Here is a 52398-nt window from a genome sequence, read left to right on the forward strand (position 1 = left end):
AAGTTTTTTCAGCTTCCTTCACTTTTTTTAACTCATGAACCCATCATGAGTTAAGTTTTTTCAGCTTCCTTCACTTTTTTTAACTCATGAGCCCTTTATGAGTTAAATATTTTTATCTTCTTTCACTTTTTTTAACTCATGAACCCCTTATGAGTTAAATATTTTCATCTTCCTCCACTTTTTTTAACTAATGACCCCTTTATGAGTTAAATATTTTCATCTTCCTTCCCTTTTTTAACTCATGAACCCTTCATGAGTTAAATAATTTCATCTTCTTACCTTTTATAATCGCATGACCCCTTATGAGTTAAATATTTTCATCTTCTTGTCCTTTTTTAATCGCATGAACCCTTTATGTGTAAAATATTTTCTCTTTAATAAAAAAAGATGTCCCACAAAATCATGTGGGACATCTTCTTTTCAATCTATTTTTTTAATTACATTGCAACGTTATTATCACTTTCAACCACTTCTGGTTTAAACGCACGTTCCCACTTAGCAATAACAACTGCTGCTAATGAGTTACCAACAACGTTTACTGCCGTTCTAGCCATATCTAGAATACGGTCGATACCAGCAATAAATGCTAGTCCTTCAACCGGAATTCCAGCTGTACCTAATGTAGCTAATAATACTACAAATGATACTCCCGGTACTCCTGCGATACCTTTTGAAGTAACCATTAATACTAACATTAGTGAAATTTGAGCTGTGATTGATAAATGAATACCGTACATTTGAGCGATGAAAATTGCCGCTAATGCTTGGTATAAAGTTGATCCATCAAGATTGAATGAATAACCTGTTGGAATTACGAATGAAGAAATTGATCTAGGCACACCAAATTTTTCAACTTTTTCCATAATTCTTGGTAAAACTGTTTCAGAGCTTGCTGTAGAGTATGCTAAGATCAGCTCATCTTTAATTAATTTAATAAATTTAAAAATATTAACGCCTACCATTTTGGCTACTAATCCTAATACTACAACGATGAAGAATGCCATTGTTAAATAGACAGTTATGATTAATTTTCCTAATGGTATTAATGATTCTAGTCCAAATTTTGAAACTGTTACACCAATTAATGCAAATACACCAAATGGAGCAAATTTCATTATTTGATTTGTAATGTAAAACATTGTATCAGCTGTTCCTTGGAAGAATGCTAATACTGGCTTTCCTCTTTCTCCTACTGCTGTTATTCCAAGACCAAATAGAACTGAGAAAAAGATAATCGCTAACATATTCCCTTCAACAAAAGCTGAGAAAATATTTGGTGGAACAATGTTTACAAATGTATCCGCAAACCCATGACTCTTCACTTCTTTGGCTGTTTCAACATAAGTATTTATGTCTGTTTTGTGAAGAATACTCATATCTACACCAGCACCTGGTTTAACAATATTAGCTACTAATAAACCAATTAAAATCGCAACTGTTGTGATAATCTCAAAGTAAAGGATAGTTTTTCCGCCTAGGCGTCCAAGTTTTTTTGTGTCACCAACACTAGCAACACCAACAATGATACTTGATACAACGATTGGAATGACAATCATTTTAATTAATCTTAAAAAGATATCACCAATTGGTTGTAAATAATCTGCAACTTTTGGATTCCCATAAAAAATTGCACCTACAATGATCCCGATTACAAGACCAATTAAAATTTGCCATGCTAAGCCAATTTTTTTCATATTAAAAGTCCCTCCTATAGTAGAATGTTTGCCAAGTAGTAATACATTGTAAAAAAATAACAAAACCATTTAAATAGTTTAAATGGTTTTAAGCACTCTTGGCTTATTAAGATTTCGATGGAACTTTTTTAAAACCCATCTATAAACTTTTTTGAGGATTCAATTCAATATTGAACATCAAAAAAAGTATTAAAAAGATTATTTTTTTGAAAACATTTTGATATCAATTTTACTATATTTTCCAAATTATTACACTAACTTAATTCAATTCTACTAGAAAACTGAGATTTTATCAAATTTCTCTTATCTTTATTTAATCTATTTTTAATTTTCAATCTGAAAATTTACCATTAATTCATTGTCAAATAAGCAAAAAGTCGTGTATTATCGAATTCGCTCTTAAACCTTTTATTTTCAAGTAAAAAAGTAGAAAAATGTTTTAATTTTATCAAGACTTTTGTTTACGAAACTGTTCGTTTTGTTTATGATAAAAGATGAATAATTTGGTAATTTAATTTATTTTCTAATAATTGATGAAAATGCTTTCAAATCATTTTTTTGAAAGGGATTTTACATTATTTGTATAATCGGCCTTGATTATTACTAAAATAAGTTAGTAATTTATGTTGAAGAAGTGAGGTAAATTCATTGAAAACTAAAGTAAATCCTAAAGCAGTAATCGTAATTTTTGGCGCAACAGGAGATCTTGCAAAAAGAAAGCTTTTTATTTCAATATATAGATTATTTTTAAGTCAAAAAATTGATGAAGGCTTTGCGGTTGTAGGTGTTGGTAGAAGACCTTGGTCAAATGATGAGTTTCGTGAAACTGTGAAAAAATCAATTAAATCAATTGCGACTTCTGAAGAAGAAATTGAAAGCTTTTTATCTCATTTTTATTATCATCAATTTGAAGTATTAGAAGCATCATCATACATAGAATTAGGCAATTTATTAACAAACTTAGATAACCATTATTTAATTCCTGGTAACCGTATCTTCTTCCTGGCAATGGCACCTGAGTTTTTCGGTACAATTGCTCAGCAGTTAAAGAAGAATGGTTTAGCCGATACAGAAGGCTGGAGTCGAATTGTTATCGAAAAACCATTTGGACATGACTTGCCTAGCGCTATGGAATTAAATGATGAAATACGAGAAGCATTTTCAGAAAATCAAATCTACCGTATTGACCACTATTTAGGTAAAGAAATGGTTCAAAATATCGAAGTAATCCGTTTTGCGAATGCGATGTTTGAACCGCTTTGGAATAATCGATTTATTTCCAATATCCAAATTACTTCAAGTGAAATTCTTGGTGTAGAAGATCGTGGAAAATATTATGAGAATTCTGGTGCTTTGAAAGATATGGTTCAAAATCATATGCTTCAAGTTGCAGCTTTACTTGCAATGGAGCCTCCTATTAAATTAACAACCGAAGAAATTCGTAGTGAAAAAGTTAAAGTATTTAAGGCTCTTCGAAAAATTGAAGAAAACGAAGTTAAAGATTATTTTGTTCGTGGACAATACGATGCTGGTGTAATTAACGCTGAAGAAGTACCTGCATATAGAAATGAGAGCAATGTTGATCCAAATTCACAAACTGAAACATTTGTAGCAGGAAAACTTTTTATCGACAATTTTAGATGGGCAGGTGTTCCATTCTATATTCGAACAGGAAAACGAATGGCTACAAAATCTACGAAGATTATTGTACAATTCTCAGATATTCCAATGAATCTTTATTACAATACAAAAGAACCTATGTCTCCAAATTTATTGATAATACATATTCAACCAGATGAAGGCATTACTTTACAATTAAACGCAAAAAGATCTGGCTCTGAAGGATACACAAAACCAATTCAATTAACTTTTAATAATAATTGTGTTGATTGTATTAATACTCCTGAAGCATACGAGCGATTAATTTATGATTGTATGTTAGGTGATGGAACAAACTTTACACATTGGGATGAAGTAAAATACTCTTGGAGCTTTGTTGATGTGATTTCTAAAGCTTGGGACCAAAATTTAGCACCACTTACAACTTATAATTCTGGTTCAATGGGACCAAATGAAGCTGATACTTTATTGACAGTTGACGGTCATAAATGGTGGCCTGTTTCTGATCGATTAAATGAACATAAAGAATGAAATTAAAGACTAAAAAGTTCCCCCCTCTTAATGTAGAGGGGGGAACTTTTTTAGTTCATAAACAAATTAAAACTTAAAATTAAGTCCACTGAGTATGGAATTTACCTTCTTTATCAATTCGTTCATAAGTATGTGCACCAAAATAATCTCTTTGTGCTTGAATTAAGTTTGCTGGTAGCGTTTCAGTACGATAACTATCAAAATAAGCTAGTGCAGCAGAGAAACATGGAATTGGTACACCAGCCTCAATTGCTACAACGCTAATTTTACGTAATGCGCCTTGATAGCTCTCTACAATTTCTTTGAAATAAGGATCAAGTAATAAGTTTGAAAGATTCGCATCAAGATCATATGCTTCTTTAATTTTTTGTAAGAATGCCGCACGAATAATACATCCGCCTCTAAAAATCATGGCGATCTCACCGTATTTTAAATCCCAGTTATACTCATCAGATGCCGCTCTTAGCTGTGCAAATCCTTGAGCATAAGAACAAATTTTACTCATATAAAGTGCTTTACGAACATCTTCAATCAATTGCTCTTTATTTCCATTATATGAGCTAGTTGATGGACCAGATAATAACTTACTTGCTTTTACTCGTTCATCTTTCATTGCAGAAATAAATCTTGCAAACACAGACTCAGTAATAATAGAAGTTGGTACGCCTAAATCAAGTGTGCTTTGACTTGTCCATTTACCAGTTCCTTTTTGTCCTGCTGTATCTAAAATAACATCAACAAGTGGTTTACCAGTCTCTTCGTCAGTTTTTGTAAAAATATCAGCCGTTATTTCGATTAAATAACTATCTAATTCACCTTTATTCCACTCACTAAATACTTGATGTAGCTCATCAGCACTTAAGCCAAGAACATTTTTTAATAAAAAGTAAGCTTCTGAGATTAATTGCATATCTCCATATTCAATTCCATTATGAACCATTTTAACATAGTGACCTGCGCCATCTGGTCCAATATATGTTGTACAAGGCTCATTGTTTACTTTTGCAGAAATAGCTTCAAATATCGGTTTTACTAGTTCAAATGCTTCTTCTTGTCCACCAGGCATAATTGAAGGCCCCTTTAAAGCACCCTCTTCTCCACCAGAAACGCCTGTACCAATAAAATGAATTCCACTATCAGACAACATTTTATTTCTTCTTTGAGTATCTTTATAATATGTATTTCCACCGTCAATTAAAATGTCACCTTTATCAAGATGTGGTAATAACATTTCAATTGTTGAATCAGTTGGAGCACCAGCTTTTACCATAATTAATATTTTACGTGGTGTTTCAAGAGAATTTACAAATTCTTCGATTGAAAATGCTCCTACTACATTTTTTCCTTCTGATTCTTTTAAAAATTCTTCTGTTTTTTCAACTGATCGGTTATATACAGAAATTGAGAAACCTCTACTTTCAACATTTAAAGCTAGGTTTTTCCCCATTACTGCTAAACCAATAACGCCTATTTGTTGTTTAGCCAATTCAATTAGTCCCTTCTAATTAAAATTTGCAAAGGTTAGATACATAATAATTGTAAAATATTTACTATAATTAATATATCCTCCGATTAGTTTTGCTATCCTGTTAATCACCCAAAAAAGCATCTGACTAAGCAAAATCCTTGCATACCATAAACTTAAGGTCAATAATGATATTATCACAACTAGTGCGTTGAATAAATGTAAACATCAAATGTTCATTAAAATTTTATAATTTGAAAAGAAGTGAAAAAATGGTATTAAAATACAACAATAATAAGTGGATTCAACTATTACTTACTTTAATCATTGCAATTATAGGCGGAATGATCTTTCAATTAATTAACCTACCAATCCCTTGGCTTTTAGGTCCGATGTTTTTTGTACTTATTTTTTCTAAAATTAAAGGAATAAAATTAAACTGGCCAAGTCAAATTCGTGATTCTGCGATGATTATAATCGGTTATACGATTGGGCTATCATTCACTGCTTCAACTTTTATTCAAATCGGACAACAATTATCATCTATGCTTTTGATGACCTTCCTTCTAATTCTATTTACAATTGCAATTTCAATAATTATTTCAAAACTATTTAATATACATTATCCTACTGTTTTATTAGGAAGTATCCCCGGTGGCTTAAGTCAAATGATCGCCCTTGCAGAAGAAATAAAAGATGTGGATTTTACTATTGTGACTTTCCTACAAATTTCGAGACTTATGATGATTATTTTTATGATACCCCTACTAATTTTCAGCCCTTTTTTTGATACTCATAAAAATGCAATTTCAGAAGCCATACATCACTCATCAGCAAGCTGGCATGGCTTATTCCCAAATATATTTATTTTTGCGATTGCTTGTACTTTACTAGGACTATTGGGGAAGAAAATAAATTTTCCAACCGCATTACTATTAGGTCCGATGGTTGCCTCAATAATACTTAATTTATCTGGACTACATGGACCTGCATTACCATCTGTTATTTTGAACTGCTCTCAGCTAATGATGGGAAGTTATATTGGTCTATTATTGAAACCAGAAAAATTAGCTAACAAATTAAAAATAGTTTTAGTTTCAATCTTAAGTGGCGTAATTTTATTAACCTTCTCACTTTTATCTAGTATCTTTTTAACACATATTCACACCATTGATCATATAACCGCCCTATTAAGTCTAGCACCTGGCGGAATGGATCAAATGGCACTTATTGCAAAGGAAGTAGACGCGGATATAACTGTCATTATGTGCTATCAACTATTTAGAACACTTTTTATCTTTATCGTAGTCCCCTATTTATTAAGATATATTTTTAGGTCGAGGATACAGGAAAGTAAGCTTAAGCGAATCAGCAATGAATAAGAAAAAGCAAGGGGAGTTACTTTTAACGGGTTCGGTTCAGAGGGAGAAAACAGTAAATAGTATATACTTTGGAGATGTAATTCACATATGAATTGGCATCTCCTTTTCTGTTGTAATATCAATGATTATATGGAGCTTTGATGAAATTTGGACCACTAATTCGTAGATAATTTGGTATAGTACGCATAAATTTATGTGGTGCTTACGAATTGATACACTAAACCAGGTGCAATTGGACATTTAAAAGAGTGATTGAAATCCATTTATCTTAGAAAAATAAAGTATAATGGGATTATATATTTAATTCTTATTCAACTACCATGAAAAAACCTTACGGTATTCATGTGAAAAAGTGCATAACTAAAGAAGACGTCTTTATTTTATTTTTAAAAAGCGTCTAACAGTAAAAAAATATATTAGTGGTTGATGGATTAAGAGACTTCTTCGATCGATACAGAATACCCTAATTTTTCAAGTCTTCGAACTGAATAACGGACCATTGATGCTTCTTTTTGTTTGTCAAAATAATCTTCTCCTAAGTCTCTGTACATTTCTTTCCTGGTCAGAAGATAATAGGCGATTCTTAACATGGCATGTGCTACTACTATTCCTGCTCTTTTCCTACCCTTTCGTGCTGCTGTTCTTCGATACATTGCTCCAAGGTAGTTTTTGGATGCACCTACTGAATGTGCGGCTTCAGTTAAGGCTGATTTTAAATACTTGTTGCCTTTTTTTGATTTAGTTGATTTTCTTTTTCCAGCGCTTTCATTATGTCCAGGAACTAATGCTGCCCAGGAACATAATCGGGGTGCACTTCCAAACTGGTTTTCTAAATCTGTTCCAATTTCGGCTAGTATCTGTTCAGCCATACGTGTAGCGATACCAGGGATTGAGTCCAGTCGTTCTATGTCTTCTTGATAAGAACTTACTCTCTGTGTTACTTCTGAATCGAGTTTTTCAATTTGTTCAGTTAGAAAATCAATGTGAGTTAATATTGTTTTCAGCAGCATACGTTGATGAGGATTAACATACCCTCGTAGAGCGAGCTCAAGTTCATCTTTTTTGCGTTTCAATGAGCGACGAGCCATACCTGCTAGTTTCGTAGGATCTTCTTCGCCATCTGCAATGGCGTTAAGCATTTCTTTAGCTGAAACACCCATAATATCGGAAACAACAGAGCCTAATTTAATATTTGCACCTTCCAGTACTTTTTGTATTCTATTAAGTTGTCGAGAGCGTTCTTCAATAATACTTCGACGATATCGAACCAGTTCTCGTAACTCTCGTTGATTTCGATCGGGAACGTAGCTAGCTGTCAATAATCCATGGCGGAGAAGTTGAGCGATCCATTCAGCATCTTTTACGTCAGTTTTTCGTCCAGGAACAGCTTTCATATGTTGCGCATTGACGACAAAGAACTCTAATTCTTCAGCTTCAATCAGATTAACAATGGGTTTCCAATACACCCCTGTACTTTCCATAGCGACATGAGTACATCCATGTGACCTTATCCAATCCATCAGTTTAATTAAAAAAATCGTCTTCGTAGAAAACGTTTGAATCTCCTTTCCTCCAGGTGTCATAATACATGCGGTAATGTTGTCCTTATGAACATCCATTCCGCAAACTCGTTCAATGATAACTTCCATTGAATACATCCTTCCTATGGCTTTAAAAATAGAGGCTGGTGCAATAATCAGAATAGGATTAATCTACCATGAGTGCTTCCCGTAAGGGAGCGACAGTCTGTGATGCACCGTGATCGTTGGAGTCAGACTAAATGTTGGGCTCTAATGGCACCATAGTTGCTCGACCTTCCTCACCCAGCCATAGAAGCAGTATTGACGGTTTTAATTCTTTTTCATTCGCTGTGGTGCAGCGCGAGCGCTGCATGGGTGGCTAAATGGCAGTTTAGTTCAATAAGAAATCGTATAAACGTTATTAAATCAGGAATAAAATAACCCGACTTTAAATTAAAGGTATGAGAATATATATTGTAGAACTTATCAATTTAAGGAGGTGTAAGGATGAAAAAAATAATTATGGTTTTAGTTCTTATTTCTACTTTCGTTTTTTTATTGGTAGGTTGCAAGCCAGAAGGAAAGGGAGATTTAACAAGAGTGGATGTCTTTATAGAAAATAAAGACGAAATTATCATTGAGGATGAAGATACTTTAACTTTAATTAAAGATTTATCTAAACAAATTAAATGGGAACCAAATACAGTTCCAAGTATGGCTAGAAAAGAGGATACAAAAGCTGTTTTCTTTTATGAAGTAGAAAAAGGTATGCCTGAACGATTATATGAATATTCAATTTGGTTCAATGAGTCTGGTACAGCAACAATTATTAGTGATGATAAAAAAGAAGGTTACGGTGAGTTAGATAAAAATAACGCTAAAGCCTTAAAAAAATACTTGTTGAACTAACGCATGCGTTAGTTGTACAACATGAGCTGCTTTGGCAGCTCTATTTTTATTCAACAAAATGTCATTTAGTTCAATAAGAAAAAATAGAATTGATATATTTTCGCAAAACTAGAACCATGTCAATTTACCTTATAATAAATAAAAGAGTTTTTATTAGAAATTATTTAACTATTAATAAAAACTGACAATGAGAGGATGATATTGAGTTGGTAAAATTTTGCTTTATATTAGGAGGGATTTGTTTACTTCTTTCAGGTGTATTTATCGGAGCATTTCAATCCCCTGACCAACAACGAGTAGTAAAAGAAGATTTTTTAAAATTAGGTCACTTTAATAAGTTTAAATTTTCTGTTTGGACTGGAATTATTGGTGTTTTTTTCATTGGTGTTGGGACATTAGTTTATTATATATAATACAACTAACGCATGCTTTAGTTCTACAACATTTACTAAAGGCTGTCTAAATAGACAGCCTTTTTTTATTAATCAACATTTTATTTTAACAGAAACTTTATTTATAACTTTGCAAAGTAATCAGTAAGTTTTTTATTTTCAATATCGCGTAAACGCTTATTTTCTTCTTCGAGTAATTTATTCTTTTTCTCCAATTTTTCAATTCTCCTTCTAAGGGAACCGATTATAGCGTTTTGATTATTTTCATCTCGTTTTATGCGTGATTCTACAAATGCTTTTTCCTGTTGATTTCTCAAGAAATTGATACGTTCTTTAATCTCTGAATGATTGTAAAGCGTTGCTTTGCTTACTCCGGCTTCCTGTGCCACGCTATTAAAGTTAATTGCTTTAGCACTCCTTGTAAGACGTTTAATAGCTTCCTCCACCTTACTCATGGTCGCTTTCTTTCTATTCTCATGAATCTGCTTCATTTGCACCTCACGGTCAAAATTAGCCATGGTAAACACCTTTCTTCTTCTTACTTTCTAATTGTCTTTTCATACGTTCGAAACGTCCAAAAATAACATTTCCATTTTTTATTGTTTCGTAAATATCCTGGTATCTCTTTAAGTTCTTTTCGTTTGTTTCGACCATATCTTGACGATTATACTCCTTAGATGATTCAATCATTTTTATTGCACTTTCTATATGAAGTTCATACTTTTTTATGTCAAAACTAGTCATACCGACAGCTAGGTCAAAACAAGGCTTACCATCGTTTGCTGTAAGGCAGGGAGGCTCTGCTGCTAATGGACAATTCCCGTTAATTCTAGCTCGACAAGTCCCGTAAGGGTTATCTATGGCGTTTAGCTTTTCATCTTTCCACAACATTTCTAGAATATCCTCAGGGATTTCTTCTATCTCTGAGACTTGATGGATTTTTCCATTGAGGTCAAAAGAAAATACACCTTGTTTTATAACTTTCTCGAATTCCTTACGTTTTGTATCATCCAATATACGTGCATATCGCATCGTCATTTCAGGAGAAGCATGAGCCAATAGTTCCTGTACAATTAAAATATCAGCTCCACCATTTAACATTTTTACTGCAAATGTATGTCTAAATTGGTGTGTTGTGAAGTGGAAGCCTTTCCCTAATTCGTCAGTAATATTCTTTTCCATTGCTAGTTTGTTGAGTTTGTCTCGTACCCAACCTTGAAAAAATGGTTTACCCTTACGGGAACCACGGTAACGAACGAAAATGTATTTGTCTGGATTATTATCTTCATTGCTGAATTTCAATGAATTATGTATTAGCACAGCGATTACATTTGCTAATTGCTTGTCAATTGGGACTTTATGACCTATTACATATGTTTTTTCAATATCAGTTCGAATAGAATATTTACCGTTTAAGCGAACTAAACAGTCTTGTTTTAATCCCAATACATCACTTATACGTAATCCACTTTTGAATGCCACCCATACAATCGGTTGTACATCCTTATGAAGATAGTCAATGTGCTCAAAAAGTTGCTCCAAAACATGGTCGGGAATGTATTTAATATCGTCATCAGATTTCTTATCAAGCATTGGATAATCCTCAGAATAAAGTAATTTTGACGATGATATCTCAGGTGCGATACTATAATCGTAACGTTGAATATCTTTCAAAAATGTATAAACTAAAACGAGATTATTAAATATATATTTCTTCGGATTAGCATTTTTATTTTTTATATTATTATGGGCGTGATGACGAAGGAACTCCAAATATTTCTCAATATGTAGTCTTGTAAGACCATTTAAACTACTCCAATTTGGTTCTAATTCGCTAATAAAATTAAAGAACCTCGGAACACTGAGTGAATATCCTTGTGCAGTTGACACTGCAAATTTCACACCACCTAATAATCTAGTTTTAATATATTTTTTTAAATGCTGTCTAAAAACCGCGTTTCTAATATTTGTAAAATCAATATAATAATTGGCTTTTGATTGGTTGTAATCCAATCCATATTTAGCATTCAAAACTCGAATATCCCATCTATCTTTCACCCATTCTTCACGGGTATCAGTTAGGTTGAATAACTTCATAAACACTGAACTGAAGAAACCTACTATTGCTGTTTTAGCCTCGTATTCAACATTTAATTTTATGACTGTTTGAGTTGTTTTTACACCTTTGTTATTCAACCACCAAATCCACTCTTTTTCAGCTTTATCAATATCTAAATCAAGTAAGGAAGAGAGGGAAGTATGTTCTTCACTTAGGAATATAAGCAACTTATTTATAAATGAAGTGTAATTATTTAAACTACTAAAACTCAGTTCATCGCTAAACAATTTATGATAAAAAACAAATTTAATTTCTAAGCAGATGTTATGATTTTCTGTAGAGAAATTTATAGTTTTTCTTCTACTTTTGTATTTGTTAAATTGTTCATGAAAATTAGGAATTTTACCAATTACGTTAACGTCCCAAACGTCATTGACTAAAAAGTAATCATCTTTCACAAATCCTCTTTTTACCATACCATCACTGGAAATATTCTTAACCTCGTAAGAGGAGAGGGTTGTTGTGATTAAGTCCCAATATTCGCTTTGTGGGAGTGGATTATTTGCTATGATTTTATGCAATCATTTTCCTCCTAAAATACTAATCTAGCTTTAAAAGGGAACTACTTTTTCAGGTATTCCTGATTGCAAGTTATTCTCTTTTTGCTCTTTACTTTGTCCGATTTCGAAGGCAATAGAAGCTTTCTCCCAATCCTTACGGATATCATCTTCGGATGGATGAACGTATAGGTTAATAGTTGTTTGAATTTGTGCATGACCTAGACGCTCTTGTACCATTTTGATGTTTTTCGTTTGAAGATAATACATCGTTCCATGCGTGTGCCGAAATAAATGCGGTGTAATATGTATGCCTGTTTTTCTTTCAATTTCTTTAAAAGTGGAATAGACATCGGAATAGGTTAGGGGGGCTCCAACATTATTCCCCCAAATCTTTATAAACACAAAGTTATGGTCTGGATTATATTCATCAATAACTTCGTATAAATAATCATCATATAAATCCATAAGTCCTTGAGAGATGTCTAATTTTCTTTCTCCAGTTTTCAACTTACCCCCATTAGGTAATTCACCTCTATCGGTCAGATGAATTTTGTGCCTCCTTTGTTTAGCATCAAATTTAAAGTCCTCCAGAAACAGTGAAAGGACTTCACCGATGCGCAAACCACTTTCAAACAACAATCGCACTAGAAACCTATCCCTAATGTTCGTGGTTTTCTCATAGATTTCATTAACTTCTTCCTTTGTAAATATCTTTACTCTTTCTCTAGGTTCATTTAGTTTAAGGATATTTTTAGATTGTGGTTTACCCGCATTTACATGATGTAAGAAACCTTTGTACCCATTTCCTCCAGCTCCTACAAAGACCTTCTTCATCAACTTTTCAACAATTTCTGAATCGATTAAATCATAACGATACAGATAATCATAAAATGATATAACTGCCGTAAGGTAATTGTTTACTGTTTTCTCACTACGTCTAGCTTTTGTTTTCTGATAGGCTACTACTTTATTACTTTCGTAGGGATTTCTTAACCACGCAACAAAGTTGGATAACTGTTCGAAGTTTACTTGATGATAATCAAGCCCTGTTTGTTCTAAAAAAGTAAAGTAAAATTTCAAAGCCACACAGTAAGTCTTTAAAGTGTTACTGCTCCTTTCATTCGTATGGAGGTTTTTCATAAACTTATTAACAGGTTCAATAGGATTTCCGTTTGAATCGATTAAGAGATAAACCCTTCTATTGTCAACTAGTATTTCCTCCCGTTTCATTTAATCACCTCAATCAATCTATAGATTTCATAAGCGAGGCTAATTCTTACACATTCTCTAAATTTATATATTTATTCTTATATTTTAAAATATACTTGTATTTCTGTAAAAGAAATCCACTCATTTAAAGAATTTTAAAATATATTAAGGTCCTCGCACTTCGTTCTGCGGAGTGCTGTCCTCGCACGGAGGCTTTGTCCCCTAATCCAAACTAAACTTCACTAGTCTCACATTTTAAACATTGTGTACTATTTTTTTTATCAATAATTAATTAATCTAAAATGACAAAAAAAAGGATAATTAGTCCTCATACTGAACTAATTATCCTATGATTTATTATCTTAATTTAATCATTAATAGGTGGCTTTTTTGAATTAGTTGCTGTTAGGGTCAGTGTCGTCGTGATATGTACTGCCACCAGTTTGAGCATTAAATGTCCAGTCAACTTTAAGCTTGTCGCCTTGGAACTCGTTTTGGTTTTCTCCACTATCAACAAATTCGAATAATACGAAAATCTTTTCATTTTGTCCTGCAGCAATCCCATCCGGATCTTTTGTACTACCAACAAATTGATTAATTGCTGTTAAATCTGGAGTTTGATTTTGTAAATCATATAATGTTGTATCAACGATCTCATTTGTAGCACTGCTAGTGTTATACATAATAGTCACTTTAATATTCTTAGCTAAATCTTCAGTGTTATCACCTTTTACGTCTTCAATTTGATATTTAGTGTTTAATAAAACTTTATTAATATCTAAAGTACCATTGTTTTCTAGTGTGAATTCACGATAAACTTCGTCACCAGGTTTTAAGTTACTAATATTGACTACTGCTTTTGGATTCATCCCTAAGTCTAATGTACCTGCTGCAAATGTATTATCAGTTTTAATTGTGTCACTGAAATATGCAAAAGTACCCCCACTAATTAATGATAAACCCATAGCCCCACTCATAACAACTTGACCAATTCGCTTAGTAAAACTCATTTCTTTTCCCCCTTAAGGTTATATTTATTAAACTCTTAAGCTCTTATTTTGTACTTAAGAGAACTAACCAACTTCATCCTGCTGTTTTTTGTTCAAACTCTTTTCTTAATTGGAACAAATTGCGTATTGCAAAAAGAGTTAAAAGAATACCCGGAACGATTAACAATAGTGCTGATCCAGCTTTTGAGCTTACGAAATTTAGTGCATAACCTATATATGGAATCGTAAAATTAGAATATTTACCTAAAATATTCTGAGGATACACAGTCCATAGGTCTTGGGCGTTATTGTTATCACCCTTCGTTTTATATGAAATTTCACCATCTTTTTGATGGACGGCTGCTATTCTGTGAGTGATTAACTTATTGTCCATGTGAAAGGTAACAATGTCGCCTTTTTGATAAGATGATGGATTTGCTCCTAATTTAACAGCGATAATTGATCCGGTATGGAAGGTTGGTTCCATTGATCCAGATAAAACTGCCTTTAATTGGTAACCTAACATAGTAGATTCTCCACCTGTAAACCTTGAAGAAATTACGATAAATGCTAAGAAACACAAGATGACTAAAAAAATACTTTTTAAAATATTTCCTACAATTGATAAAATTTTCTTCAACATTAGATATCACCTATTCATTTTGAGATGTATTGTTAGAATTATCTGAAGTTTCATTTTGGACTGATTCTACATCAGTGTGTGAAGCATTGATATTCTCAGTATTATTTCGTGAAATCCCAATGCCGTCTTTTTTCTTCTCATTACCTTCATTTTGGACTGATTCTACATCAGGGTGCGGAGCATTGATATTCTCAGTATTATTTCGCGAATCCCCAATGCCGTCTTTTTTCTTCTCATTACCTTCATTTTGGTCTGACTCTAAATTAGTTTGTGAAGTAGTGTTGTTCTGCGCATTATTTTGAGAATCATCAATATTGGCCTTTTTTTCTTCGTTACCTTCATTTAGGTTTAATTGAATGTCAGCTTTAATCTTGTCTATTTTTTCAAGATTGATTGATTCATTTACTTGAAGGATCAGTTGATTCATCACTTCGTAACCCTTCCTTTCATATTCATAGCTGTTGCGGTCTACCTCTTGAAGCTCGTGAACTTGTTTATGGTAGGAATTCATTTGCTCTTGAATTCTATGTAGACTTTTAATTTCATCATTTAGTTCATGTTCCTCATTAAGAACATTAGTAAGTAATTTGGACATTTCAGAGTCTGTACCAATAGGTGAAGTTTTCAAAATCGACTCATATAAATGATTAGCCTTTGTTGAATGATCTTTGGCTGCTATTACTAGTTGCTGAATCGTTTTTGGAAACACAATTGCTGCTGAAATGACTTGTTCTGATGAAGCTCGACTAGAAAATGATGCCTCCGTTTGACCAACTGTTTGCATTGCTAAGTAAAATTGAATCGAACATAAACTTATTATTATAGAGACTTTTTTCATTGCTTGTTTTTCACTCCTTTGCAAAAAGCCCTGTTGAAATTCATTATTGCTCAATTGTCAGAAAATTGAAACCGGGTTATTTTCGGGTCAATGCCTAGTAGTTTTTTGTCGAAATTAGTCACTAATAGGGCGAAAAGCTAAAGAAACACGCGAAAAAGAACCCGACTTGTACATATTGATTTAATTTTGAATTTTCTCAATAATGAAAATTGCAGTCGCAACACAAATTAAATAAGGGGTGAAAGTTTTGAAAATGAAAAAAGAGAAAAGAATGAGAAGAAAAGCAATTCCGGCAGTAATGGCATTAACTGTAGCATTTGGAGGCGGGCTAACTACATTACCTTCATTTGTAAATGTAAAAGCAAGTGCAGCAACAGTAAATCAAGCTTTAAGTAAGGAAGAAGTTGTAAAATCATTTCTGAATTCAAAAGTGGATGGTCTAGCGAGATCAGGTTCTACATGGGAACAATTTAAAATCGTTAGTGAAGAAGCTGACAGTAAAACAAATACTTACCATGTAAGGACGGTTGAACAGTACAAAGGAATTCCAATATATGGATCAGGACAAGCTGTAGCGCTAGACGCAAATAACAATGTATATGCATCTTTTGGTAATGTAACTCAAAAATTAGCTCGTACAATTATTCCGACTGAAGCAGCTATTTCTAAGGAAGATGCTGAAGCAACTGCTAAAGAGAGCATAGAATCTCAAATTGGGAATGTTACAAATTATGATGGAGTTGATACTGAATTAACAATCTATCCACATAATGGAAAGTATTATTTAGCATATTTAGTTAAAGCTTCAACCTCTGTACCAGCACCTGGATATTTCCATTATTTTGTGGATGCTACTAATGGAGAAATAATCAACAACTTCGATGCAATTGACAATTTAGCAGATCCAGCAAAACTTACTGTTGCGGTTGGTAGAGGTTTAGACGTATTTGGTAAAATGCAGACATTCCCTGTAGGAAAAGACACTTCAACTGGTACTAGCTATTTATATGGTGGATCAATTGCTGGTGGTACTACAACAGCACCAAATATCGTGCCACTTGCAACTTTCGATGCTCATCGTATGGGGGAAACTCCATTTATTCTTCTTTCAGCACTATTAGGATTTACAGGATTTGAAATAGGAACGAATAGTTCAACTAATTTCTTCTATGATCCTGCTGCAGTTTCAGCTCAAATGAACTCTGATAAGGTAAACAAGTATTATCAAACTGTTCACAAGCGTAACAGTTTAGACAATAAGGGAATGACGTTAATAAGCACTGTTCACATCGGTGCAAAATGGAATAACGCAGCTTGGAACGGAAAGCAAATGCTATATGGAGATGGTGATGGAATTGTTCTTGGTTCATTAGCAGGCGGACTAGACGTTACAGGTCACGAAATGACACATGGTGTAATTTCAAATACTGCAAACCTTACATATGAAGGTGAGTCTGGTGCAATCAATGAATCATTGGCAGATATTTTTGGTGCATTAGCAGAAATGAATGCTGCAGGTGCTACATCTCCGTCTGATTGGGAAATGGGTGAAGATATCTACACTCCTACAAAAGATGGTGATGGAGGACTTCGTTCATTAAGCAACCCAAAATCTAAGTCCCTTAGTTCTATTTATGGATTAAAGGATAATAAATATCCAGATAATTACGCTGATCGTTATTTAGGTACAGAAGATAAAGGTGGCGTACACATCAACAGTAGTATCAACAATAAAGCTGCATATTTAATCGCTGAAGGTGGCACACATAATGGCATAACAGTAACTAAGCTGCAGCGTACAGTAGCGGAGAAAATCTATTACCGTGCATTAACAATGTATTTAACACCTTCTTCTGGTTTCAAAGAAATGCGCGAAGCTGCAATTCAAGCTGCGCGTGATCTATATCCAGATAGCAAAACTACTGGTCTACCATCAACACAAACAAAAGCAGTAATGGATGCATATGATGCTGTTGGTGTTAAATAATTTTTCCTGTTAGTCCGTAAAAGTAGTATTAAAATACTATATTTATAATTGGTTTTTCATTAAAAAAACTTAATAAATAGTGACGATATAACTATTAAAAAATGGTTAATATGTAGTATATTTAGTATAAATTTTAGGATAGGGGGAGCATTCAATGATCGAAGGAGAAGTAATTAGATTTTATCGCACAAAAGCCGGACTAACACAAGAAGAACTAGGAAAAGGAATTTGCTCTTCCAAGCATGTAGGGAAAATTGAGCGAGGAACTACATCTTATTCCTCTGAGATTATTACCTTATTTTCTGAACGATTACAAATTGATATTCGAAAAGAAATTGCTAACTTTGAAAAGCTTGAAAAGAAACTACAAAATTGGCATACAGCAATTATTAAACTTAGAATGAAGGAAGTTGAATCATATAAAAATGAGCTGGAAGAAAGCCCATTTATTAATTCATCAAGATATGATGCGCTATATCAATTACTTCTAGCAAGATATTATCTCTTACAAAACGATTTTAAGAACATTATTACGATTATTCAAAGTTTACAAAGAAACTATAAGGACCTACCTCCTTTTGAAAGAAATCTCCTTTTGCACGTAATAGGAAATTATTATTTAGGTAATTACAATAACTCAAGTACAGAGAACCACCATAAAGCAATACAAGCTTTAAAGAAGATTGATATTAATGAGTACGGCAATCCTGAGTACTACTATCACTTAGCAATGGCCTATGCATGGACTGATTCTAAAGTTATGGCATATGTATATGCAGAAAAAGCACTTAATCATTTTAAAGAAACAAGTAACTATTTACGCGCCATAAATGCTGAATCAGTTATGCTTTTACAAGCTAGCACAGATGTACATATAGATTTTAAAAAATTAAAACGATCGTATAAAAACTTAATCCATGACAGTGAAGCTCTTAATGCACCAGATAAAACGGGAATGTTGTTAAATAACTTTGCATTGGAATATTATAAAAGAAAAGAGTATGAAAAAGCGCAAAAATATTATAAAGCAGCGCTACAATTGGAGAAAAAGCCTTCTGTAATCTATCTTCAACGACTGAATAATTATCTGAAAAGTTCATTTGAAGGCAAATTAATGCGAAAATCTGCCTTATTAAATAGTGCTCAAAAGGGGCTAACAATTGCAGAGGATCTAAACAATCAACACTATCAAGTACTTTTTACATTACTAATCTATGCCATTGAAAATAAAACGAAAGAATCTATTGAGTACACAGAAAAGACAGCTTTTCCTTATTTTAAATCACGCAATCATACAGTTCTAATGAAAAGATATGGTAAGCAGTTGTATGATTATTATGTAAAAGAAAAAGAGTTTGAGAAGGCCGTTGAAATGTCTAACTACTTAATGGGTACAGTTAAACTAGATAACTAAAGGCCAGTTAAGGGAGAGTTCTTTTGTTTCACATTAAAAAAGGATCAATACGTAAATGCCAATTTTAGGTATAAGTATAAGTGTTGATGATTCTTACAGAAGACGTTCCTTTAAAGGGTACAATTATCATCATCCAATTTATCTCTTTATTTTTATGACGGCTACTATTGAGCAACATCAAAAAAAGTTCCATCCAGGAACTTTTTTTTTGAGCATTTTTATGTTGAAACAGTATTAACGGAAGTAGGTGCAAAACTTACTATTTCCAACATAATTGGAGTATCAGCTAAAATTCCGTCTCCTCCAGTAGGCACAGTAATCACTAATGAACCAACGTCTGTTGCTCCAGGTGTGTATGCTGAAATAAGGGACAGTTTCAATAGTTGAAGAAGCAGAAACGAGAATTTTCATTAGTTGAAGTGCCATTTGGATTTGCTCCTTTCTTTATGATTGACTCTTTTCGAAATGATTGTCGTTTATAAATATGTCTTTTAAAACACACAGTAAATAAAGAAGTTGATTGAAAAAAAGATGTGGGGTTTCTGTAGGAGTATCAGAAAAAGTGAAACTTTAAGATGCAAAGCCAACTGCTCTATATTAAAAACATATAGGGGCGTAATCAACTAGTCATCTTCTTAAAGAGCAACAAGATTTACGAAAACAGTCTTAATTATGAAACTACAATATTAATTTTATGTTTGAAATGACAGAAATGTATGGGGGACAAACTATATTACAGAAATATTTTTAATCACGTTATAATACATCGGCATTTCTACCCATGAAATAAAATGAAAAAAGATATTAAAATTAAAATATGATATGATTTGTACTAATTTCAAAGAATGGGGATAAATTATGATTCGAATTTTAATCGTTGATGACGACTCACATATAAGAGAATTGCTGAAAATGTATTTACAATCAGAAGGCTATACGACATTTGAAGCAGCTAATGGAGATGAAGCTTCGACATTACTCGAAAATCAACAAATAAATTTAGCGATTGTAGATGTAATGATGCCAGGCAAAGATGGGTACCAGCTTTGCGAAGAAATAAGAGAGTATTATGATTTTCCAGTCATATTATTAACCGCAAAAAGTGAACTGTCAGATAAAGAAAAAGGTTTTGCTGTTGGGACAGATGATTATTTAACAAAGCCTTTTGAACCAAAAGAAATACTCTTTCGGATTAAGGCGTTGTTAAGGCGATACAATATGATTAGCTCTCAAAAAATTAAGCTAAACGAGACTGTTATTGATCGAAAAAGCTACGAGGTTTACTGCAATGGGAAATTACTAATGCTTCCAATGAAGGAATTTGAATTATTATCTCAATTGGCTAGTTATCCGGATCGAATTTTTACACGTGATGAGCTGATTCAATTAATTTGGGGTGCCGATTTTGAAGGTGATGATCGAACAATAAATGTTCATATTAAACGTTTACGTGAAAGATTTTCAACTTTAACAGATGATTTTAGTATAAAAACTGTTCGTGGTGTTGGGTATAAATTGGAGGTCACTAAAAAGTGAAAACTTTATACATAAGAATTGTTCTTACAATCATCGTTGTTATGATCAGTAGCAGTTTATTGGCTTTCTTTTTTTCTAATGTGTATTACCACTATCAATTAAAGCCTTATAATGATAAAAAATTAACTAAAATGGCTCTAGATATCGGTACTTTTTATGAAGAAAATAATGAAATTAAGCTTAGTAACTATTTAAAGAGTGTTAGTAAATTAGGATATCAAATTTTAGTAGTGGATGAAAAAGGAGATAAATCCTTTTATGGAGGTTCTTTTAGAGATAAAAAACTAGGCCATAAGGTTATTGATTCTGTCTTAAACGGAAAGGTTTATCACGGTATTGCTGAATTTCCAACGTCATTATTTGTAACTGGTTTTTTTGACAACACTTTGAGTAATACAATTGGTGTCCCGATCAAGTCAGGTAAAAATCAGCTGGCACTTTTTATGCGACCAAATGTACAGCTTCAATTTGGTGAGTTACGTATTCTTTTTTCGATTCTCCTATTACTGACAATCGTATTAAGTATCATATTTGTTTTAGTTAGTACAAGATATATTGTAAAACCGATCATTAAATTAACTGAAGCAACTAAGAGAATTGCAGAAGGAAAGTATGATGTAAAGTTGCAAATTAACCGACAAGACGAAATAGGTAAACTTGCTAACAACTTTTCACATATGTCACAAAAATTGGGACAAATTGAGGCAATGCGCCAGGAATTTGTTTCGAATGTTTCTCATGAAATTCAATCTCCTCTTGCATCAATTCAAGGTTTTTCGCAATCACTTCAAACTAAAAGCTTAACTGAAGAGCAGAGAAATCATTACTTATCGATCATAGAAGAAGAAAGTAGAAGAATGTCCTTATTAAGTAAACAATTATTAACGTTAGCTGCATTAGATAAGGAAGAAAGTATTTTACAAAAAACAACTTTTGATGTTGCAGAACAAATTAAGCAGGTGGTTTTTACAACTGAATGGAGTTGGAGAAATAAGGATTTGGCTATTGATTTAGAATTACCACAAACTTTAGTCTTTGCTGATAAGAATTTACTGCATCAAGTTTGGACAAATTTAATGACAAATAGTATTAAATTTAGTTCTGAAGGCGGATCAATCTCAATAAAGCTCAGTAGCAATGAAGAACATGTACAAATTGAATTTCAAGATACTGGAATAGGCATTTCTGAACATGATTTAAAACAAATATTTAATCGGTTTTTTATTGTTGATAAAGCAAGGACTCGAAAAGAATCTAGCAGCGGCTTAGGTTTAGCCATCGTAAAACAAATTATTGAATTGCATAATGGGTGTATTGAAGTAAGTAGTAAGGTTGGCGAAGGAACTAAATTTTATTTATCCATTCCTCATCAAACTTCATAATTGTCATCGACTGTTCACCTGTTGTTCATCTAACATTTCTATACTTTAAATTACAAAGAGTGATTCTGTTTTTACACTCTACAAATTTAGTATGTTAAAGGAGATGAATGACAGGTGTTTCTTGCATTAAGAGAATTTAAACACGCAAAATTACGTTTTTTATTAATTAGTCTAATCATGATCCTTATATCATTCCTAGTATTATTCGTTTCAGGATTAGCGAAAGGATTATCTTTTGATAATGCTTCTTCAATTGATAGCATGGCATCAAACTATTTTGTTTTACAAAAGGAATCAGGTAAACAAATTAATCATTCAATGTTAACAGAGAGTCAAATAAATGAAGTTCAGAAACTTGTTGGTGAGAAAAATTCAACTAATATTGGTGTTCAAATGACTACTTTTCTGAAAGATGGAACAGCTAAAAAAATTGATGCTACCTTATTTGGAATTGATGTGAATGGTTTAGCTGCTCCTAAAGTAATTGAAGGGAAAATGATTAATAATACAACAACGAATGAAGTTGTTGGAGATATTTCCTTGAAAGAAAAAGGAATTAAACTTGGTGATCATATTTCAGATCAAATCTCGGGTAAAGAGTTTAAACTTGTAGGGTTTACAGAGAACCAGTCATATAGTCATGCACCAGTTATTCATATGAATGATAGAGAATGGTCAATGGTCAATAGTAAGAAATCAATTAATACAATCGCTTTGAAAACAAATGAAAGCATGGCGAAAAAAGTAAATGAAAAAGTCTCAGGAGTAGAAGTAATTAATAAAAAACAAACATTAAAAGGAATACCTGGTTATAAAGAAGAACAGGGATCTTTACTAATGATGATTGTTTTTCTATTCTTTATCGGTGCATTTGTATTAGCAGTCTTTTTCTATATCATTACAATTCAAAAAATTAATCAATTTGGAGTGCTAAAAGCTATCGGTTCTAAAACTAGTTATTTAGCGAAAAACATCATTTTTCAAGTTTTAACCCTTACACTTTTGAGCTTAATCATTAGCATTTCAATAACATTTGGTTTATCGAAAGTATTACCTGCTGGATTACCTTTTGTATTTGATGCTCAGTTAATTATAGGAAGTTCTTTATTATTTCTATTTGTTGCAATTGTCGGCTCATTAATTTCATTATTAAAAGTAGTAAAAATAGACGCGATTGAAGCAATAGGGAGGGCTTTTTAATGAGTAATAAATTAGTGCTAGATAATATTAGCAAAATATACAATGACGGAGATTCATCAGCAACAACTGTATTAGATCAAGTTTCCATTCAAGTAAAAGCTGGGGAACTAGTAGCAGTCGTAGGACCTTCAGGCTCAGGTAAAAGTACCTTCCTCTCAATAGCCGGAGCATTACTATCTCCGACTAGTGGGAAAATATTAATTGATGATATTGAAATTAGCAAACTCCCAGCAAAAAAACTGAATGAATTTAGACTATCAAAAATCGGATTCATATTTCAAATGTCTAATTTAATCCCTTACTTAACAGTTAAAGATCAGCTATTATTAATTGCCGAGTTAGCCGGCATAAAAAATAAAATTGCAGAAAAGAAAGCTAATGAACTACTTGAGCAATTAGGATTATCAAAAAGGATGAGAAATTATCCAGAAAATTTATCAGGTGGAGAAAGACAACGAGTAGCAATTGCAAGAGCACTAATGAATGATCCAGAAGTCATTTTTGCCGATGAACCTACAGCTAGTCTCGATTCTGAAAGAGGCAGGGCAGTAGTAGAAATGCTTTCTAAAGAAGTTAAGCAAAGACAAAAAGCTGCGATCATGGTAACCCATGATAAAAGAATGCTAGATTTATGTGACCGAGTTGTTTTTATTGAAAATGGAAAACTAACTGAACAGATTTAGAATCAAGCTAAAAAGGTAACAACAGTTTATCAACAAAAAATCCCACTTTATCAACAAAGTTCACAGCTTTATCAATAAAGTTCACATAATGTTCGTGTATTTCAATTTTGACTGTATAAATTTCGCTGCAAAAAGAACCCGTTCAAACCGAACGGGTTCTTTTATCATAAATGGAATCGATCTAAAAGATTCGTTTTAGCAAGGTCAATTACGTCATTAGCGTGACCATTTAATACGGCTTTTAATGTCCAGAGAGTAAAGCCATGAGCTTGTTCAATACTTACTTTAGGAGGCATTGCTAATTCTTGGCGGTTTACTAATACATCAATTAATGCAGGTCCGTTATGTTCAAATGCGTGTTTTAATGCTGATTCTAAATCAGCGGGGTCTTCTACACGAATTCCTTTCATTCCCACGGCTTCTGCAAGTGAAGCAAAGTTAGGGTTTTCTAAAGTTGTGCCTGTTTCTAAGTATCCTGCAGCTTTCATTTCTAATTCTACAAAACTTAGCGCACTATTATTAAATACAACTATTTTTACAGGTAATTTATGCTGGTGTATTGTTAGTAAATCGCCCATCAACATGGACAGTCCACCATCTCCACATAATGCGACTACTTGGCGATTTGATTGTGAAACTTGAGCACCAATTGCTTGTGGCATCGCATTGGCCATTGTGCCGTGATTAAATGATCCAAGTAATCTTCTTTTTCCATTCATTTGTAAATATCTTGCAGACCATAATGTAGGAGTACCGACATCGCATGTAAATATCGTGTCTTCATTTGCAAGGTCACTTACCATCTTCGTTAAATATTGAGGGTGAATCGGTGTACGACCTGGTTTTCCTACAGCAAATTTATCTAGATCTTCACGTACATTTTTGTATGCTGAGACATATTTTTCTAAGTGGCTTGAGTCTTTTACATCTGTTAAAAGAGGTAGCAACTGACTAATTGTCTCTTTTACATCTCCGCATAATCCATAAGTGAGGGCAGCTCGTCGACCTAAATGCTCTGCTCGAACATCTACTTGTAAAATCACTGCATCATCAGGATAAAATTGTCTGTAAGGAAAATCTGTGCCAAGCATTAATAAGACATCACTGTCCATAATAGCGTGGTATCCTGATGAGTAACCAATTAACCCAGTTAACCCAGCATTATATGGATTATCATATTCTAAGAATTCTTTACCTCTAAGTGCGATAACCATTGGTGATTTTAATTTTTCACAAAGAAGCATTAAATGAGAATGTGCACCTTCACATCCTGCTCCGCAAAGTAACGTAACTTTCTTCCCATCATTTAGAAATCCAGCAAGTTTCTCTAACTCGGGTTTAGATGGACTAATCATTGGATTTGTAACATGGATGACTTGTTCTGGAACTGTTTGTCGATCTTCTAGTGCAGCAATATCACCGGGTAAAACAAGGACAGATACACCTTTTCTTGCAATAGCATGCTGCATTGCAATCGTTGCTAGACGTGGCATTTGTTCAGCTCTATATACCGTTTCACAAAAATGGCTACAATCTTTAAATAGTTGCTCAGGACGAGTTTGTTGAAAATACTCACTTCCAATTTCAATACTTGGAATTTGAGCAGCAATAGCTAGAACAGGAATCCGACTGCGATGACAATCGTATAATCCGTTAATTAAATGAAGATTTCCAGGACCGCTGCTTCCCGCACAAACCGCGATACTCCCACTCAAAAGAGAATCTGAACCCGCAGCAAACGCCGCAACCTCCTCATGGCGAACGCCAATCCATTCAATTTTTTCAGAGCTTTTAATTGAATCCAAAACCGCATTTAAAGAATCGCCAACGATCCCATAAATTCTAGTAACTCCTGCCTGAATCAATGAATCAATCAGTAAATCAGCAATAGTTTTCCGCATCGTAATCTCCTTCTTAGTTCATCATTATGTAATTACTACAATCTATTAAGCCTTAGGCTACAGATAAACTTATGTTTTGCAGGAACACAATATGTTATACCAAAAAAAGGAAGGAAAAGTAGGAGGTCTTAAGAATTATTACTTTAAAGCCTTTTAAAATGAATCGCGATCTAAATTTGTCGAAGGATTCTATCTTGAAACCTACGTTAACGTAAGATTTATAATATAGCTAGAAGGGGGAAGAACATTGAAGCTTTATTCGATTCGAGACATGACTAATGAATTTAATACGACTCATAGAACCCTTAGATATTATGAGGAAATCGGATTATTACACCCTACGTATTCTGAAAGTGGTAGAAGAAAATATTCTCCAAAAGATCGGACACGTCTCTTTTTAATTCAAAGAGGAAAGAATTTAGGTTTTAATTTACAAGAAATAAAAGAAATGATTGATTTATTTATGGTAGATCGAACAGGTGAAAAACAATTACAAAAAACAATCGAGTATGGGAATCAAAAAATTAGTGAAGTAGATAAGAAAATTAATGATTTGATCCTATTAAAAGAAGAGATTATTAGAATGAAGAGCGAGCTTGAGCGAAATTTTTTAGAGATTAAGTAATATTGCTAAAGAATGGTAGGAGGGAGAACCTATGAATTTTTATAAAGAAGACCTTAATCTGCAAATGATTTTAAGCAAATATTTTAAAGAAGATTTTTTTGTATGGGCAAGTAAAGAATTAGAAGAGTTTGGAGAGCTTTGTGCGAATGAAATTGATCAGCGTGCAATTCACACGGACAGAGAAGGTCAACCTCGACTAATTAAATATGATGCGTATGGTAATGATATTTCGCATGTTTGGGTTAATGAGGGGTATAAGCAAACCGTTAAGGATACTTATAATAGAGGAATTGTGAGCTATCTTCATAAACCAATTCCAGAACTCGGCATTAAAGGAAATTATATTTATTCCTATGCGCAAGGCTACTTATTATCACAGACCGAGGCTGGCTTTTATTGCCCGGTTACTTTATCTATGGCTGCCACATTTTTAGTAGAACGATATGCGGATGAAGCACTAAAAGAAAAATATCTCCCTCATTTATTATCAACTGGTGAAACAGAATTATATGAAGGAGCAACTTTTTTAACTGAGAGACAAGGTGGTTCAGATGTAGGAGCCAATGTAGTTAAAGCAATTAAAGAAGGAGATTACTATCGCATTTATGGAGAGAAGTATTTTGCTAGTAATGCAGGCCAGTGCGGAATAACAACGATATTAGCAAGAATCGAGGGTGCGCCTTCTGGAAGTAAAGGCTTAAGCCTATTTTTAGTTCCTTGGAAGAATGATGATGGCACAAATAATGGATTTACGATTCGTCGTTTAAAAGATAAGCTCGGTGTCAGAGCGGTTCCATCGGGAGAAATTGAGTTTAATGGGGCAAAAGCTTTTCTAATTGGCGATGCTTCAAAAGGAATTAACTACATGATGGAAGCTTTAAACTTATCAAGAATATGTAATGCAGTAGCTTCTATTGGAATTATGAGAAGGGCTTTCCTAGAAGCGAAAAAATATGCTGAAAATAGACCTGCATTTGGACAATTACTAACAAATTTTCCAATGATTCAAGAGACATTAGCAAAACTTGCATCAATTCAAGAAGTACAAACAAGTGCAGTGTTTAATTTAGTCGCCTTATACGATCGAGTGATCGGCAAAGAAAATGGAACAAATGAAGAACAAGCACTAGTCAGACTTTTAATTGCTATTTTAAAAATGCGTACAGCTGAAGAAGCAATTCATTTCTCCCATGAAGCAATTGAAATGCATGGAGGAAATGGCTATATTGAAGATTTCGTTACACCTCGCCTTTTAAGAGATGCCCAAGTACTTACGGTTTGGGAAGGAACGGCCAATATATTAGGTTTAGAGATTTTAAGATTGTTTAAAAAGATGAATGTTTATCCAATTTTTAAAGCATTTATCGAGGAAAAACTAATTGATGTACCGCAAAGTTTAGATGATGAAAGTATAATCGTAAAGAAAAAGCTTGAAGAATTAAATGAAGTTGTTAATTATGTTCATACTTTAGATGCTAATTCACAAACATACTACGCTAAAAAAATAGCAAATAAAATGGCTGATTTAGTTGAAGCCGTTACTGCAATTGAAGATGCGAAAGATCATATTCGAAAAGAGTACATTGCCAAAGTGATGATTCATGAACGTTATTTTAAAGATGAAATAAATAAAGAACAAATTCATTTAAAATATTATGATGAAATCGTTAATTATAAGGTTTCGATCAATAAATGATTGTCGTTTCTGCTAATTAAGATAGTAAGGATATTTGTTCCTACTATCTTTTTTTGCTGTATAACAGCAATTGATAGTTATACTGTCCGTTTCATCGAAATAAAAAAGCAGACTGGCTTCTACATTTAAAGAAAACCTGTCTGCTTAATTTGAATCATGCCTACCATAATGGAGGTTTTACGACCATAAACAATAGCATGATCATCAAAAGTACGATGTAAATCCAAATAGAACGGCGAAGTAAATAAATCAATCTGTTCTGGTCTTGGTCTGGTTGGCTAAATTTCCTAATTGTAGGCGAGAAGGCTCTAGCAAGAAAGAATAAAGAGCTCACCAGAAGAAGAATCGTCATGACAATCCAAGACGTCTTCCATGACCATGAGCCTACCATTACCAACAATACTCCTGACAAAACAAGTACATGCCCGGCATGCTTAGCCAATCTGACTGCAAAGCGGAACACATCCAAAAAGCCCTGTTGTATCGCGGACTCTGAAGTACGCAACTTTTTGAGTAAAGGAATCAATACAAAAAAAGGACCGATTGATAAGATTACACTAAAAATATGTATATAAAGAAGTATTCGATATAGCATATCTATCAATATATCCGATCAATCTTGGATGAGGCGAAACTCATGAACCCATACCCTCATTTTTGGTAGCCAAGGCATACCAGGGTGGATTGACAGGATTGATTGCTTATACTCTTCTACATTCGTATAGCCTTCCTGTTTAGCATGCTCATCTGTTAATTCACCAAGGGCTTGCGAATAAACGTTTTCAACAACATAACGTTGATCTTGAAGGTTCATCACTTCCCCAACATCTGCATATCTCCCGTTTCTACGAGTAGCTGTTTTTTGTCCATTCAGCACTTTTTCGATATCTTCCGGAAGTGTGATTAGGCGTTCAATTGTACAAGTTTTTGGCGGTAAAGCGTTAGTTTCATTTTGATTTGTCATCTGCTGTAATCTTCCTTTTCCATTTCAATTTTCAAGCACTAGTACATCTTATCATATAGCTTCCCACAAACACTAAATAACTCGTAATAATTTTCTAAAAATATGCCTGCATCAATGTTTCGCTGTTGTTATATAGCTTAATAGAATATCTATTTTTTTAGCATATTAATCCTGTAATTCTGTGAAATTGTAGTTGTTTCAAAATGAGTAAACGAAAAATAAATAGATAAAATAAGCAGCAGGCTAGAAATGATAATTACTGGAAAGAATGATGATAGTAGCTTCGGGAATCGCTCGTTTAAGAACATAGTAGAACAAAATATTACTGAACAAGTTAATAATAATAAACAAATTAATAATAAAGATTTTGCCTCGGTGATCGAAAGCATAACGACAATCATACTTCCCATCATACCAGCCATCATGCCAGTAAAGATTCCTTCAAGTAGTGCAAGGAAGTGTAATTTCCAGCCAATAAATAATCCAATTAGTGCGGAGACGCCCATCGAAATAAGTAATGAAATGAAAAATTGTTGCTGATTTGAAAGTGTAATTAGTACACCTAGAGTTAATCCATTCGTCATACTAATCATCATCATATACATCATTTGATGCATTTGGTCATTTTTAGTTGGTTTTAATTGGATTGAAATGAACGTTATAATCAGCATGACACTAATGCATACCCAACTGGTGAGCATTTATGATACCCCCTAATTATCCGGTTTATATCATCATATGGACAACTAAAACTAAATAGAATAAAAAATTGACACCTATACCCCCTATGAGTATATAATGATGGTGAGGTGATAAAATGGAAAATTGCCATGATGATCAAATGGTCCCAAGAAGTGAAGAAGAAATAAATGATTTAATGAAGCGTCTTCGTAGAATAGAGGGGCAAGTAAGAGGGATTCAAAAAATGGTCGAAGAGGACCGTTATTGTATAGATATATTAACGCAAATTATGGCAGTTGAAGCTGCTATGAAAAAAGTAAGCTTCTCTTTAATTGAGAGACATGCGAATCATTGTATGGTTAAGGCAGTTAAGGAAAATAATGGCGAAGCATCGGTAACTGAATTAATGGAGGTAATTAAAAGGTACGTAAAATAAAGGGGTTGATTTAGATGAATGATGCAAAGCAGTTGACCCTTGGCATTGAAGGGATGACCTGCGCAGCATGTGCAACCCGAATCGAAAAAAGTTTAAATCGAATGGAAGGCTTAAAAGCGAATGTAAATCTTGCTTTAGAAAAAGCTACTATTATATATGAAAAAGGACAATATCAAACTTCTGATTTAATAGATAAAATCCATACGATTGGTTACGAGGTTGCTGTTGAAAAGATTACATTAAATATTACAGGAATGACGTGTGCTGCATGTTCAGCTCGAATCGAAAAAGTGATTGGGAAAATGGATGGAGTTGTTCAAATCAACGTCAATCTAGCTATGAATATCGCAACTATTTCATATTTACCGGAAGTGCGAACGGTTCAATCAATTATTGATAAAATTAGTCACATAGGTTATGAGGCAGTTTTAAAAGCAGAAGATGAGGTTAAGGAAAACGACTCGACACGAAACAAGCAGCTTCAATTGATTGTTTCGATCATACTTTCCATTCCACTATTGTACTCTATGGTTTCCCATCTTCCTTTTAGTACAAATATTTGGATGCCACATTTATTAATGAATCCATGGTTCCAATTACTGTTTGCAACACCGGTTCAGTTTATTATTGGTTGGCATTTTTACGTTGGCGCATTTAAGGCAATTCGAAATTATAGTGCAAATATGGATGTGCTCGTTGTACTAGGAACTTCGGCCGCTTATTTTTATAGTTTAGTTGAGTCGATTAAGACATTGACGAATAGTTCGTATATGCCACATCTTTATTTTGAGACAAGTGCAGTTTTAATCACATTAGTCTTGCTTGGAAAATATTTTGAGCATATCGCTAAAGGGAAAACTACTGAAGCGATTTCTAAATTAATGGAATTACAAGCAAAGGAAGCGACAGTTTTAGAAAATGGTAAAGAAATATTCGTACCACTTGAAGCTGTAAAAGTTGGAGATCTACTTTTAGTGAAACCAGGAGAGAAAATTCCTGTCGATGGTGTCATAGTATCAGGAGTTTCTACAGTCGATGAATCAATGATTACTGGAGAGTCTTTACCAGTTGATAAAAAGGCTGAGGACAATGTAGTCGGAGCAACAGTTAATGGAAATGGTATTTTAACAATACGAGCTGAGAAGGTTGGTAAGGACACTGCATTAGCCAATATTGTGAAAATAGTTGAAGAAGCACAAGGTTCAAAAGCTCCAATCCAGAGATTAGCCGATCGAATTTCGAATCTATTTGTTCCAATTGTAATTGGGATTGCGATCTTAACATTTATAATTTGGTTTTTCGTAGTAGATCCGCAAAATTTACCAAAATCAATTGAAGTAGCTATAGCTGTTTTAGTGATTGCATGTCCTTGTGCACTAGGTCTTGCTACTCCGACTTCGATTATGGTTGGAAGTGGAAAAGGCGCAGAAAACGGTATTTTATACAAAGGCGGAGAATATTTAGAAACTACTCAAAAAATAAATGCAATCATTCTTGATAAAACAGGAACGATTACAAAAGGAAAGCCAGAAGTAACAGATTTTATTAATTTACATCAACGAGAAGATTTGTTAAGACTCGTTGCGAGTGTAGAGAAAATGTCAGAGCATCCTTTAGCACGGGCAATTGTACAATATGCTCTTAAACAAGAGGTTCAGTTGACTGACCTGACTGAGTTTATTGCCATACCTGGATATGGGGTCGAAGCAATGATTGGCGATAAAAAGATTTATATCGGAACTCGAAAATTAATGAATGAAAAGAATATCGACTTTGCTTCTGTTGATGAACAATTAATCGCATTTGAATCTGCGGGAAAAACAGGCATGTTAGTAGCGATTAATGAGAAACTAGAAGGAATGATTGCTGTCGCCGATACAATTAAAGAATCTTCAAGAAATGCAATAAAAGCATTAAGGGATTTAAAAATAGAAGTATTTATGGTGACCGGTGATAATAAGCACACAGCAAATGCGATTGCTAAGCAAGTTGGCATTGAAAACGTATTTGCTGAAGTATTGCCTGAGAAAAAGGCCGATATTGTAGCTAATTTACAAAAACACGGGAAAATTGTTGCAATGGTAGGTGACGGAATAAATGATGCTCCGGCCCTAGCAAAAGCTGACATTGGTATGGCAATTGGAACTGGTGCAGATGTAGCAATTGAAACAGCGGATGTCACATTAGTAGGTGGCGATTTATCGCATATCCCAAAAGCAATCGCATTAAGTAAGAAGACAATGAATAATATTCGACAAAATTTATTTTGGGCGTTATTTTATAACAGTTTAGGTATACCGATTGCAGCATTAGGACTATTACAGCCTTGGATAGCAGGTGCCGCTATGGCATTCAGTTCTGTATCGGTAGTCTTAAACGCATTAAGATTAAAACGCATAAAAATTTAGGAGGAATTTTAGTAATGGAAACAATTTTAAAAGTAGATGGTATGACATGTGGACACTGCAAAGCTGCAGTTATGAAAGCGGTAGAAGGTGTGTCTGGTACAAATAATATAATCGTAAGTTTAGAAAATAAAGAAGTAACATTCAACTATTCAAACTCTGAAACAGTTGAAAAAGTAAAAGAAGCTATTGAGGACCAAGGTTACGATATCGTTTAATCAAAGTCTTATCGAACTCGATATAAATAAAAAGCGAACTAAGGGTTCGCTTTTTATTTGGAAAAAACTACTATACTGGGGAGAGAAGTAGATGAAATACTTATTGTTGTTGCTTAGTTTCGTTACTGTGTTTGGTTTAAGTGGTTGTGGAAGTAAGACACATTCAGGATCAACCCATCAAAATATGAATCATGATACAAAAGAAAAGAAGGATTCTACTCAAGCACAATTTTCATTTAATGGTATTCCCGAGGGTGGTAAGAAAGTAAATTTAAACATACAGATAAATAGTTTAAATGGAAAACCAGTTGACCAGTTTGAACTTGAGCATGAAAAATTAATGCATTTAATAGTTGTAAGTAAGGATTTATCTTTTTTTGACCATTTGCATCCACAATATAAAGGTAAAGGATTATTTACAGTCGTACCGAACTTTCCAAATGGCGGTGAGTATAAGTTATTTGCAGATTTTATACCTAAGGGCTCTGATAAAAACGTAAAAACCAAATTAGTAAAAGTGTCGGGACAACAAGGCGAACCGATTTCCCTAACTCCAGATAAATTATTAACAAAAGTAATCGATGGAAAAGAGATTACTTTAAAATTTGATAAATTGACGACAAATGATGAAGCTAAAATGACATTTACGCTTAAAGACGCTAAAACAAAAAAAGATATTATTAATTTACAGCCTTATTTAGGTGCAATTGGTCATGTTGTTGCTATTAGTGGAGACACTAATACATACTTGCACGTGCATCCAATGAACGAGAAATCAAGTGGACCTGATGCGGAATTCATGACGAGTTTTCCCAAAAAGGGAGTGTATAAAATCTGGGGACAATTTAAGCAAAATGGAAATGTATTTATCGTACCATTTATAGTAGACGTACCATAATGTAAACAGAAAAAAAGCAGGAAAACGATTAGTTTCCTGCTTTTTCATATTTAATAATTTTATAATATATTCGGTTTAATGTCGACTAGATTACTATTTGGCTTTTTTAAATCATCTGTTTTACTAGCATCATTAAGTGACAAGTTTTTAGTTTCAGGTGCCCATGCAATTGATACTAATGTTCCTACAACTAAAACTCCTGTTAATGCTAGCATTGTATTACCTAAACCAAAATGTGATAGACCTAATGGTAATAGGAATGTACTGATTGCTGATCCAAGTCGGCTAATTGCAGTAGAAAGTCCGACCCCTGATGATCTCACTTCGGTAGGGAAACTTTCAGCTGGGAAAACTCCTACAAGATTACTTACGGCTGACAAGATTAATGTGAACACTGCAAAACAGATAATCATTAATGTTGTTGCACTACTTGGTGAGACGCTTAATACGAATAAAGACACTACAAGAATAATGAAAGAACTGATTAAGAAGCCTCTGCGAGAGAAAATGATTGTAAACCAGATACCTATAACTGCTCCGATAATTAAAATTATGTTTAATAAGAAATCTGTTCCAAAGCCTTCCTTTAAGCCCATAATACTTAAAATATTTGGTAGGAAAGTATAGATTGCAAAATAAGGCATTACTAAACATGCAAAGAAAAGACTATTAAACGCTGTTCTTTTTCTATATTTTTTATTAAATAAAACAGAAAAGCTACTATCTTCTTTTGATGGTGTTTCATTATCTAACACAATATTTTTACCAACATATTTTTTTGCTATTTCTCTTGCTTCATCAATGCGGCCTTTGTTAATTAACCATCTTGGTGATTCTGGCGTTCCAATTCGTAGGAATAAAATGATCACTGATGGAATTGTCGAAGAAGCTAACATCCAGCGCCAAGCATCTGGTCCTAAAGCTTGCAACCATAGTCCAACGAATGTTGAAACAACATAACCAATTGTCCAAATAACACTAAATGATCCTAGTAATACTCCACGATGCTTTTTTGGTGCGAACTCTGCTAACATTGTATGACCAACGCTATAGTCTCCTCCAATTCCGATCCCAATTAATAGTCGTAGAATAAATAACTGCATTGGACTATCTACAAAAAATTGAAGTAATGAAGCGATTGTAATGAGTACAAAGCTTAAAACAAATATTTTTTGTCTACCGATAATATCTGATACCCATCCTAGAACTAAACTTCCTAAGAATAGCCCAATTAAAGCGGAGCTGCCGATTAATCCAAGCCAAAATGCATTAAGATGCATTTGGGGAGTAAGTAATGTCAGTGCTGTTCCAATGATTCCGAGAATATAACCATCATTAAAATGTGCTCCAAATGTAAGTCCAGCCATTTTAATGTGGAACTTATTAAGTGGCGCATCATCCATTTTTATCGTTTGGTTTACGTTCATCTCGTTTCCCCCTTAGTAATAGTAGTGTAACAGTTTTTTCATAAAATACTTTTAACTCTTTTATCGAAAAGCGAAAAATAAAATAAGAGCATGAAAATTTTAGTATGTAATGGTAGCGTTTTCAGATAAAAAGAAAAAAAGTGAATGAACTTGAGAGGAGTTCATAATATGAACAACTTTTTTCATAATGTGAAATATAAGATGAGTATAAAGTGTAATTCACAAAATTGTCAAACTTTTTTCGAGTATTTATTTTTATCTTAAAGAAGATTAGACGAGCATGCTAAAATAGCTTTGAACGAAACACAACGTTTTAAAAGCAAATAAAAAAGGCATCTGAATAAAACCATTCGGATGCCTTTTGATTACAATCATAGAAATTTTAACTTGCTAATTTTTATGATTAATCAAGATAATTTGTAACTTGTTGACAAGTAGAAATTAATAAATCAATTGATGATAACATTTTCTCTTCTGTAAAACGAAAACTTGGTCCACAGACACTTATGAACGCAACAAGGTTTTGAGCTTTGTCATACACTGGTGCAGAAATACCGTTTTCATTTTCATCTAGTTCGCAAATCGAAGTGCCAAATCCCCTTTCTCGAACACTATTAAGTTCATTACGTAATTGCTCAGGGTTTGTAATTGTATAAGGAGTCAACTTTTCCAAAGGTTTTTCCAAAAATATATCTAACTCTTTTGGTGGAAGCTGGCTTAAAAGAATCTTTCCATTTGAAGTACAGTGTAAAGGTAGAAAAGCATTCACATAATCTACAACTAACCTAACACTGTTTTCTGGATCAATTTGTTCAATTGTTAGTGTTCCATTTTGTTTAGGAACGCTTAAAAGAACAGTTTCCTGAATTTCCTCTTTTAATTTCTCCATACTTTTACTTGCGCGTCTGACAAGAGACCCGTATTGCGGAACTTTAGACGCAAGGTGATTTACCGCATATCCAAGCTGGTAGCCCTTAGTCTCGGGGTCACGCTCCACAAATCCATGGTTCTCAAGAGTTCCAATAAGTCTCCATGCAGTTGTTCGATTCATGTCCGATATTTCAGCTAGATTCCCAATAGAGATTGGAGTTTCACTATCAGCCACGATCTTTAATAATAAAAGTGCGCGATCTACTGCTTGTACTGATGAAAGGTCTTGCTTTGAACTTTTTTGGTTTTTTACTTCGCTATTTATCTTCATGTTAAACATTATAGCTTAATTGCAAATTAAAAAAACAATAATAAATAAATTTCTAATAATTTAATTATTTGTTTGACACAGCTAATTTTTCAGATTTATAATCTAGTTAAAGTTCTTATCGTGAACTATAATGTTCATAATACGAACGTTAGATAATTGAACAATCACCTCAATAAAGAATCAGCGAGGAAAGTTGGAATAAGGATCTAAATAATTTTCATAGTAAATTACTAAAACGTTTTCATTAAAAATGTTTAGAAAACTCTTCATAAAAGGTGGTGATTTTCATTAGTGTCATTGAGAACCAGGAAATACGAAAAGAAGTTGATTCTTTTGGAACTGTAGAAATATCAAATCAGTTCTTATATGGGGTTCAAACAGTTCGAGCAGTACAAAATCTCTCATTCTCTGGAAAAACTTTAAGTCAGTATCCAAAGTATATTGAGTCACTTGCAATCGTTAAAAAAGCTGCTGCAATTACAAATATAGAAACAGGTGCAATAGATGAATCCATTGGTTCATTTATTTTACAAGCCTGTGATGAGCTAATTTCCGGTAGACATTTTGACCAATTTCCAGTTGATATTCTCCATGGCGGTGGAGGAATTGGTACAAATATGAACATTAACGAAGTCATTGCAAATATAGCGAATGAATTAAACGAAGGAATGAGAGGAACGTATTCACCTATTCATCCAAACGATGATGTGAATGCTTCTCAATCTACTTCTGATGTCTGTCATACCGCCATGAGACTTGCCATTATGAAAGAGTTTGAACAACTCAACTTAGTATTAAGTGAAGTTCAAACTACAATCGAAAAAATGGTCGATTCATTTATAGAAATTACAACAATTTCAAGAACATGTTTGCAAGATGCGATGAGAATTCAATTAGGTGATTTTATTAGCGGATATGCCGCAATGTTATCTAGAAGACAGCAGTTACTTAAACAAAGTGTAATCGAGTTGAAGAAAGTAAACTTGGGTGGCACTGTAATTGGAACAGGAACTGGCGCATCGACAATGTATCAAGATTTGGTTATTCATAATCTTTCAAAAGTTGCTGGTTTTCAGCTTCAAAAGCGTGAAAATTTAATTGATGCTGCTCAAAACATAGATGATCTAGCAAATGTTTCAAATCAATTAACATTACTTGCAACATGTCTAATCAAAATGGGGAAAGACTTGAGATTATTATCTTCTGGGCCGGAAGCCGGATTTTCGGAAATTATTCTACCATCTGTAATGGCTGGTTCATCTTTCTTCCCAGGAAAAGTAAATCCTGTAATACCAGAAACATTGATCCAAAGCTGCTTCCAAGTTTTAGGCTGCGACAGAGTTGTACAGGCAGCTTTAGAGCATGGCGAATTAAATTTAAATATTTTTGAAGGTGTAGCTGGAGCAAATATTATAGATGCAATAAAGATGCTAGAAAAAGCACTCAACCTATTTAACGAGAAGTGTTTGGAAGGCATAAAAGTTAATAAAGAAAAATGTAAAGAGTACGCAAATAGTTTAATTCCTTCTGTAGTTGAATTAAAGGAGAAGCATGGTTATTCGTTTGTTTCGAAATTAATGAAGGAAAAGGGTAAGAACAGCGTAAAGGAATTATTAAATGGAGGAGGACTTGAAAATGACTAAAGTAGAGAATAAAAAACATTTTGAAGGTATCGAGCAACCAAAATTAGAATGGGCAAAAGAGTGGTTACAAGAAACGAAGAGACTATATATCAATGGTGAATGGGTAGATAGCAGTAGTGATGAAGAAATTGAATCGATTAATCCAGCAAACGGAAAAGTGATCGGAAAAATTCAAGGTGCTACAAAAGAGGATATTGATAAAGCGGTTGAGGCAGCTCGTGAGTCATTTGATCATGGCCCATGGCGTAAAGTAACTCGTAAAGAAAGAGCAAAAATTCTACGTAAGATTAGTGAGCTTATGAAAGAGCATCAAGCAGAACTAGCTACTTTAGAAGCATTGGATAACGGAAAACTATACACAGAAGCATATAATGACGACGTTCAGGAAGCATTAGAAATGTTCGAATATTATGCAGGCTGGACTGATAAATACTATGGTGAAAATAACCCAGTTGAAGGCGACTTTTTAAGTGTAACAACAAGAGATCCAATTGGTGTTTGTGGACAAATTGTACCATTTAACTTCCCGATTGATATGGCTGCATGGAAGCTTGCTCCTGCTCTTGCAATGGGGAACACAGTAATCTTAAAGCCGTCTAGTACGACATCTTTTTCAGCTATTAGACTATTTGAAATTATTGACGAGGCTAATATTTTACCTCCGGGCGTTCTAAATCTAATACTAGGTAAAGGGAAAATTGGTTCACATATTTCTCGTCATATGGGCGTTGATAAAGTTTCCTTTACTGGAAGTACAGGTGTGGGAAAACAGCTTGTTCACGATTCAGCAGACTCTAATTTAAAACCAGTTACACTTGAGCTTGGTGGAAAGTCGCCAAACATTATCTTTAGTGACGCTCCAGATGTGGACGCAGCAATTGAACGTTCTTTTTATGGATTATTTACTCACAAAGGTGAGAAATGCTCTGCACCAACAAGATTATTTGTTCAACGTGATATTTATGAAAAAACAGTTAATCGTTTAGCAGATTATGCTAATAGTTATAAATTAGGTGACCAATTTGATCCGGAATCAAATCAAGGTGCTCAAATTTCAGAATCACATATGGAAAGTATTTTAGGCTACATCAAAAGCGGAATTGAAGAAGGTGCTCGTCTTGCTGCTGGTGGAAAAAGGGATCTGACTGGCGAAAATGCAAACGGATACTTCGTTCGTCCAACTATTTTTGCAGACGTACATAATAAAATGACAATTGCTCAAGAAGAAATCTTTGGTCCAGTTCTTTGCGTTATTCCATTCGATACAGAAGAAGAAGTAGTTGAAATGGCAAATGACACAATTTATGGTTTAGCTGCCGGCTTATGGACGAATGATGTTTCACGTGCGAATCGCGTAGCTAAAAAATTAGAGGCTGGAATGGTATTTGTAAATAAATATGGATGTTATGACTTTGCTAGTCCATTCGGTGGATGGAAACAAAGTGGATGGGGTAAAGAATATGCCATTCATTCATTACAATCTTACACAAAAACAAAAGCAATTTGGTTTGCTTACTAAAATAAAAGGGTGAATAAAGATGAAAATGAAAGCAGCAGTAATGAACGCACATGGTGAACCACTTATTATTAAAGATGTTGAACTAGCTGAGCCTAAAGCAAATGAAGTACTTGTTAAAATAGCAGCAACTGGTGTTTGTCATAGTGATCTAAACGCATTAGATGATACTACAACACCTATTCCGACTATTCTTGGGCATGAAGGGGCAGGAATTGTAGAAGCTGTTGGCCCAAATGTGAAAAATGTAAAACCAGGTGATAAAGTAGCATTAAGCTGGGTTCCATATTGTGGAACTTGCGAGTTTTGTATAACAGGAGATGTTCATTTATGTGAATCAGCATTTGGACCAATGTTCGATGGTACATTGCTTGATGGGACTTCTCGCTTAAGCTGTGATGGGGAAAAAGTTTACCATAACTCTCTATTATCTACTTTTGCTGAATATACTGTTGTTCCTGAAATGTCATGTGTAAAAATTCCCGATGAAATGCCACTTGCTCAAGCATCATTAATCGGTTGTGGTGTTGCAACAGGCTACGGTGCAGCAGTTAATGCAGCTGGTGTTAAGCCAGGTTCATCTGTAGCAGTATTCGGAATCGGCGGAGTAGGAGTTAATGCGATTCAAGGAGCTAAAATCGCAGGTGCTTCAAAAATTATTGCGTGTGATGTTAAAGAATCTAATCTTGAGATTGCGAAAAAGTTTGGAGCAACACATACAGTCAATGTAGCTGAAGAAAATGCTGAAGAAAAACTAAAAGAATTAACAGGTGGATTCGGCGTTAACTATGCAATTGATTGTACGGGAAATACAAACGCAGCTGAAAGTGCTTGGAAAGGGACAAGAAAAGGTGGAACTGTAGTAGTTGTTGGTGCTTTCAATCCTTCTAAAGTTCTTAACCTACCAGCTGGTGGTTTCCATCGCGTTGGAAAAGTTCTTAAAGGAAGTTTTTATGGTGATACACAACCTTTTAGAGACTTCCCAATCATTTCTAAATTATATTTAGATGGAAAATTTAATCTAGATGATCTAGTTTTAGATCGAATCAAGTTGGATGATATTAACTCAGCATTTGATTCTTTCCATGATAGTTGCTGTGTAAATGTAGGTAGAACAGTTATTGAATTTCCAATTGATGAAGAGGCTAGCTTATCTTTAGTAGGTTCTGCAGGACAAGAGTCTAAGTAATTTAAAATATTAATTATAATTATCCATTTCGAAGACTAATAAAACTAAAATTTATTAGTCTCTGAAATGGATTTCTTCTATTATATAATGATTTTACGATAGAGCTCTTTCGCAACAGCTGCTTCCTTTGTACCGTGAATAATTGCACGACCGTCTTTAAATAAAACAATTCGGTGATCTTCAAAGGTACATGCTAATAAATACGGATTTACAATCAAATCATTTACTAATCCTATTAATCTTTCAGAAAGATCTCGTAGTGACGGAACATTAGTAGAAGATAAACTCAATTGGACAGCATCTCTTCCACATAATACATATGACTTCATTTGATGATCGTCGTTTAAATATGGATAACTTCTGGTCGGACCACATGTTGGACAATTATGATTCTTTAATCTTTCGATGTTTATATCAGACTTTTCATGCTTCCAAACATCAATCGATTGTAAGATTGGTGAAAGTTCATAGTTTGTAAGATATTGCATGGCATAAGTGACTTGGTACGCAGCAATCATTTGTACAATTGGACTAATGACTCCGACTGTGTCACAAGTCATATTTAATGTTGGTATATGATTTAATAAACAGTTAAGACAAGGAGTTTTTCCCGGAATAATTGGAAAAGAAAGCCCATAGCTCCCAACACAAGCACCAAAAATAAATGGGATTCCATGCTTAATTGCAGCATCATTAACAACCATTCTAGTTTCAAAATTATCTGTAGCATCTAGAATAATTGTTTGATCTTTAATAAGTTCTTCAATATTAAGACTAGTAATATCAGTTATAAAACTATTAATTGTTACTTCACTATTAATCTGTTGTAGTCGATTTTTAGCTGCAATTACTTTAGGTAGTTTATTTTTAGCATCCTCCTCTGTATAAAGGGATTGCCTTTGTAAATTACTCCATTCAACATAATCGCGGTCAACAATTGTTATATTTCCTATGCCGGCCCTTACAAGCATTTCTGCAATTGATGAGCCAAGTGCACCAACACCAATAATGATGGCACTGGCTTTTTGTAAGTTTAATTGACGATCTGTTCCTAGAAATAATTCTTGTTTTGCATAACGGTTTATCAAGAATTCACCAACCCTGTGATTGGACTACTAGCTACACCATAATTTTTTTCGTCAATTCTTCCAGCTTCAAATCCAAGTCTTCCTGCTTCAATAGCAAGCTTCATTGCAACCGCCATTTTTACTGGATCCTTCGCGTTAGAAACCGCAGTGTTCAAAAGAACTCCATCAGCACCTAGTTCCATTGCATAAGCTGCATCCTTTGGCGAACCGATTCCAGCATCGACTATGACAGGTATATTTGATTGTTCAATAATAAATTTAAGATTTAAAGGATTAATAATTCCTTTTCCAGAACCAATTGGTGATGCTCCTGGCATAATCGCATGGACACCAAGTTCTTCTAGTCTTCTTGCTAACACAACATCATCAGAAGTATAAGGTAACACAATAAATCCTTCATTCAATAGCATTTCTGATGCCTTCAATGTTTCAATTGGATCAGGCAATAATGATTTGTCACAACCAATTACTTCTACCTTTATCATATCGCACAAGCCTGACGCTTTTGCTAATCTTGCAATTCTAACAGCCTCTTCAGCAGTTTTTGCACCAGCTGTATTTGGTAATAATTTATATTTTGCTAGATTTAATTGTTCTAGAAAATTAGGCTGTGATTCTTCAAAAATATTCATTCTTCTAACAGCGAAAGTTAGTATTTCGGCTTCCGAAACTTCAACTGCTTCTTTTTGTACTTCAAAAGAAGGGTATTTACCTGTTCCTAGTAATAATCTTGAATGAAATGAATGATTTCCTATTTTCAACATGATTAACCTCCACCTACAAAATGTATTAATTCTACCTGATCCCCATTAAAGAGATGAGTTAAAGCATACTGCTCTTTATAAATAATTTCTTCATTAACCTCGACAATAACGATTCGGTTTTCTAGCTGGTATTCATTAAGTAAATCTTGAATTGTAAAAGTTTTACTCGAAACTTCTACGTTCTTTCCGTTTAATCTTATTTCCAAGTGTTTTACACCTCACAAACATTTAAATTAACGACTAACTTTAAACGCCTCAATCCAGTCTCTATCAACTTTCCTTTTAAGAATCATATCCCGAATTAATTTTCCAGTTGCTGGTGCAAGTAATATACCATTTCGAAAATGGCCGGTTGCAAATAGGATTTGATCATCTTCAGGGTGCATGCCAATAAAAGGATTATGATCAAGTGTTCGCGGTCTTAGTCCCGCCCAAAATGAATCAATTTTCATATCTTCAATTTCGGGAAGCATTTTTTTAGCACTTTGTATTAATGATTCAATGCCACCTAAGCTAGGGTTTTCATCCCATTCGTTATCAACCATCGTAGCCCCGATGACAAGGCGGCCGTCATTTCTTGGAACAATATAGTTTTGTTCATGAAAAAGAGTATGCTTTAATGCTACTTTTTCGCTTTTTACGGAAATGCATTCACCTTTAACAGGAATAATTTCATGATTTAACCCTAGCTGTGCAAACAAGGTATTACTCCAAACGCCACTTGCAACTACAATGTTTTTGGCTTCAAACTCACCGTTTGTTGTTTTAAGTAAATAATGTGTATCAGTTTTTTGAATCCCAAATACATGAGTATATTCGAAAATAGAAGCCCCTAAAATCTGAGCACTTTTGGAAAATGCATTACAAACAGAAACAGGTAATACATTTACGTCATCCTCAATATAGGCTGCGCCAATTATGTTTGGATGGATGCCGGGGATCTGTTTTTTTAACTCCGCATGGTTATACCAAAGTGCTGAAGTTTGAGTGAGTAGTGGTGTTAATTGTTTTTTTTCTAAGTCGGTATAAGCTAGTTTGAATATGCCACCTTTTTTAAGTTCAATATCAATACCGCTTAATTCTTTCAACTCTTCTTGAAGGTGAAAATAAGATAGCTGGCTACTTCTAGCAAAAGTAAAAAATGACTCGGACTGATCCCACTCGGAATGGGCACCGAGCATCCCCGCAGCTGCCTTTGTCGTTTTCTGACCAACTTGATGTCCTTCTAAAACTGCGACATTAATGTTTTCTTTCGCTAGATAATAAGCAATGGAACAACCAATAATGCCACCCCCAATTACGACGACATCAAATCTCTTGTTCATAAGTCAGTTTACACCTTTCAAAATATTGCAGCGCAGCATCTAGTGGGTTTCGAGAAGAGAAGATTCCAGACATTACAGCTATGCCATCAATCTTGTTCTCCTTTAAAACTTGGATATGCTCAGGCAATATACCGCCTACTGCGTAGATTGGTATAGTCAGAGTTTTTTTCATTTCGGGTATGATTTCAATCCCATTTGGAGTTAGACCAGCTTTACACTTTGTTTCAAAACAATGACCGTAAAGGGCATAATCAGCCTGATCACTTTCAGCTTGGATTGCTTCAGTAAGCGTGTGGACTGATTTTCCTATTCGTAAGTTAGGAAAATATTCTTTTACATCAACAAGAGGAAGGCCATGTCCCGGTAAGTGTATATTTGATAGATTTGCGAAAATAGCAATATCTAAACGATCATTTAAAACGATTTTCTTCATATCGACTTTGTTCATTTTTAGTAGATTTAATAGTGATATTATTTCGATCGCTTTTTTTGATTTCTCGCGAATATGTACATAGTCGACTACATCGATTATTTGAATAATTTTGGAAGCAAGTACTTCGATTGAGTGCTGATCATCTGTAATTGCAATAAGTTCCATGCTCCAGCCTCTTTCATTAACAAAATTTTTTCAAACAAAAAAAACCACTTTCCTAAAAAAAGAAAGTGGTTACATTGCACACAAAATAAATAGAGAATGCGCCACTTTCCTACGCAGGTACTAGCCTGTTCAGGTTTTAAGGGTTTAAAAGTAACTACTCTATTCTCAGCCCTTATCAAGGGATCCCCTAGTGATGAATCTGTATGAAAATTAATCTTAGCATAGCATATAAAAAATAATATTCAATACTAAAATTTTTTTTACCTGTCCAAATATTTACCATAAATTGGGCTTGAAGCATAATGAAATCAAGTATTTAGACGAGTATAAAAAATACTAATAATTTTTTGAAATGAACGTTTCTGTAAAAATTTAGGAAATAAAAGCATTTACATTTTAAACTTGTGGGTTTATATTTAGTGTGAACAATTTAATCGTTAGACTAGGGGTGTCCAATTAGTTGGGCTGAGAGAGAAACGCATTTAAGTTTCTTAACCCTCAGGACCTGATCTGGTTCATACCAGCGTGGGGAAGTTAGAAATTTCTCATTAATGATGTCTAATCGTTAATGTAGTTTTGCTAACATTTTGCCGGGTCTTAAATATAAGATCCGGCTTTTTTCATGCTTAAAATGGATTGGATTTCGTCCTTTTTTAATCATTTAAAAAGGGGAATGAAATCAATGAACAATTCTGTAAATGAAATGAATTTTTCCATCATGTCTAGTTTTTCTGGTAGTAAAAAAGTTTATGTTGAAGGATCTAGACCTGATATTAAAGTACCGATGCGTGAGATTCAATTAAGTCCAACAACTGGTACTTTTGGCGAAGAAGAAAATGCACCAGTTAGAGTATATGACACTAGTGGACCTTACACAGATTCATCTAGCTCAGTTGATATTCGCGAGGGGCTTAAGCCGATCGGACAAAACTGGGTGATTGAGCGAAATGATGTTGAAGAATATGTAGGGCGTGAAGTGAAGCCTGAAGATAATGGATATAAAAAAGAATCAGATAAACATGAGGTTGAAATCTTTAAAGGGTTAAAAAGAAAACCATTGCGTGCAAAGGATAACGGAAATATTACGCAATTGCATTATGCTCGTAAAGGTATTATTACACCTGAAATGGAGTTTATTGCAATTCGAGAAAATAGATCAGCGGAATTTGTTCGTGATGAAGTTGCAAGAGGAAGAGCTGTTATTCCATCGAATATTAATCACCCGGAAAGCGAGCCAATGATTATCGGGCGTAATTTTCATGTGAAAATAAACGCCAATATAGGTAACTCAGCAGTTACTTCCTCAATTGAAGAAGAAGTAGAAAAAATGACATGGGCTACTCGCTGGGGAGCCGATACGATGATGGATCTTTCAACCGGAAAAAATATTCACACAACACGTGAATGGATTATCCGAAATTCTCCGGTACCAGTAGGGACAGTTCCAATTTATCAAGCACTTGAAAAGGTTAATGGAATTGCAGAAGACTTAAGCTGGGAAGTGTTTAGAGACACTTTAATCGAGCAAGCCGAACAAGGAGTAGATTACTTCACGATTCACGCTGGAGTACTATTGCGTTACATTCCATTAACTGCAAAACGAGTGACAGGAATCGTATCTCGTGGTGGGTCTATATTGGCTCAGTGGTGTTTAGCTCACCATAAAGAGAATTTCTTATATACGCATTTTGAGGAAATTTGTGAAATAATGAAGCGCTATGACGTAACATTCTCTTTAGGAGATGGTTTGCGCCCAGGCTCGATCGCCGATGCAAATGACGAAGCACAATTTTCGGAATTAGAAACACTTGGAGAGCTAACAAAAATTGCTTGGAAACATGACGTTCAAGTTATGATTGAAGGCCCGGGACATGTTCCAATGCATTTAATTAAAGAGAACATGGATAAACAACTAGAAATTTGTCAGGAAGCACCTTTTTACACATTAGGTCCACTAACGACAGATATTGCACCTGGTTATGATCATATAACGTCAGCAATCGGTGCAGCAATGATTGGTTGGTTTGGTACGGCGATGCTTTGCTATGTAACTCCGAAAGAGCATTTAGGTCTTCCAAATAAAGAAGATGTTAGAGTAGGGGTAATCACATACAAAATAGCAGCACATGCAGCTGACTTAGCAAAAGGTCACCCTGGTGCACAAAAAAGAGATGATGCACTTTCAAAAGCTCGATTTGAATTTAGATGGCGTGATCAGTTTAATCTTTCTCTTGATCCAGAAAGAGCAATTGAATACCACGATGAAACATTACCTGCTGAAGGAGCTAAAACAGCCCATTTTTGTTCAATGTGTGGTCCAAAATTCTGTAGTATGAGAATCTCACAAGACATTCGAGATATAGTAAAGCAAGAAGAACTTCAAAATGAATCAACCATTGAAGAAGGAATGAAAGAAAAAGCATTAGAATTTAGAAAAAACGGCGGAGAAATCTATCAATAAGGGTGTGAGCCTTATATGAATAGGGTAGAAGAAATCAAAAAAGAAATAAAGCAATTAGAAGAAAGTATGAATCAGTTGAAAATAGAACTGAAAACCATTCAAACAAATTGTGCCCACGATTTTCAACAGAAGGATACGATACAAGAATGCCTAAAATGCAGTTTGATTGAAAGCTTGTGCTGGTAATTTTTATAGATAAAGCAAAAACAAACCCCAATTTGGAGGTTTGTTTTTGTTTATAGGTTAAAGTTAATGCTCCGACAAACTATTGATTGAAACTTCTTCCTCTCGATCGGGTTGGCCGAGCGGATAAATTCTAGCAATTTCATTTGTTTCATCAACATGTTGAATATAAATCGGCACTCCATTGTATGTAACATTAGCCATTTCAGGTGAAGACGCAATTTCTTGAGCTCGTTGTTTATTCATACGTAACCTCCTCTAAATTATTAATTGAAACCAAACCTAACATATTATTAACCGATGGGTGATTGGGTATTCATATTATTTTTTGTAAAAAAAAACTCCTGTTAAATTTAACAGGAGTTTTATAGTTTTTAAAGATTACCAGTGATGTCCATATCCATATCCGTCAGATCCTGACCAGCAAGCTGCTCCAACAATGATTAATAAGATAAATAAAACAACAATCAAAGCAAAACCGTTAAGATGGTGATGTCCAGTACTCATTCATGTGACCTCCTTCATACGATATTAAGGGATGTAAACTCCCTTTAGGGTCATGTAACCAATTGTAAAAATTACAATTAGGAGAGGTGGATAATGTATCGTATGTTTTTTTACCAACTATGAAACTAGTCTATATTGTAATTAGGCTTTTACCTATGAAGTAAGTTTTTAAAGTTCAATTATATGGATTCTGTACTTACTTTACTTTAGGAAAAATTGCTGCATCAACTACATAAGCATGTTGGAAATTTGCCTAAATATAAGTTTATGGAGGCGGGATTGCTTTAAGTAAAATTATTGCTTAAACATATAATAATTAGAGACGAATTTATTCATTATGAGGGAGGAACGCCACTCTTTTTTTCATTTTTGATTTTACTTATAGTATAATAAGTATAAAACAAAATGCGAACAAACGTTTGTGTTTAGGCTTAGAGTGGACATCTGTTTAATTGAGTCTTAGTGTTTAGAGCATTGTCTAGAAATTCCAGTTGCTCGAAGGACAATTATGTGGCCAAACGAAACAACCCCTATAAACAATTATGAATAGCAGTAATATAGTATGGGAGGAAATGAAATGTTTCCATTAAAGAATTACTATGAGTCATTCATCAAGAAAGAAATCATTGGTACGAAAAGAGAAGCAGCGATTGAAAAGTTAAGTAATTTGCTAGCTTGCCATGTCATTAGTAAAGATACAGAGTCAGCTATTCATATTCGATACTTTACTTGTAATGAGCAAATGCAACCGACAGATAAGTGGATTGGAACAATCGCTGTTAAAATAAAAAATGGCATCGTGATCGAAACCGCAATTTCACTCCCAAAAAACGATGATTCAAAATGAGGGAGATTTTTGATTTTTTTCAGCATAGGGTCAGTTTACCTCAATAAGAATCTATAGAAAGCTACGGTTAATTTAATGTTAACTAATGAAAGAGATGAGAAAAATGAATCAATTTGTTCTTGGCGGTAAACAAGGCATGCTCTACTTTTCTCGCATGGTAATCAGTTCGCAAATGAGTTAAAATCTTTTTTGAAAAATTGACGAAAATTATTACACTAAATATCTAAAAGTTAAAAAGACCTCTCTGTGAAAAGAAAGGTTTTAATGAAAACAAAAAAATTCCACTATAGAAATCTATAGTGGAATTTCATTATTTATGCAGATTGATTTGAATCTTTATCTAACTTTCTATTTCCGTTTAGTTTACTATTTTTATAACCGTATGCTGCGTAAATTACTAATCCGATTACTAACCAGATTGCGAAACCTTTCCAAGTAAATGATGAAAGTTGTAACATTAAATATACACAGAATACAACAGCTAATACTGGTACTACAGGTACCCAAGGAGTTCTGAATCCACGCTTTAATTCTGGTCGAGTTTTTCTTAAAACTAGAACACCAAGAGAAACAGCAGAGAAAGCGAATAGAGTACCGATATTTGTTAATTCAGCTAATTTACTTAATGGAATAAGGCCAGCAAATATTGCAACTAGTCCGCCAGTTACCCAAGTGCTTGTTACAGGAACTTGAGTTTTCTTGTTAACTTTTGATAATTTACCTGGTAATAAACCATCTTTACTGATTGCATAGAATAATCGAGTTTGTCCAAACATCATTACGATTAATACAGTTGTAATACCGATGATTGCACCAAGTGAAATGAAACCAGCAGCCCAATCTTGGTGAATAAATGTAAGTGCAAAAGCAACAGGGTCACTAACACCTAATTGACTGAAAGGAACGATACCAGTAAGAATTAATGAAACGACAATATATAAGACTGTACAAATTGTTAAAGCAGATATAATACCGATTGGTAAGTTACGTTGAGGATTTTTAACTTCCTCAGCAGCAGTTGATATTGCATCAAATCCAAAGTAAGCAAATACTACTACTGCAGCTCCAGCTGTTACACCATGGAATCCCATTGGCATAAATGGAGTCCAGTTATGCGGTTGAACGTACCAAACACCAACTGCGATAAAAAGTGCAACTACTGCCAATTTTATAATTACCATGATCGTGTTAAGTTTTGCAGACTTTTTAACACCTCTAGTAAGAATAAACGTTACAATCAAAACAATGATTACTGCCGGTAAATCAATATAAGTATGTTTAGAAGGGTCGAATGCACCTGTAACAGCTTTAGGGAAGTGTATTCCAAAACCACCTAATAAACTTTGGAAGTATCCAGACCATCCACTTGCTACTGCTGAAGATGCTAGTCCATACTCTAGAACCATGTCCCATCCTAATATCCATGCGATGACTTCACCAAAAGCAACATAACTATAAGTATAAGCACTACCTGCCTGTGGAATCATTGATGCGAATTCAGAATAACAAAGTGCAGCAAATGTACAAGCTAAACCTGCGATAATAAATGAAATAATAAGTGCTGGACCAGCATATTTGGCTGCTGCTACACCAGTTAATACGAAAATACCTGTACCGATAATAGCACCAATACCTAACATAGTAAGATCAAATGCTCCTAGAACTGGATTAAGTGAACTAGGCGAATTATTTGTAGCTGATTTTTTTCGAAATAAATTCATATGAGCCTCCTCTAATACGATATTTGTTAGTTTAATAATTTTCTAAGATGAGAGTTTTCTAATTTAACTATAAAAAATAGAAAATTCTGACAATTAACTACAAAGTTATATAACTGTGTCGCTTAAGTGATTTTTATAATAACACACTTATAAAAATATTCAAAGAATTTTTCGACTTTTTTTTCAATTTTTTTGAAATTTTATAGTAATTTAGACATATTACTAAATACCCAAAGGTATGGTACAAATAACCTAGTTTGAATTTGTGCCATTAGTAATGTCACTTCGATTGAGAGTTCATATTTCTAAAGGGTAAAGTGCAATCAGACATAATCATTATATTTTTGGTATTTTTTTCAAAAATTAAATAAACCTCCTTAATAGAGGTTTATTTTTGGGCCTATATTATCATTTATTGTTCTCTTAAGTGACTTAATGATACTTCTTTATCATTTTGTGGTTGATCAAGGGGATAAATTCTAGCTGTGCCTTCATTTTTATTAACATGTTGAATATAAACTGGTACTCCTTCGCAAGTAACATTGATCATACCAGGTGCAGCTACAATTTCTAATGCTCTTTCTGTATCCATCATAATACCTCCTTAAATTACTAACCTATATTATCATTTACTTAGCAAAGTAATTGTATTCATTAGAAATTAGATCTTTTAAATGTATTATGTAATACAGAACTGATATGGAAATTCCCTCTCATTTTTCGAAAAACTTTAAATAGAAAAAAACACATTAAGATAAAAGTTTTAATCCCATTTCTTAACTCGTTTCTTATCTTGTTGTATGATAGCAATAGAAGCTAAAAATAAAATTGAACTACACATAAAAATTAAGCAAAATAAACCAAAAAGTATTTGCATATTAGTTCCTCCTTTTCTTTATGAGAACAGAGTAAAGTATGGAACTAGTTTCAGAGCAAGAAAAAGTTTAGAAAAGGTGAGAATATGTCTAATATTAAGGATATTGCAAGGATAGCCGGAGTCTCGGTTACAACAGTCTCACGAGTTTTAAATAATGAACCTTATGTTAGTGAAGAAAAAAGAAAAGCAGTTTTGAACGCAATTGAGTTAACGAATTATCAAAGAAATCTTAACGCAGTTAATTTAAGCAAGGGAAAAACAAATCTAATTGGAGTAGTCATTCCGTTCTCGCATCATCCATATTTTGGGCTGCTAATTGATGGAATTGCCAATGAGGCGATAAAAAATAATAATAAACTAGTGCTATTTCAAACAAATTATGAAGAAAAGAGAGAATTTGAAGCATTAGAAATGTTACAGCATAAACAAATTGATTCACTTATTATTTGTTCAAGAACTTGTTCAATAAAAACGATTGAAGAGTATATGCAATATGGTCAAATCGTTTTGTTTGAAGATACTAGAAACACTGGCGTTTCTTCAACTTTTATTGATCAATACAATTGCTTTATGATCGCGCTAGAATATTTATATGATAAAGGGCATCGGAAAATTGGATATAGCATAGGTCGTAGAACAGGTATGAATAGTAAACAAAGAGAGTCAGCCTATATTGATTTTCATTCTAAATATAATGAGCCAACAAATAACGACTTAGTATTTGATAATTGTTATTATTTCGAAGACGGTGAACGAGTTGTCCAAGCATTGTTAAAATTAAAAGATAGGCCAACAGCTCTGTTAGTAACAAGTGACCAAGTGGCTGCGGGCATACAAACTTGCTGCAATGAACATGGCATAGCTATTCCAGAAGATTTAGCTATTATCGGTTTCGATAATCAACCAATCGCAAAAGTAATGAAATTAACATCAGTCGAAATTCCATTACGCGAAGTCGGAAAGAAACTATTTAACCAAGCAATTAATTCTGAAATAACACAAGAAGAGATTGCGATTAAATTAGTTGAGCGACAGACTGTATAATAAAACAAGCTAGTCAGGTACTAGCTTGTTTTTATTTGTGTTAGTGTAGTGCGGTCGGAAGAAAAAATCTCAAGCTGTTAATAAATTTGTGGAAGTGCAATTAAAAAGGCAAAAACTGCAAATGAATTTGTGAAACTGCAAATAAAAAAGGTAAAACTGCAAATAAATTT

General features: G+C 33.8%; 47 protein-coding genes and 2 riboswitches. Of the genes, 22 read left to right on the plus strand and 25 right to left on the minus strand.

Annotation, left to right across the window (positions count from 1 at the left end):
* Window positions 1-437: 437 nt before the first annotated feature.
* Complete coding sequence (locus tag CN692_RS15680; protein ID WP_098120110.1) at window positions 438-1694, minus strand: cation:dicarboxylate symporter family transporter; 1257 nt, start codon at window positions 1692-1694, stop codon at window positions 438-440.
* 648 nt (window positions 1695-2342) lie between these two features.
* On the opposite strand from CN692_RS15680, the gene zwf reads away from it, so the two are divergent.
* Window positions 2343-3845 (plus strand): glucose-6-phosphate dehydrogenase, encoded by a 1503-nt coding sequence (zwf, locus tag CN692_RS15685; RefSeq protein WP_098120111.1) that lies wholly within the window; start codon window positions 2343-2345, stop codon window positions 3843-3845.
* Between the two features lie 79 nt (window positions 3846-3924).
* Here zwf and gndA read toward each other — a convergent pair whose 3' ends face one another.
* Window positions 3925-5331 (minus strand): NADP-dependent phosphogluconate dehydrogenase, encoded by a 1407-nt coding sequence (gene gndA / locus CN692_RS15690; protein ID WP_098120112.1) that lies wholly within the window; start codon window positions 5329-5331, stop codon window positions 3925-3927.
* Between the two features lie 251 nt (window positions 5332-5582).
* Here gndA and CN692_RS15695 point away from each other — a divergent pair, with 251 nt between their 5' ends.
* On the plus strand, window positions 5583-6692 hold the full coding sequence (locus CN692_RS15695) for an AbrB family transcriptional regulator (RefSeq protein WP_098120113.1): 1110 nt from the start codon (window positions 5583-5585) through the stop codon (window positions 6690-6692).
* Window positions 6693-7123: 431 nt separating this feature from the next.
* Here CN692_RS15695 and CN692_RS15700 read toward each other — a convergent pair whose 3' ends face one another.
* Complete coding sequence (locus CN692_RS15700; RefSeq protein ID WP_098120114.1) at window positions 7124-8341, minus strand: IS110 family transposase; 1218 nt, start codon at window positions 8339-8341, stop codon at window positions 7124-7126.
* Between the two features lie 378 nt (window positions 8342-8719).
* On the opposite strand from CN692_RS15700, the gene CN692_RS15705 reads away from it, so the two are divergent.
* Together CN692_RS15705 and CN692_RS15710 are read left to right on the plus strand one after the other, a co-directional pair.
* Complete coding sequence (locus CN692_RS15705; RefSeq protein ID WP_098120115.1) at window positions 8720-9121, plus strand: hypothetical protein; 402 nt, start codon at window positions 8720-8722, stop codon at window positions 9119-9121.
* A gap of 206 nt (window positions 9122-9327) precedes the next feature.
* Entirely contained in the window at window positions 9328-9534 is a 207-nt protein-coding gene (locus CN692_RS15710) for a hypothetical protein (protein WP_098120116.1), read from the plus strand.
* A 101-nt stretch (window positions 9535-9635) separates the two neighbouring features.
* On the opposite strand, the gene CN692_RS15715 is transcribed toward CN692_RS15710, so the two are convergent.
* From CN692_RS15715 to CN692_RS15740, 6 genes are all read right to left on the minus strand, one after another.
* Complete coding sequence (locus CN692_RS15715) at window positions 9636-10031, minus strand: DUF6262 family protein (RefSeq protein ID WP_098120117.1); 396 nt, start codon at window positions 10029-10031, stop codon at window positions 9636-9638.
* Window positions 10024-12153 carry a tyrosine-type recombinase/integrase gene (locus CN692_RS15720; protein WP_098120118.1) on the minus strand — a complete coding sequence of 710 codons (2130 nt, stop codon included), beginning with the start codon at window positions 12151-12153 and terminating at the stop codon, window positions 10024-10026. Before CN692_RS15720 ends, CN692_RS15715 begins: the two co-directional genes overlap by 8 nt.
* 30 nt (window positions 12154-12183) lie before the next feature.
* A complete protein-coding gene (locus CN692_RS15725) occupies window positions 12184-13362 on the minus strand; it encodes a tyrosine-type recombinase/integrase (protein WP_098120119.1) in 1179 nt (392 codons plus the stop codon).
* Between the two features lie 374 nt (window positions 13363-13736).
* Window positions 13737-14351, minus strand: a complete 615-nt coding sequence (locus CN692_RS15730) for a TasA family protein (protein WP_098120120.1) — start codon at window positions 14349-14351, stop codon at window positions 13737-13739.
* A gap of 73 nt (window positions 14352-14424) precedes the next feature.
* Complete coding sequence (sipW, locus tag CN692_RS15735) at window positions 14425-14970, minus strand: signal peptidase I SipW (protein WP_373605041.1); 546 nt, start codon at window positions 14968-14970, stop codon at window positions 14425-14427.
* 13 nt (window positions 14971-14983) lie between these two features.
* Window positions 14984-15811, minus strand: a complete 828-nt coding sequence (locus CN692_RS15740; RefSeq protein WP_098120122.1) for a DUF4047 domain-containing protein — start codon at window positions 15809-15811, stop codon at window positions 14984-14986.
* A 271-nt stretch (window positions 15812-16082) separates the two neighbouring features.
* Here CN692_RS15740 and CN692_RS15745 point away from each other — a divergent pair, with 271 nt between their 5' ends.
* Window positions 16083-17798, plus strand: coding sequence for a M4 family metallopeptidase (locus tag CN692_RS15745; protein ID WP_098120154.1), 1716 nt, complete (start codon window positions 16083-16085; stop codon window positions 17796-17798).
* A 154-nt stretch (window positions 17799-17952) separates the two neighbouring features.
* A complete protein-coding gene (locus CN692_RS15750) occupies window positions 17953-19212 on the plus strand; it encodes a helix-turn-helix domain-containing protein (RefSeq protein WP_098120123.1) in 1260 nt (419 codons plus the stop codon).
* Window positions 19213-19430: 218 nt separating this feature from the next.
* Here the strand turns inward: CN692_RS15750 and CN692_RS15755 are convergent, their stop codons facing one another.
* The gene (locus CN692_RS15755; protein ID WP_257144046.1) at window positions 19431-19592 is read right to left on the minus strand and encodes a hypothetical protein; all 162 of its coding nucleotides are present in this window, start codon (window positions 19590-19592) and stop codon (window positions 19431-19433) included.
* 478 nt (window positions 19593-20070) lie between these two features.
* Here CN692_RS15755 and CN692_RS15760 point away from each other — a divergent pair, with 478 nt between their 5' ends.
* The 4 genes from CN692_RS15760 to CN692_RS15775 all read left to right on the plus strand — a co-directional run bounded on the left by CN692_RS15760 (window position 20071) and on the right by CN692_RS15775 (window position 24013).
* The gene (locus CN692_RS15760) at window positions 20071-20748 is read left to right on the plus strand and encodes a response regulator transcription factor (RefSeq protein ID WP_098120124.1); all 678 of its coding nucleotides are present in this window, start codon (window positions 20071-20073) and stop codon (window positions 20746-20748) included.
* Window positions 20745-22130: a sensor histidine kinase gene (locus tag CN692_RS15765; protein ID WP_098120125.1), complete on the plus strand. Its 1386-nt coding sequence runs from the start codon at window positions 20745-20747 to the stop codon at window positions 22128-22130. Before CN692_RS15760 ends, CN692_RS15765 begins: the two co-directional genes overlap by 4 nt.
* Before the next feature lie 114 nt (window positions 22131-22244).
* Window positions 22245-23330 carry an ABC transporter permease gene (locus CN692_RS15770; protein ID WP_098120126.1) on the plus strand — a complete coding sequence of 362 codons (1086 nt, stop codon included), beginning with the start codon at window positions 22245-22247 and terminating at the stop codon, window positions 23328-23330.
* Entirely contained in the window at window positions 23330-24013 is a 684-nt protein-coding gene (locus CN692_RS15775; protein WP_098120127.1) for an ABC transporter ATP-binding protein, read from the plus strand. Before CN692_RS15770 ends, CN692_RS15775 begins: the two co-directional genes overlap by 1 nt.
* Window positions 24014-24177: 164 nt before the next feature.
* Here the strand turns inward: CN692_RS15775 and poxB are convergent, their stop codons facing one another.
* Window positions 24178-25914: a ubiquinone-dependent pyruvate dehydrogenase gene (gene poxB, locus CN692_RS15780; protein WP_098120128.1), complete on the minus strand. Its 1737-nt coding sequence runs from the start codon at window positions 25912-25914 to the stop codon at window positions 24178-24180.
* A 247-nt stretch (window positions 25915-26161) separates the two neighbouring features.
* Between poxB and CN692_RS15785 the strand changes: the two genes are divergently transcribed.
* Window positions 26162-26539, plus strand: coding sequence for a MerR family transcriptional regulator (locus CN692_RS15785; RefSeq protein WP_098120129.1), 378 nt, complete (start codon window positions 26162-26164; stop codon window positions 26537-26539).
* 31 nt (window positions 26540-26570) lie between these two features.
* Window positions 26571-28235: an acyl-CoA dehydrogenase family protein gene (locus CN692_RS15790; RefSeq protein ID WP_098120130.1), complete on the plus strand. Its 1665-nt coding sequence runs from the start codon at window positions 26571-26573 to the stop codon at window positions 28233-28235.
* Between the two features lie 160 nt (window positions 28236-28395).
* Here the strand turns inward: CN692_RS15790 and CN692_RS15795 are convergent, their stop codons facing one another.
* The 3 genes from CN692_RS15795 to CN692_RS15805 all read right to left on the minus strand — a co-directional run bounded on the left by CN692_RS15795 (window position 28396) and on the right by CN692_RS15805 (window position 29900).
* On the minus strand, window positions 28396-28830 hold the full coding sequence (locus tag CN692_RS15795; RefSeq protein WP_098120131.1) for a hypothetical protein: 435 nt from the start codon (window positions 28828-28830) through the stop codon (window positions 28396-28398).
* Window positions 28831-28848: 18 nt separating this feature from the next.
* A complete protein-coding gene (locus CN692_RS15800) occupies window positions 28849-29199 on the minus strand; it encodes an ASCH domain-containing protein (RefSeq protein ID WP_098120132.1) in 351 nt (116 codons plus the stop codon).
* Window positions 29200-29348: 149 nt separating this feature from the next.
* Window positions 29349-29900: a hypothetical protein gene (locus tag CN692_RS15805; RefSeq protein ID WP_098120133.1), complete on the minus strand. Its 552-nt coding sequence runs from the start codon at window positions 29898-29900 to the stop codon at window positions 29349-29351.
* Window positions 29901-30016: 116 nt separating this feature from the next.
* On the opposite strand from CN692_RS15805, the gene CN692_RS15810 reads away from it, so the two are divergent.
* The 4 genes from CN692_RS15810 to CN692_RS15825 all read left to right on the plus strand — a co-directional run bounded on the left by CN692_RS15810 (window position 30017) and on the right by CN692_RS15825 (window position 33837).
* Window positions 30017-30316, plus strand: a complete 300-nt coding sequence (locus tag CN692_RS15810; RefSeq protein WP_098120134.1) for a metal-sensing transcriptional repressor — start codon at window positions 30017-30019, stop codon at window positions 30314-30316.
* A 14-nt stretch (window positions 30317-30330) separates the two neighbouring features.
* The gene (locus tag CN692_RS15815; protein WP_098120135.1) at window positions 30331-32724 is read left to right on the plus strand and encodes a heavy metal translocating P-type ATPase; all 2394 of its coding nucleotides are present in this window, start codon (window positions 30331-30333) and stop codon (window positions 32722-32724) included.
* Window positions 32725-32738: 14 nt separating this feature from the next.
* Window positions 32739-32939 (plus strand): cation transporter, encoded by a 201-nt coding sequence (locus CN692_RS15820; protein WP_098120136.1) that lies wholly within the window; start codon window positions 32739-32741, stop codon window positions 32937-32939.
* A 91-nt stretch (window positions 32940-33030) separates the two neighbouring features.
* Window positions 33031-33837 carry a hypothetical protein gene (locus tag CN692_RS15825; RefSeq protein ID WP_098120137.1) on the plus strand — a complete coding sequence of 269 codons (807 nt, stop codon included), beginning with the start codon at window positions 33031-33033 and terminating at the stop codon, window positions 33835-33837.
* A 59-nt stretch (window positions 33838-33896) separates the two neighbouring features.
* Here the strand turns inward: CN692_RS15825 and CN692_RS15830 are convergent, their stop codons facing one another.
* Both CN692_RS15830 and CN692_RS15835 read right to left on the minus strand, forming a co-directional pair.
* Complete coding sequence (locus CN692_RS15830) at window positions 33897-35264, minus strand: MFS transporter (RefSeq protein ID WP_098120138.1); 1368 nt, start codon at window positions 35262-35264, stop codon at window positions 33897-33899.
* A 403-nt stretch (window positions 35265-35667) separates the two neighbouring features.
* Entirely contained in the window at window positions 35668-36465 is a 798-nt protein-coding gene (locus tag CN692_RS15835; protein WP_098120139.1) for an IclR family transcriptional regulator, read from the minus strand.
* A gap of 278 nt (window positions 36466-36743) precedes the next feature.
* Between CN692_RS15835 and CN692_RS15840 the strand changes: the two genes are divergently transcribed.
* The 3 genes from CN692_RS15840 to CN692_RS15850 are packed head-to-tail and all read left to right on the plus strand — an operon-like array spanning window position 36744 to window position 40813.
* Window positions 36744-38108 (plus strand): lyase family protein, encoded by a 1365-nt coding sequence (locus tag CN692_RS15840; protein ID WP_257144047.1) that lies wholly within the window; start codon window positions 36744-36746, stop codon window positions 38106-38108.
* Complete coding sequence (locus CN692_RS15845) at window positions 38101-39627, plus strand: aldehyde dehydrogenase family protein (protein ID WP_098120140.1); 1527 nt, start codon at window positions 38101-38103, stop codon at window positions 39625-39627. Before CN692_RS15840 ends, CN692_RS15845 begins: the two co-directional genes overlap by 8 nt.
* Window positions 39628-39646: 19 nt before the next feature.
* The gene (locus CN692_RS15850) at window positions 39647-40813 is read left to right on the plus strand and encodes a Zn-dependent alcohol dehydrogenase (RefSeq protein ID WP_098120141.1); all 1167 of its coding nucleotides are present in this window, start codon (window positions 39647-39649) and stop codon (window positions 40811-40813) included.
* A gap of 80 nt (window positions 40814-40893) precedes the next feature.
* Here the strand turns inward: CN692_RS15850 and CN692_RS15855 are convergent, their stop codons facing one another.
* From CN692_RS15855 to CN692_RS15875, 5 genes are read right to left on the minus strand one after another with little or no spacing between them, the layout of a single operon-like run.
* Entirely contained in the window at window positions 40894-41901 is a 1008-nt protein-coding gene (locus tag CN692_RS15855) for a ThiF family adenylyltransferase (protein WP_098120142.1), read from the minus strand.
* Window positions 41898-42665, minus strand: coding sequence for a thiazole synthase (locus CN692_RS15860; RefSeq protein ID WP_098120143.1), 768 nt, complete (start codon window positions 42663-42665; stop codon window positions 41898-41900). Before CN692_RS15860 ends, CN692_RS15855 begins: the two co-directional genes overlap by 4 nt.
* A gap of 2 nt (window positions 42666-42667) precedes the next feature.
* Window positions 42668-42871 carry a sulfur carrier protein ThiS gene (thiS, locus tag CN692_RS15865; RefSeq protein ID WP_098120144.1) on the minus strand — a complete coding sequence of 68 codons (204 nt, stop codon included), beginning with the start codon at window positions 42869-42871 and terminating at the stop codon, window positions 42668-42670.
* 27 nt (window positions 42872-42898) lie between these two features.
* Window positions 42899-43990, minus strand: coding sequence for a glycine oxidase ThiO (thiO, locus tag CN692_RS15870; protein WP_098120145.1), 1092 nt, complete (start codon window positions 43988-43990; stop codon window positions 42899-42901).
* Window positions 43974-44588: a thiamine phosphate synthase gene (locus tag CN692_RS15875; protein ID WP_098120146.1), complete on the minus strand. Its 615-nt coding sequence runs from the start codon at window positions 44586-44588 to the stop codon at window positions 43974-43976. Before CN692_RS15875 ends, thiO begins: the two co-directional genes overlap by 17 nt.
* A gap of 89 nt (window positions 44589-44677) precedes the next feature.
* Window positions 44678-44787, minus strand: a riboswitch (TPP riboswitch).
* Between the two features lie 235 nt (window positions 44788-45022).
* Window positions 45023-45137: riboswitch (TPP riboswitch) on the plus strand.
* Window positions 45138-45270: 133 nt separating this feature from the next.
* On the opposite strand from CN692_RS15875, the gene thiC reads away from it, so the two are divergent.
* Window positions 45271-47049: a phosphomethylpyrimidine synthase ThiC gene (thiC, locus tag CN692_RS15880; RefSeq protein WP_098120147.1), complete on the plus strand. Its 1779-nt coding sequence runs from the start codon at window positions 45271-45273 to the stop codon at window positions 47047-47049.
* 249 nt (window positions 47050-47298) lie between these two features.
* Here the strand turns inward: thiC and CN692_RS15885 are convergent, their stop codons facing one another.
* A complete protein-coding gene (locus CN692_RS15885; protein WP_098120148.1) occupies window positions 47299-47478 on the minus strand; it encodes a small acid-soluble spore protein H in 180 nt (59 codons plus the stop codon).
* A 135-nt stretch (window positions 47479-47613) separates the two neighbouring features.
* The gene (locus CN692_RS15890) at window positions 47614-47739 is read right to left on the minus strand and encodes a YjcZ family sporulation protein (protein WP_098120149.1); all 126 of its coding nucleotides are present in this window, start codon (window positions 47737-47739) and stop codon (window positions 47614-47616) included.
* Between the two features lie 577 nt (window positions 47740-48316).
* Here CN692_RS15890 and CN692_RS15895 point away from each other — a divergent pair.
* The gene (locus CN692_RS15895; protein WP_098120150.1) at window positions 48317-48586 is read left to right on the plus strand and encodes a hypothetical protein; all 270 of its coding nucleotides are present in this window, start codon (window positions 48317-48319) and stop codon (window positions 48584-48586) included.
* Window positions 48587-48900: 314 nt separating this feature from the next.
* On the opposite strand, the gene CN692_RS15900 is transcribed toward CN692_RS15895, so the two are convergent.
* Together CN692_RS15900 and CN692_RS15905 are read right to left on the minus strand one after the other, a co-directional pair.
* Window positions 48901-50307 carry an amino acid permease gene (locus CN692_RS15900; RefSeq protein ID WP_098120151.1) on the minus strand — a complete coding sequence of 469 codons (1407 nt, stop codon included), beginning with the start codon at window positions 50305-50307 and terminating at the stop codon, window positions 48901-48903.
* A gap of 412 nt (window positions 50308-50719) precedes the next feature.
* Window positions 50720-50899 (minus strand): H-type small acid-soluble spore protein, encoded by a 180-nt coding sequence (locus tag CN692_RS15905; RefSeq protein WP_098120152.1) that lies wholly within the window; start codon window positions 50897-50899, stop codon window positions 50720-50722.
* Window positions 50900-51268: 369 nt separating this feature from the next.
* On the opposite strand from CN692_RS15905, the gene CN692_RS15910 reads away from it, so the two are divergent.
* Window positions 51269-52228 (plus strand): LacI family DNA-binding transcriptional regulator, encoded by a 960-nt coding sequence (locus CN692_RS15910; protein ID WP_098120153.1) that lies wholly within the window; start codon window positions 51269-51271, stop codon window positions 52226-52228.
* The last annotated feature ends 170 nt before the right edge of the window (window positions 52229-52398 follow it).

This window comes from Bacillus sp. AFS002410 (genome assembly GCF_002556365.1).
Classification (GTDB): Bacteria; Bacillota; Bacilli; order Bacillales; family Bacillaceae_G; genus Gottfriedia.

Excerpts from the sequence above, each read along its gene's own strand:
- CN692_RS15680 (WP_098120110.1), bottom strand. The coding sequence starts at position 1,694 with ATGAAAAAAATTGGCTTAGCATGGCAAATTTTAATTGGTCTTGTAATC.
- CN692_RS15695 (WP_098120113.1), top strand. The coding sequence starts at position 5,583 with ATGGTATTAAAATACAACAATAATAAGTGGATTCAACTATTACTTACT.
- CN692_RS15700 (WP_098120114.1), bottom strand. The coding sequence starts at position 8,341 with ATGGAAGTTATCATTGAACGAGTTTGCGGAATGGATGTTCATAAGGAC.
- CN692_RS15705 (WP_098120115.1), top strand. The coding sequence starts at position 8,720 with ATGAAAAAAATAATTATGGTTTTAGTTCTTATTTCTACTTTCGTTTTT.
- CN692_RS15715 (WP_098120117.1), bottom strand. The coding sequence starts at position 10,031 with ATGGCTAATTTTGACCGTGAGGTGCAAATGAAGCAGATTCATGAGAAT.
- CN692_RS15725 (WP_098120119.1), bottom strand. The coding sequence starts at position 13,362 with ATGAAACGGGAGGAAATACTAGTTGACAATAGAAGGGTTTATCTCTTA.
- CN692_RS15730 (WP_098120120.1), bottom strand. The coding sequence starts at position 14,351 with ATGAGTTTTACTAAGCGAATTGGTCAAGTTGTTATGAGTGGGGCTATG.
- CN692_RS15740 (WP_098120122.1), bottom strand. The coding sequence starts at position 15,811 with ATGAAAAAAGTCTCTATAATAATAAGTTTATGTTCGATTCAATTTTAC.
- CN692_RS15745 (WP_098120154.1), top strand. The coding sequence starts at position 16,083 with ATGAGAAGAAAAGCAATTCCGGCAGTAATGGCATTAACTGTAGCATTT.
- CN692_RS15750 (WP_098120123.1), top strand. The coding sequence starts at position 17,953 with ATGATCGAAGGAGAAGTAATTAGATTTTATCGCACAAAAGCCGGACTA.
- CN692_RS15760 (WP_098120124.1), top strand. The coding sequence starts at position 20,071 with ATGATTCGAATTTTAATCGTTGATGACGACTCACATATAAGAGAATTG.
- CN692_RS15775 (WP_098120127.1), top strand. The coding sequence starts at position 23,330 with ATGAGTAATAAATTAGTGCTAGATAATATTAGCAAAATATACAATGAC.
- poxB (WP_098120128.1), bottom strand. The coding sequence starts at position 25,914 with ATGCGGAAAACTATTGCTGATTTACTGATTGATTCATTGATTCAGGCA.
- CN692_RS15790 (WP_098120130.1), top strand. The coding sequence starts at position 26,571 with ATGAATTTTTATAAAGAAGACCTTAATCTGCAAATGATTTTAAGCAAA.
- CN692_RS15795 (WP_098120131.1), bottom strand. The coding sequence starts at position 28,830 with ATGCTATATCGAATACTTCTTTATATACATATTTTTAGTGTAATCTTA.
- CN692_RS15800 (WP_098120132.1), bottom strand. The coding sequence starts at position 29,199 with ATGACAAATCAAAATGAAACTAACGCTTTACCGCCAAAAACTTGTACA.
- CN692_RS15805 (WP_098120133.1), bottom strand. The coding sequence starts at position 29,900 with ATGCTCACCAGTTGGGTATGCATTAGTGTCATGCTGATTATAACGTTC.
- CN692_RS15810 (WP_098120134.1), top strand. The coding sequence starts at position 30,017 with ATGGAAAATTGCCATGATGATCAAATGGTCCCAAGAAGTGAAGAAGAA.
- CN692_RS15815 (WP_098120135.1), top strand. The coding sequence starts at position 30,331 with ATGAATGATGCAAAGCAGTTGACCCTTGGCATTGAAGGGATGACCTGC.
- CN692_RS15820 (WP_098120136.1), top strand. The coding sequence starts at position 32,739 with ATGGAAACAATTTTAAAAGTAGATGGTATGACATGTGGACACTGCAAA.
- CN692_RS15825 (WP_098120137.1), top strand. The coding sequence starts at position 33,031 with ATGAAATACTTATTGTTGTTGCTTAGTTTCGTTACTGTGTTTGGTTTA.
- CN692_RS15830 (WP_098120138.1), bottom strand. The coding sequence starts at position 35,264 with ATGAACGTAAACCAAACGATAAAAATGGATGATGCGCCACTTAATAAG.
- CN692_RS15835 (WP_098120139.1), bottom strand. The coding sequence starts at position 36,465 with ATGAAGATAAATAGCGAAGTAAAAAACCAAAAAAGTTCAAAGCAAGAC.
- CN692_RS15845 (WP_098120140.1), top strand. The coding sequence starts at position 38,101 with ATGACTAAAGTAGAGAATAAAAAACATTTTGAAGGTATCGAGCAACCA.
- CN692_RS15850 (WP_098120141.1), top strand. The coding sequence starts at position 39,647 with ATGAAAATGAAAGCAGCAGTAATGAACGCACATGGTGAACCACTTATT.
- CN692_RS15860 (WP_098120143.1), bottom strand. The coding sequence starts at position 42,665 with ATGTTGAAAATAGGAAATCATTCATTTCATTCAAGATTATTACTAGGA.
- thiO (WP_098120145.1), bottom strand. The coding sequence starts at position 43,990 with ATGAACAAGAGATTTGATGTCGTCGTAATTGGGGGTGGCATTATTGGT.
- CN692_RS15875 (WP_098120146.1), bottom strand. The coding sequence starts at position 44,588 with ATGGAACTTATTGCAATTACAGATGATCAGCACTCAATCGAAGTACTT.
- thiC (WP_098120147.1), top strand. The coding sequence starts at position 45,271 with ATGAACAATTCTGTAAATGAAATGAATTTTTCCATCATGTCTAGTTTT.
- CN692_RS15885 (WP_098120148.1), bottom strand. The coding sequence starts at position 47,478 with ATGAATAAACAACGAGCTCAAGAAATTGCGTCTTCACCTGAAATGGCT.
- CN692_RS15890 (WP_098120149.1), bottom strand. The coding sequence starts at position 47,739 with ATGAGTACTGGACATCACCATCTTAACGGTTTTGCTTTGATTGTTGTT.
- CN692_RS15895 (WP_098120150.1), top strand. The coding sequence starts at position 48,317 with ATGTTTCCATTAAAGAATTACTATGAGTCATTCATCAAGAAAGAAATC.
- CN692_RS15900 (WP_098120151.1), bottom strand. The coding sequence starts at position 50,307 with ATGAATTTATTTCGAAAAAAATCAGCTACAAATAATTCGCCTAGTTCA.
- CN692_RS15905 (WP_098120152.1), bottom strand. The coding sequence starts at position 50,899 with ATGGATACAGAAAGAGCATTAGAAATTGTAGCTGCACCTGGTATGATC.
- CN692_RS15910 (WP_098120153.1), top strand. The coding sequence starts at position 51,269 with ATGTCTAATATTAAGGATATTGCAAGGATAGCCGGAGTCTCGGTTACA.